Source organism: Pseudomonas sp. HP_14, from assembly GCF_055283875.1.
Genome location: NZ_JBTOQI010000002.1, coordinates 57,672 through 115,342, shown reverse-complemented (window position 1 = coordinate 115,342; position 57,671 = coordinate 57,672). Strand labels below are relative to the sequence as shown.

General features: G+C 57.7%; 47 protein-coding genes and 1 tRNA gene (2 of these 48 cut by a window edge). 25 read left to right on the top strand and 23 right to left on the bottom strand.

The window, feature by feature from the left end; all coding sequences use genetic code 11:
- The 6 genes from ychF to ACYASS_RS02620 all read left to right on the top strand — a co-directional run.
- A protein-coding gene (gene ychF / locus ACYASS_RS02645) for a redox-regulated ATPase YchF (protein WP_463584982.1) crosses the window boundary here: on the top strand, positions 1–909 show its 3' portion. Its footprint begins 192 nt before the window's first position; the window shows 909 of its 1,101 coding nt (coding positions 193–1,101); its start codon lies beyond the left edge, outside the window; the stop codon is at positions 907–909.
- Positions 910–1,119: 210 nt separating this feature from the next.
- On the top strand, positions 1,120–1,632 hold the full coding sequence (locus ACYASS_RS02640; protein WP_463584981.1) for a sigma-70 family RNA polymerase sigma factor: 513 nt from the start codon (positions 1,120–1,122) through the stop codon (positions 1,630–1,632).
- A gap of 115 nt (positions 1,633–1,747) precedes the next feature.
- Positions 1,748–2,719, top strand: coding sequence for a FecR family protein (locus ACYASS_RS02635; RefSeq protein WP_463584980.1), 972 nt, complete (start codon positions 1,748–1,750; stop codon positions 2,717–2,719).
- 304 nt (positions 2,720–3,023) lie between these two features.
- Entirely contained in the window at positions 3,024–5,864 is a 2,841-nt protein-coding gene (locus ACYASS_RS02630) for a TonB-dependent receptor plug domain-containing protein (RefSeq protein WP_463584979.1), read from the top strand.
- Positions 5,865–5,902: 38 nt separating this feature from the next.
- On the top strand, positions 5,903–8,713 hold the full coding sequence (locus tag ACYASS_RS02625; RefSeq protein WP_463584978.1) for a M16 family metallopeptidase: 2,811 nt from the start codon (positions 5,903–5,905) through the stop codon (positions 8,711–8,713).
- Entirely contained in the window at positions 8,710–10,380 is a 1,671-nt protein-coding gene (locus ACYASS_RS02620; RefSeq protein ID WP_463584977.1) for an ABC transporter ATP-binding protein/permease, read from the top strand. The genes ACYASS_RS02625 and ACYASS_RS02620 overlap by 4 nt, the downstream gene beginning before the upstream one ends.
- Positions 10,381–10,514: 134 nt before the next feature.
- Here ACYASS_RS02620 and ACYASS_RS02615 read toward each other — a convergent pair whose 3' ends face one another.
- The 9 genes from ACYASS_RS02615 to ACYASS_RS02575 all read right to left on the bottom strand — a co-directional run bounded on the left by ACYASS_RS02615 (position 10,515) and on the right by ACYASS_RS02575 (position 25,006).
- A complete protein-coding gene (locus ACYASS_RS02615; protein ID WP_463584976.1) occupies positions 10,515–11,162 on the bottom strand; it encodes a response regulator in 648 nt (215 codons plus the stop codon).
- Between the two features lie 3 nt (positions 11,163–11,165).
- Positions 11,166–14,414: a response regulator gene (locus ACYASS_RS02610; protein WP_463584975.1), complete on the bottom strand. Its 3,249-nt coding sequence runs from the start codon at positions 14,412–14,414 to the stop codon at positions 11,166–11,168.
- A gap of 93 nt (positions 14,415–14,507) precedes the next feature.
- The gene (gene pvrR, locus ACYASS_RS02605; protein WP_087272907.1) at positions 14,508–15,704 is read right to left on the bottom strand and encodes a response regulator cyclic di-GMP phosphodiesterase PvrR; all 1,197 of its coding nucleotides are present in this window, start codon (positions 15,702–15,704) and stop codon (positions 14,508–14,510) included.
- Positions 15,701–18,517: an ATP-binding protein gene (locus tag ACYASS_RS02600; protein WP_463584974.1), complete on the bottom strand. Its 2,817-nt coding sequence runs from the start codon at positions 18,515–18,517 to the stop codon at positions 15,701–15,703. The genes pvrR and ACYASS_RS02600 overlap by 4 nt, the downstream gene beginning before the upstream one ends.
- Positions 18,518–18,577: 60 nt before the next feature.
- Complete coding sequence (locus ACYASS_RS02595; RefSeq protein ID WP_463584973.1) at positions 18,578–19,525, bottom strand: fimbrial protein; 948 nt, start codon at positions 19,523–19,525, stop codon at positions 18,578–18,580.
- Between the two features lie 201 nt (positions 19,526–19,726).
- Positions 19,727–22,285 carry a fimbria/pilus outer membrane usher protein gene (locus ACYASS_RS02590; RefSeq protein WP_463584972.1) on the bottom strand — a complete coding sequence of 853 codons (2,559 nt, stop codon included), beginning with the start codon at positions 22,283–22,285 and terminating at the stop codon, positions 19,727–19,729.
- 122 nt (positions 22,286–22,407) lie between these two features.
- The gene (locus ACYASS_RS02585) at positions 22,408–23,151 is read right to left on the bottom strand and encodes a fimbrial biogenesis chaperone (RefSeq protein WP_463584971.1); all 744 of its coding nucleotides are present in this window, start codon (positions 23,149–23,151) and stop codon (positions 22,408–22,410) included.
- A 47-nt stretch (positions 23,152–23,198) separates the two neighbouring features.
- Positions 23,199–23,723, bottom strand: coding sequence for a fimbrial protein (locus ACYASS_RS02580; RefSeq protein WP_087272895.1), 525 nt, complete (start codon positions 23,721–23,723; stop codon positions 23,199–23,201).
- Positions 23,724–24,097: 374 nt separating this feature from the next.
- Entirely contained in the window at positions 24,098–25,006 is a 909-nt protein-coding gene (locus tag ACYASS_RS02575; protein WP_463584970.1) for a LysR family transcriptional regulator, read from the bottom strand.
- Positions 25,007–25,151: 145 nt separating this feature from the next.
- Between ACYASS_RS02575 and ACYASS_RS02570 the strand changes: the two genes are divergently transcribed.
- The 3 genes from ACYASS_RS02570 to ACYASS_RS02560 are packed head-to-tail and all read left to right on the top strand — an operon-like array spanning position 25,152 to position 28,726.
- Positions 25,152–26,042: an NAD(P)-dependent oxidoreductase gene (locus ACYASS_RS02570; RefSeq protein WP_463584969.1), complete on the top strand. Its 891-nt coding sequence runs from the start codon at positions 25,152–25,154 to the stop codon at positions 26,040–26,042.
- Positions 26,043–26,045: 3 nt separating this feature from the next.
- The gene (locus ACYASS_RS02565) at positions 26,046–27,563 is read left to right on the top strand and encodes an aldehyde dehydrogenase family protein (RefSeq protein ID WP_463584968.1); all 1,518 of its coding nucleotides are present in this window, start codon (positions 26,046–26,048) and stop codon (positions 27,561–27,563) included.
- 5 nt (positions 27,564–27,568) lie between these two features.
- Positions 27,569–28,726, top strand: a complete 1,158-nt coding sequence (locus ACYASS_RS02560) for a M20 aminoacylase family protein (RefSeq protein WP_463584967.1) — start codon at positions 27,569–27,571, stop codon at positions 28,724–28,726.
- Positions 28,727–29,041: 315 nt separating this feature from the next.
- Here the strand turns inward: ACYASS_RS02560 and ACYASS_RS02555 are convergent, their stop codons facing one another.
- On the bottom strand, positions 29,042–30,418 hold the full coding sequence (locus ACYASS_RS02555) for an L-serine ammonia-lyase (protein WP_463584966.1): 1,377 nt from the start codon (positions 30,416–30,418) through the stop codon (positions 29,042–29,044).
- 128 nt (positions 30,419–30,546) lie between these two features.
- On the opposite strand from ACYASS_RS02555, the gene ACYASS_RS02550 reads away from it, so the two are divergent.
- On the top strand, positions 30,547–31,461 hold the full coding sequence (locus ACYASS_RS02550; protein ID WP_463584965.1) for a LysR substrate-binding domain-containing protein: 915 nt from the start codon (positions 30,547–30,549) through the stop codon (positions 31,459–31,461).
- A 218-nt stretch (positions 31,462–31,679) separates the two neighbouring features.
- Here ACYASS_RS02550 and ACYASS_RS02545 read toward each other — a convergent pair whose 3' ends face one another.
- Positions 31,680–33,008, bottom strand: coding sequence for a DUF3100 domain-containing protein (locus ACYASS_RS02545; protein ID WP_243245651.1), 1,329 nt, complete (start codon positions 33,006–33,008; stop codon positions 31,680–31,682).
- A 510-nt stretch (positions 33,009–33,518) separates the two neighbouring features.
- On the bottom strand, positions 33,519–35,576 hold the full coding sequence (locus ACYASS_RS02540) for a methyl-accepting chemotaxis protein (RefSeq protein ID WP_463584964.1): 2,058 nt from the start codon (positions 35,574–35,576) through the stop codon (positions 33,519–33,521).
- A gap of 613 nt (positions 35,577–36,189) precedes the next feature.
- On the opposite strand from ACYASS_RS02540, the gene ACYASS_RS02535 reads away from it, so the two are divergent.
- The 4 genes from ACYASS_RS02535 to ACYASS_RS02520 all read left to right on the top strand — a co-directional run bounded on the left by ACYASS_RS02535 (position 36,190) and on the right by ACYASS_RS02520 (position 37,156).
- Positions 36,190–36,266 (top strand) — tRNA-Met (locus ACYASS_RS02535).
- A gap of 218 nt (positions 36,267–36,484) precedes the next feature.
- The gene (locus ACYASS_RS02530; protein WP_463584963.1) at positions 36,485–36,643 is read left to right on the top strand and encodes a type II toxin-antitoxin system HigB family toxin; all 159 of its coding nucleotides are present in this window, start codon (positions 36,485–36,487) and stop codon (positions 36,641–36,643) included.
- On the top strand, positions 36,640–36,789 hold the full coding sequence (locus ACYASS_RS02525) for a hypothetical protein (protein ID WP_463584962.1): 150 nt from the start codon (positions 36,640–36,642) through the stop codon (positions 36,787–36,789). Before ACYASS_RS02530 ends, ACYASS_RS02525 begins: the two co-directional genes overlap by 4 nt.
- The gene (locus tag ACYASS_RS02520; RefSeq protein ID WP_463584961.1) at positions 36,755–37,156 is read left to right on the top strand and encodes a hypothetical protein; all 402 of its coding nucleotides are present in this window, start codon (positions 36,755–36,757) and stop codon (positions 37,154–37,156) included. The genes ACYASS_RS02525 and ACYASS_RS02520 overlap by 35 nt, the downstream gene beginning before the upstream one ends.
- Before the next feature lie 238 nt (positions 37,157–37,394).
- Here the strand turns inward: ACYASS_RS02520 and ACYASS_RS02515 are convergent, their stop codons facing one another.
- A complete protein-coding gene (locus ACYASS_RS02515) occupies positions 37,395–37,658 on the bottom strand; it encodes a hypothetical protein (protein ID WP_463584960.1) in 264 nt (87 codons plus the stop codon).
- A gap of 542 nt (positions 37,659–38,200) precedes the next feature.
- On the opposite strand from ACYASS_RS02515, the gene ACYASS_RS02510 reads away from it, so the two are divergent.
- Entirely contained in the window at positions 38,201–38,692 is a 492-nt protein-coding gene (locus ACYASS_RS02510) for a hypothetical protein (protein WP_463584959.1), read from the top strand.
- Here ACYASS_RS02510 and ACYASS_RS02505 read toward each other — a convergent pair.
- Positions 38,689–39,219 carry an AAA family ATPase gene (locus tag ACYASS_RS02505; RefSeq protein ID WP_463584958.1) on the bottom strand — a complete coding sequence of 177 codons (531 nt, stop codon included), beginning with the start codon at positions 39,217–39,219 and terminating at the stop codon, positions 38,689–38,691. The genes ACYASS_RS02510 and ACYASS_RS02505 overlap by 4 nt on opposite strands.
- 144 nt (positions 39,220–39,363) lie before the next feature.
- Here ACYASS_RS02505 and ACYASS_RS02500 point away from each other — a divergent pair, with 144 nt between their 5' ends.
- From ACYASS_RS02500 to ACYASS_RS02485, 4 genes are all read left to right on the top strand, one after another.
- Entirely contained in the window at positions 39,364–39,786 is a 423-nt protein-coding gene (locus ACYASS_RS02500; protein ID WP_463584957.1) for a RidA family protein, read from the top strand.
- A 761-nt stretch (positions 39,787–40,547) separates the two neighbouring features.
- Entirely contained in the window at positions 40,548–41,267 is a 720-nt protein-coding gene (locus tag ACYASS_RS02495) for a gluconate 2-dehydrogenase subunit 3 family protein (RefSeq protein ID WP_122664672.1), read from the top strand.
- Positions 41,268–41,303: 36 nt separating this feature from the next.
- Positions 41,304–43,073: a GMC family oxidoreductase gene (locus tag ACYASS_RS02490; protein WP_463584956.1), complete on the top strand. Its 1,770-nt coding sequence runs from the start codon at positions 41,304–41,306 to the stop codon at positions 43,071–43,073.
- Positions 43,074–43,084: 11 nt separating this feature from the next.
- Positions 43,085–44,461, top strand: a complete 1,377-nt coding sequence (locus tag ACYASS_RS02485; protein WP_463584955.1) for a c-type cytochrome — start codon at positions 43,085–43,087, stop codon at positions 44,459–44,461.
- A gap of 322 nt (positions 44,462–44,783) precedes the next feature.
- Here the strand turns inward: ACYASS_RS02485 and ACYASS_RS02480 are convergent, their stop codons facing one another.
- The gene (locus ACYASS_RS02480) at positions 44,784–46,181 is read right to left on the bottom strand and encodes an ATP-binding protein (protein WP_463584954.1); all 1,398 of its coding nucleotides are present in this window, start codon (positions 46,179–46,181) and stop codon (positions 44,784–44,786) included.
- Between the two features lies 1 nt (position 46,182).
- Positions 46,183–46,902 (bottom strand): response regulator, encoded by a 720-nt coding sequence (locus tag ACYASS_RS02475; RefSeq protein ID WP_463585048.1) that lies wholly within the window; start codon positions 46,900–46,902, stop codon positions 46,183–46,185.
- Positions 46,903–47,055: 153 nt separating this feature from the next.
- Between ACYASS_RS02475 and ACYASS_RS02470 the strand changes: the two genes are divergently transcribed.
- From ACYASS_RS02470 to ACYASS_RS02460, 3 genes are all read left to right on the top strand, one after another.
- Positions 47,056–49,362 carry a TonB-dependent siderophore receptor gene (locus ACYASS_RS02470; protein WP_463584953.1) on the top strand — a complete coding sequence of 769 codons (2,307 nt, stop codon included), beginning with the start codon at positions 47,056–47,058 and terminating at the stop codon, positions 49,360–49,362.
- A gap of 156 nt (positions 49,363–49,518) precedes the next feature.
- Positions 49,519–49,773 (top strand): type II toxin-antitoxin system RelE family toxin, encoded by a 255-nt coding sequence (locus ACYASS_RS02465; protein ID WP_463584952.1) that lies wholly within the window; start codon positions 49,519–49,521, stop codon positions 49,771–49,773.
- The gene (locus tag ACYASS_RS02460; RefSeq protein WP_122664666.1) at positions 49,712–50,083 is read left to right on the top strand and encodes a helix-turn-helix domain-containing protein; all 372 of its coding nucleotides are present in this window, start codon (positions 49,712–49,714) and stop codon (positions 50,081–50,083) included. The genes ACYASS_RS02465 and ACYASS_RS02460 overlap by 62 nt, the downstream gene beginning before the upstream one ends.
- A gap of 236 nt (positions 50,084–50,319) precedes the next feature.
- Here the strand turns inward: ACYASS_RS02460 and ACYASS_RS02455 are convergent, their stop codons facing one another.
- Positions 50,320–50,883 carry a GNAT family N-acetyltransferase gene (locus ACYASS_RS02455; RefSeq protein ID WP_463584951.1) on the bottom strand — a complete coding sequence of 188 codons (564 nt, stop codon included), beginning with the start codon at positions 50,881–50,883 and terminating at the stop codon, positions 50,320–50,322.
- Positions 50,884–51,057: 174 nt separating this feature from the next.
- Positions 51,058–51,429 carry a PH domain-containing protein gene (locus ACYASS_RS02450; RefSeq protein ID WP_122664664.1) on the bottom strand — a complete coding sequence of 124 codons (372 nt, stop codon included), beginning with the start codon at positions 51,427–51,429 and terminating at the stop codon, positions 51,058–51,060.
- Between the two features lie 90 nt (positions 51,430–51,519).
- Between ACYASS_RS02450 and ACYASS_RS02445 the strand changes: the two genes are divergently transcribed.
- On the top strand, positions 51,520–51,834 hold the full coding sequence (locus tag ACYASS_RS02445; protein WP_463584950.1) for a DUF7693 family protein: 315 nt from the start codon (positions 51,520–51,522) through the stop codon (positions 51,832–51,834).
- Here the strand turns inward: ACYASS_RS02445 and ACYASS_RS02440 are convergent.
- Positions 51,825–53,156: an aminotransferase-like domain-containing protein gene (locus ACYASS_RS02440; protein ID WP_463584949.1), complete on the bottom strand. Its 1,332-nt coding sequence runs from the start codon at positions 53,154–53,156 to the stop codon at positions 51,825–51,827. The two genes, ACYASS_RS02445 and ACYASS_RS02440, sit on opposite strands and share 10 nt — an antisense overlap.
- An 85-nt stretch (positions 53,157–53,241) precedes the next feature.
- Between ACYASS_RS02440 and ACYASS_RS02435 the strand changes: the two genes are divergently transcribed.
- A complete protein-coding gene (locus tag ACYASS_RS02435) occupies positions 53,242–54,138 on the top strand; it encodes a DMT family transporter (protein WP_463584948.1) in 897 nt (298 codons plus the stop codon).
- 277 nt (positions 54,139–54,415) lie between these two features.
- Here ACYASS_RS02435 and ACYASS_RS02430 read toward each other — a convergent pair whose 3' ends face one another.
- Both ACYASS_RS02430 and ACYASS_RS02425 read right to left on the bottom strand, forming a co-directional pair.
- Complete coding sequence (locus ACYASS_RS02430) at positions 54,416–54,766, bottom strand: DUF6152 family protein (RefSeq protein ID WP_463584947.1); 351 nt, start codon at positions 54,764–54,766, stop codon at positions 54,416–54,418.
- A gap of 136 nt (positions 54,767–54,902) precedes the next feature.
- The gene (locus ACYASS_RS02425) at positions 54,903–55,811 is read right to left on the bottom strand and encodes a LysR family transcriptional regulator (protein WP_463584946.1); all 909 of its coding nucleotides are present in this window, start codon (positions 55,809–55,811) and stop codon (positions 54,903–54,905) included.
- Positions 55,812–55,900: 89 nt separating this feature from the next.
- On the opposite strand from ACYASS_RS02425, the gene ACYASS_RS02420 reads away from it, so the two are divergent.
- A complete protein-coding gene (locus ACYASS_RS02420; protein WP_463584945.1) occupies positions 55,901–56,413 on the top strand; it encodes an SRPBCC family protein in 513 nt (170 codons plus the stop codon).
- 17 nt (positions 56,414–56,430) lie between these two features.
- Here ACYASS_RS02420 and ACYASS_RS02415 read toward each other — a convergent pair whose 3' ends face one another.
- Both ACYASS_RS02415 and ACYASS_RS02410 read right to left on the bottom strand, forming a co-directional pair.
- Positions 56,431–57,234 carry an AraC family transcriptional regulator gene (locus tag ACYASS_RS02415; protein WP_463584944.1) on the bottom strand — a complete coding sequence of 268 codons (804 nt, stop codon included), beginning with the start codon at positions 57,232–57,234 and terminating at the stop codon, positions 56,431–56,433.
- 88 nt (positions 57,235–57,322) lie between these two features.
- Positions 57,323–57,671, bottom strand: the 3' portion of a protein-coding gene (locus ACYASS_RS02410; protein WP_463584943.1) for a LysE family translocator. It continues 257 nt past the right edge of the window; only the last 349 of its 606 coding nucleotides appear in the window; its start codon lies off the right edge, out of view; the stop codon is at positions 57,323–57,325.

Below are 57,671 nucleotides of genomic sequence, written 5' to 3'. Positions count from 1 at the left end.
CCGACCACCATGGAATTCGTCGACATCGCGGGCCTGGTAGCGGGCGCGTCCAAAGGTGAAGGCCTGGGCAACAAGTTCCTCGCCAACATCCGTGAAACCGACGCCATCGCTCACGTGGTGCGCTGCTTCGAAGACGACAACGTGATTCACGTTTCCAACAGCGTTGACCCGAAGCGCGACATCGAGATCATCGATCTGGAACTGATCTTCGCTGACCTCGACAGCTGTGAAAAACAGCTGCAGAAAGTCACTCGCAACGCCAAGGGCGGCGACAAGGATGCAGTGGTTCAGAAGGGCCTGCTGGAGCAGTTGATCGCTCACTTCACCGAAGGCAAGCCAGCCCGCAGCCTAATGAAGAACATGAACGCTGACGAAAAAGCAGTGATTCGTGGCTTCCACCTGCTGACCACCAAACCGGTCATGTACATCGCCAACGTGGCTGAAGACGGTTTCGAGAACAACCCGTTGCTGGACGTCGTGCGCGCCATCGCCGAAGAAGAAGGCGCAATGCTGGTGCCGGTCTGCAACAAGATCGAAGCAGAAATCGCCGAGCTTGATGACGGCGAAGAAAAAGACATGTTCCTCGAAGCCCTGGGTTTTGAAGAACCAGGCCTGAACCGCGTGATTCGTGCGGGCTACGAAATGCTGCACCTGCAGACCTACTTCACCGCAGGCGTTGAAGAAGTCCGTGCATGGACCGTCCGCGTCGGTGCCACCGCACCACAAGCCGCTGGCGTGATTCACACCGACTTCGAAAAAGGCTTCATCCGCGCCGAGTGCATCGCCTACAACGACTTCATTCAGTACAAGGGTGAGGCCGGTGCCAAGGAAGCCGGCAAATGGCGTCTTGAAGGCAAGGACTACATCGTAAAAGACGGCGACGTGCTGCACTTCCGCTTCAACGTCTAACTCTGCGTGGCTAGCCACGTCTTCAGTTAAAACAAAAATCCCCGATCAGTTATTGATGCGGGGATTTTTTGTTTCAGACAAGCAGGTCACAGAAGAAGCTCCCAGCACTCAACCCACTATATAGCCATCACCGCTCTTGATAATGATAATCCCTCTCATGTACAGTCGCGTCCTTCCTCGTTACCTGCCTTTGCACAAGAGCGTCACGCTGTGGATGAGTCACCCCAAAAACTCGCTCTGTATATGGCTCATCGTGCTGCGCTGGTGGATTACGCCGCCCCCATCGTCGGCTGCCGGTCCAGAGCCGAAGATGTCGTTCAGGAAGCCTGGCTGCGCTTCGACAGTCGCAAGGGTGAGTATCTCGATCTGAGTCATCCGCTGGGCTACCTCTATCGCATCGTGCGTAACCTGGCGCTGGATCTGACCCGCAGCATGGCTACTGAGAAGCGCCAACCTGACAGTCAGACGATCCTCGATGAAATGCCCTCCAGCAGCGCCTCGCCAGAACGTGAAGCCGCCAGCCACGATGAACTGCGGCTAATCAGCGATGCACTTGCCGAACTACCGGAACGCACACGCACAGCATTCGAAATGCATCGCCTGGGTGGCTACACCTTGCAACAGGTTGCGGGTGCGTTGGGTGTCTCCATGGGGCTGGCTCATCAGTTGGTCCACGACGCCTTGAGTCACTGCGCCCATCGGCTGGAACAAGCCGATGCCTGACAGCAATAATCCAACGCCTTTTGCCCAAAGCAGCCTCTCTATGCGACCCTTGCATACTTTTGAAGCTCAGGGAGATCGGTCCGCGATGCCTGAAACAGGACCTCGACAGCCACATATGGACATAGCTCTGGACTGGCTGTTGCGCCTTCAGCAATCGCCCGAAAACACTGCACTGCAAGCTGAAGTCAGTGAATGGGAGCAGGCCGCTCCGGAAAATGCCCAGGCCATGCGCAAGGCCCAACGGCTGTGGCGCCTGACCGGGCAATTACCGAAGACGACGGCTCAAAACTGGCCGTCGGTTGCGCCCGCAGCCTCGCCTGGGGTTTCGCCTGTAGCCGCCACAGCGCCTACACGACCGAGCAGACGCAGATCCCGCCGCAACTATCTCGCCGTGGGCATCGCCGCCTGTTTGTTGGTGGCCCTCGCGCCACGGCTATGGCTGCAGATGGAGGCGGACTACCAAAGCCCGGCAGGCGAACGCAGCACCGTAAATCTGGCCGATGGCAGTCAGGTCATCCTCGACAGTAACAGCGCGTTGGCCGTGGACTTCACAGGGCCTGAACGCCAGGTGCGGCTGCTGGCCGGGCAGGCTTATTTCGAAGTGGCGCCGGACGCCAGTAAACCCTTTCACGTGAAAGCCGGGGAAGTGGACGTCAGGGTGACTGGCACCGCGTTCAACGTTGATCTGGAAGACCAACTGATCGATGTCGCGGTCAGCCATGGCTCGGTTCAGGTATCCGATAAATCTTCAGGGCGATCGCTCAGTCAGCCACTCACTGCGGGCCAGCGCCTGATCTACGATCGGCAGCTGCGTGAGGCAAGTCTGCTGTCCCAGCCGGTCAGCCAGATCTCGCCATGGCGCAATGGGCAGTTGATCGCCAATAACGCTCGCCTGGGTGACGTTGTCACACAGCTGCGCCGTTACCTGCCGGGCCTGATCATGCTTGGCGATGACGATCTGGCCAGCAAGCGTGTGACAGGCGTGTACGACATCGACCAGCCAGAAGCAGCGCTAGGGGCGCTGGCAAAAGCCCACGGCGCAACGGTGAGCTACCGCACGCCGTGGATCAGGATTGTTTCGAAATAGCGGCAGTTTTTCTAACAGTCACACCTCAACTATCAATTGAATGCTATCCCCTGTGGGAGCTGGGCTTGCCCGCGATAAGGCTGGACAAGGTTCACTTTAGATCGCGTCCAGCCTTATCGCGGGCAAGCCCAGCTCCCCACAAAGGGCCGCAATCGGCCCGCCGACCTCAATTTCCCCTCCCCTAAATTTATTTTCATTATTTTCTGAAAATTTCCCGAGCTGTCCCGTCCTTGGTCTCGAACGGTAACTGCAAGCAATTCGCATTCAAGTTTTTTGAGCTTTTTGGCTCATCCGGGGACACGACATGGCTAAGGATTTTTCACACAACCCGCACCTGCGCGTTAACAGGCAGTGGACCGGGTTGGCAGGCATTGGTGCGCTGACTCTCTGCTGCGCCCTGACCACCCTGCCCGCTTTTGCGGTGTCACCCTCGGGGACCGAACAAGCTGCGATGCAGGCTCAGCACACCTTTGATATTCCGGCGCAAAGCCTGGCTTCGGCCTTGATCAGTTTCGGTCAGCAAAGCGGCCTGCAAGTGAGCGTTGATTCCGCCCTGCTGGAAAACCGCACCTCCCGCTCTGTCAGCGGTTCGCTGAGCAGCGCCAAGGCTCTGAACAACCTGCTCAAAGGCTCCGGCGTCGGCTGGACTTACAGTTACGGCAACCTGTTGCTGTACCGCGATGAGCCCCAGGCCGAAGAAGACGCAGCGATGGAAATCGGCACTACCGTCGTCCTCGGTAGCACCGAGGAAAGAAGCTACATGGGCGAAACCGTGATTGGCGAACAAGCCATCAAGGCTTTCCCCGGTGCTAATGGCGATATCACTACGTTGTTGCGCATGCACCCGAGTGTGCAGTTCAGCAGCAGTCAGCAGAGTTCAAATACTCCTGGGGAACTCGAACCCGCCAACATCAGCATCAATGGCGCGAAGTACTACCAGAACAACTTCATGATCGATGGTATTTCGATCAATAACGATCTGGATCCAGGCGCTCAGAGCTATGGGCTCACTCGTCAGTTCGATGCCACCCCCAGCAACGCTCACGGGATAGCACTGGATGCCGACCTGCTACAGGAGGTAAAAGTTTATGACAGCAACGTGCCGGCAGAATATGGCGGATTCAATGGCGGTGTAATCGACGCGATCACACGCCGCCCCTCGGAGGATTTACACGGGAAAATTTCTGCATCCATGACCCGTTCGGAGTGGACGAAATACCATCTCAACGAAGGTGATGAAGTCGAGTTTGCTAACGCATCCAGCGAACAATATCAGCCCGACTTCGAAAAGCTGACAGTACGCGGCACCCTGGAGGGACACATCACCGAAGACTTCGGGGCAATCGTCAACTTCTCGCAGAAACGTTCGACCATTACCCTCAATGCCTACGAAAACGGATTCCAAAGCACAACCAGTGAAAACAGTCGTGATCAGACCCGACGCATTGACAACTACCTGATCAAAACTTACTGGAACGTCAATGAGCGACTGACGCTGGATAGCTCTTTCACCTATGCGCCCCAGGAAAATACTTTCTTCACAGCCAATCGCAAAAACTCCGAGTTCACTAACTTAAACGGCGGCTACCAGACATCATTCAAAGCGATCTGGTCAGGAGATAAAGCGACCTGGACTCATAAACTGGCCCTGACGGACCTGACAGCTTCGCGCGACGCTGACACTAACAACATGGTCTGGTGGTACTACTCAGCGGACAAGAACTGGGGCAACCCCACCGGCAACACTGCACGTAGCATCGAAGGTAATGTCGGCTCCCTGGAGCAGCGCCAGCGTGGCATTACTTACACGCTCAAATCTGATTGGGTGCCTTTGCAATTCGCAGGTCTGGAGCACAACCTGACCAGTGGCATAGAGCTGGCCCATACCGTCGCAGATTGGGAACGTGAAGATGAAGTGACTGCCGTCACCGGCTTCACCCGTGACAACGGCACCTCCTGCGCTACGGGCGATGACCTGTGCTCGGTAAGCCGACTGCTTAACAACAACACCCGTCAATTCGGCAGTTTAAAAACGGTGTATGGCGCAGGAAGTATCAGCATTACCGAAAACAAATATGCCTTCTATCTGCAAGACAACTTGCAACTGGGCAAGCTCGGCTTGCGCCCAGGTCTTCGCTTTGAAGGCGACGATTACATGGAGAAGAAAACCATCGCGCCGCGCTTTGCCGGTGACTATGACTTCTTTGGCGATCGCAGCACCGTCGCTGTGTTTGGTGCCAACCGTTACTACGGGCGCAATATCTACAAATACCGACTGGCAGACGGTCGACAGCAACTCAATAAAACCTATCGACGGACATCTTCTGGCGGCGACTGGACGCTGTCAGCCCAGCAACTGAATGCAACGCGCTTCGCTGGTCTGGATATTCCATATGACGACGAGTTGATGGCGGGCATCGAACAGCGCTGGTTCGATACCGAATTCAAACTCAAGTACGTACACCGCGAGGGTCGGGACAAGATCATTCGCCCCTCGGCAAGAATTCAGGGGCTGCCAGCGGAAAGTGGCTATGCGGCGACTTACTACAGCTATACCAATGACGGTCAAAGCGAAAGTGACAACGTCAGCCTGACCATCACGCCCCTCAAAGACCTGCAATGGCTGGGCACCAAAACCAGCCTGCAGTGGGCACTGGACTGGACGAAAATCAAGTCTGCCGACGCCAATTACGACGACGGACTCACTATCAATCAGTTCGAGAACCTGGACGTGATCTACGACGGCCAGATCATGAAGTACGACGAACTCCCCGCCAGTGACTACAACCGCCCATGGACGGCACGCATGACCGCCATCACCGAAATCCCCCAATTGAACCTTACGATCAGCAACTTCGTACGCTACCGAGGCCCTTACGATCAGATCGTTGAAACGAATGACGAAGTAATCGTGGGAGGAACCGCTTTACCCGTTTTCGACGCCGTTCGGGTCAGTGCTGCTCCTACCTGGGATATGCGTCTGGACTGGGAAATACCGACAGGCAAGGACGAGGCACTGTTTGTCGCAGTGGACGTTACCAACGTCACCGACAAGGTTAACAGCATCGTCGGCAGTACCAGAAACACCGAAACCACCTACGAAGTAGGCCGCCAATACTGGCTCGAAGTCGGCTACCGCTTCTAACCCCTGATCGCCCCGTCCAACATTCGCTGAGAACACTGATGAAAATGCTCATTGCGGCCCTGCTCGGTCCGCTGTTGCTGTGCGCTTGCGCCTCGATCACTCCTGATCAACAGGCCATGCCCTGGGACGCAGCCGTAGTGCGCGGCACGCTGGAGAACGGTCTGCAATATCGACTGGTGCGCGACACCCGCCAGAAGTCGCGGCTCGACATTCGCCTGACCGTCAAAGCCGGCTCCGTAGATGAAGAAGAGGATCAGATCGGCGTCGCGCACATGCTTGAGCATCTGGTGTTCTACAGCCACGGCGGCCAGGCGCTAGACGCCCGCAGCCGCATGATTGCCGAAGGATGGATTCAAGGTCGTAACTTCAATGCCATGACCGCCTACGACCGCACCCAATATCTGATCAGCCCGCCCAGAGGTTCGGCCGAGACGGATATCGCCCTGCAAAGCCTGACAACCATGCTGTTTGCGGGTGACTTCACGGCCGAGGATCTGGACCACGAGCGCAACGTCGTTATCGAAGAATGGCGCGGCGGCCTGGGTGTGTCGCAACGCATGAATCAGCAGCGCACGGCGTCCCAACGCGTCGGCTCTCGCTATCCGGAACATCGCACCATTGGTAACGAGGGTGCGATTCGCAGCGCTCGCCTTGAAGCATTACGCGCGTACCAAGAACGTTGGTATCAGCCAGACAACATGATCCTGTCGGTGGTCGGTGACATTGAGCCGGAGCAGTTGATCAAGCACATCGAACGCTGGTTCGGGCCACAGCCCGGCAAGCCTGTGCCACCGCGCCACGCTCATGATCTACCGCTGGACAACACGCTGAAGATTTTCCAGTTGCAGGACAGCCAAAGCGGCAGCAATCAGGTCGCGCTGTTGTTCCGCATGCACGAGCCCCTCAGTCGCCCAGCCACCATGGCCGCGTTGCGTGAGCGAATGATTGACCGCTTCACCCTCGACGCGCTGTTCACTCAACTCAAGCGCCAGACACTGATGCCGGGTGTACGCAGCCTCACGGCGCAAAAGACCCAGCTCGGTGACTACTCAAGCGTGTTGGGCATCGCCGCCGCCGTGGACGGCAATGGGCACCAAGCCGCCCTGCGGCAGTTGCTCGAAGAGCTGCAACGCCTGCAACAATACGGCGTGTACCAGGCCGATCTGGATGAAGAGAAAAGCCAGTTGCGCGGCCTGATCGAGCGCACGCTGGCCAAGCCTGAGTCGCGCACCTTCGAGCAATGGGTCAACGCACTCAACGATGCAGCAGTGATCGGCAAAGTGCCGCAAAACGCCCACGCCGTGGCCAAGGCCAACCTGCACTGGATTGACGACATCACGCTTGAAGACGTTAACCAGCGCTTGAACCGCTGGCTCTCAAGCCCCGATCAGGTCCTGCAATTCAGCGCCCCGCGACTGACTCCACTGACCTTGCCGAGCGTTGCCGAGGTTGAGCAATTACGTGAAGGCATCCGTCATATGTCGCTGACGGCTCCCCTGCCCCGCCCGGCCCAGGAAACGACTAAACCAACGGTCGTACTTGAAGCGCCGGGTGCTGAAAGCAGCGGTGAGATCGTCTCCCGCCGCGACTTTGCCAAGGAGCAGGTCAAGCACTGGCAACTGAGCAACGGCGATCGATTGGTCTGGCTGCGGCGTAACGGCGAAGCGGGTCGCTTTGTGCTGGAGGCCGAGTCCAGTGCAGGTTTCATGGCCAAAGGTATGCTGCCGTGGCGAGTGCAAATAGCCTCGCAGTTGGCCAGTAAAAGCGGCCCTGAAGGCTGGTCGGCAGACGATACCAGCGCATGGCGCAAGGCAAACAAGGTCAATGTTTCGCTCGATCAGCAAGCCGAACGGTTGCGCCTGAGCCTGTCGGCAATCGCGCAGCCAACCGAACAGACTTCGGCACAGCGGCTGGAAAACCTGCTGCAAGCCTATCGGCTGACTCAGGACTCGGTGCGCATTGATCGCGACGCAATGGATAAGGCGCGGGAAGACCTGCTCAGCCGGCTCGCTCGTCCAGGTGACGATATCAGCACGCGCAAAGAAACCGCGTCACGCGCCTTGTTGTACGGCAAGGATAACTGGCAGCCTCCGGTCAGTGCCGACCTGGAGACGCTGACCGCAGAGCAGCTGGACGCTGACTGGCAGCAACTCGCACGCTCTCCCGTGACCTACTACCTGATGGCCGATGTGCCGGACGCCGAACTGGAGCCTCTGGTACGTCGCGAACTGGCAGGCATCCCGCGTGGTACCCCGCTGGTGGCGCAATCTACCGGGCAGGCACCCGGTAAACGCCGCACCGATCTGGCCATAGCCATCGAGCCACGCGCTACGTTGCAGGCGCAAAGCTTCACCGATCAGCCTTGGACTCCTGCTCAGGCCGCACGCGTTGCGGCACTTCGGGAGCTAGCGCGCAGCCAGTTGAAAGACGCGCTACGCCGCGACGCAGCGGGCATCTACCAACTAACCTTCGACAGCCAGTTGAACCCGGCCAGCCAGCGTATCGAGAGCAAGCTGGTGTTCAGTACCGACCCTGTCCGGGTCGAAGAGCTGTGGCAACTGGCACGCAAAACCCTGGCTACCCTGCCCGCCAGCGTGACCGAAGCCAACATCGTCAGCCTGCGTCTCACGCTGCGTAAACAGGAAGCCGAGCGCCGCAAGGATCCTGCGACTCAATTACAACGCTTGATTCTCAGCGAACGTCAGTGGGGTGATCCGCGCTATCTGAGCGAACAACACCAACTAGTGGAAGCCATTCAGGTTGCGCCGATGAAAACACTCGCCAGCCGATTGGTAAATTCTGAAAACCTGACCCAACTGCGCCTGCTGCCCGCCGAGCCAGCACAATGAAGACCCTGCGGACCTTCCTGGCTCTGGCCAGCCCATATTGGCGTGATCCCAAGCAATGGCTGGAGTGGGTGATGCTGCTCAGCGTGATCGGCATGGGTCTGATGCTGGTGCAGATCAACGTACTGATTAACACCTGGAGCAAGACCTTCTACGACACACTTGCGGAGTTCGATACCCAGGGTGTCATCGCCCTGATGGGCGAATACGCGCTGTACATCGGCGCCTATGTTTTGGTGTACGTGTATCTCGACTGGTTGCGTAAAGCGCTGGAACTGCGCTGGCGGCGGGCCCTTACGGCCAGCGTCATCGAGCGCTGGTTCAGTGGTCAGGCGTTTTATCGCATGGGGCTGGGCGCGGAACCGGACAACCCTGACCAACGTATCGCTGAAGATGTGGATCTGATGGTCAAGCGCAGCATCGAGCTGCTGGTCTCGTTCATCGCCAACCTGGCTCAGGTTGGAGCATTTCTGACGATTCTGTGGAATCTATCGGGCACGCAGACCTTCGACATTGCCGACCATAGCTTCACGATAGAAGGCTATCTGGTGTGGATCGTAGTGATCTACAGCGTTGCGGGCACGCTCATCACTCACCTGATTGGTCGTCCGCTGCAAAGCCTCAACTACGAGCGGCAACGACATGAAGCCAACTTTCGCGCTGACCTGCTGCGCAAGCGCGACAACGCCGAGCAAATAGCGCTGTATCACGGCGAAGCAGTCGAATCGCGCAAACTGTCAGGCCTCTTCGAAGCCATTGGCGACAACTGGCATCAACTGATGAACAAGCAGCGCAACCTGTCGCTGTTCACTGTCAGCTACAACCGGGTCAGCCTGATTATTCCGGTGTTTGCTGCACTGCCCTTGTTCCTGGCAAAAACCATTACGCTGGGCGGGCTGATGCAGATCCGCAATGCGTTCAACTCGGTACATGGTTCGCTGAGCTGGTTCATCAACGTGTACCAGCGGCTGATTGAATGGAGCGCAACGGTTGAACGGCTGGGGCAATTCGTTGAGGCGATCGAAGCCAATCGCACCACGGAGCGTGAAGCCCCTGTCGGTAAAACCTTGTCGTTGCAGGACCTGCATGTGCTGCTGCCTAACGGGGATGCTCTGCTGGGGCCTATAAATACTCAGGTCAACCGGGGCGACTGGCTACGGATCGATGCAGCCAGTGGCCTGGGTAAGTCCACGTTACTGCGCACGCTGCATGGTCTATGGCCGTTCTATACAGGTCGCTGGCAGTTGCCTGACGGGAGCAGTTTGCTGCTGCCGCAACGGCCTTATCTGGCCAGCGTGACCTTGCGTGAACTACTGGGCTATCCGGCACTGGAAATGCCTGACGATCAGCGCTTGGGTGTGGTGCTCAAGCAGGTCGGGCTGGCTCGCCTTGACCAGCAGCTCAATGAACAACGGGAATGGAGCCGGGAGTTATCCGGCGGCGAACAACAACGCCTGGGCATCGCCCGCGCCCTTTTGTACCGCCCGCAAACCTTGTATCTCGATGAAGCCACCAGTCAGCTCGACAGCAAGAGCGCGGTTGCCTTGCTGACCCTGCTCAAGCGCGAGCTGCCGGACAGCACCGTGATCGGCATCAGCCACCAGCAGCAAGTGGCGAAGCTGTTTGATCGCAAACTGGAGTTGAACAGAGCGGAAGCGGTTTTGGCGTGAAGCCTAACCCTGTAGGAGCCGAGCTTGCTCGCGATAAACGATAACTCGGTATCCCTTCTGGCCGCGTCTCATGTATCGCGGGCAAGCCGGGCTCCCACGGGTTCTGCGCCATTCAGCAGGAGTGGCGCAGACTCCTACTGAAACTGCCCGGCCTTGATGCAATACGTCATCAAGGCATGGTCGCTGGTCACTTCGAGTTTGCGCATGGCGGAGATTTTCTGGGCGCTGACGGTTTTGGTGCTGCGGTTTACTTGCCGCGCAATGTCGCTGACGCTGTTACCGGTCACGAACAGGCGCAGCACCTCCATCTCCCGCGGTGAAAGGCTGGCGAAGCGTTCATCCACTTGCTGGGTGTTCACCTGCACTGAAATCGCTTCCTGCGCCGGCCCCCGATAACTACGATTCAACGCCAGAGCGTTCAGCGCGTTCTCGATTTCTTCGTGCAGATGGTTTTTCTGGATGACGCCCATCACGCCCAGCTCATGCAGCCGGGAAAGGATCAGGTTGTTGGAAATCATCGTCAGGACCAGAACCTGCGTGTTAACAAACCGCCGGATCAGGTACTCGACGAGTTTAAGACCGTCGCCGTAAGTCGAGTCGCCAGGCATGTTGAAGTCGGTGATAACCACCTCAGGCTCGTGGGTATTCAGCTCGGCAATCAACTGACTGGAACTGGTCGCCTCGGCAGCCACCTCGAAGCGCCCATCCCGCTGGATGATTTCGCGTAGCCCGAACAATACGATCGGGTGGTCATCCGCGATCACGACTTTTATTTTCTTCATTGGCTACCTGCCACTGGATGGCGATTCGTCTGTTCCGGGATCGGCGGGTAACGCACGCAGCATTACCTCCAGACGTTTTAGCAAGACTCGCACAGCATGGGTCGATTCAGCATTCAACGGTTTATCCAGCAACAGCACTTCCAGCTCATTGCAGGCTGTGGACAACTGCGAGGCACGCACTGACGCCAATGAGCCATTCATACGGTGCAAATGTCGCACCACACCAGCGCTGTCGGACTGCTCAAGGGCCTGCACAGTCATGTTGATGTCGTCTTGCATGGTCTCGATAAACAGCCGATGCATAGCCGGCGAAAAGCTGATCCAGCCCTCCATATCGCCAGCTTGGTCAACAACCGGTGAAGGCAGTTGCGTGCTGCCCGCCCCGCAATGAGTGATTAAAGCCTGGCGCAAGGTTTTGAGGCTCAGCGGCTTGACGATCCAGGCGTTCATGCCGACTGCCAGACACTGCTCGCCCTCCTCACGCAACGCATTGGCGGTAACCCCGATGACAGGGGTGAGCACATCACGCGCTCGCAACGCGCGAGTCAGCTCGTAGCCATTGAGGAGCGGCATGTTGACGTCGGTGATAATCAGGTCGAACAACTCTGGCGCCCAACGCTGCAACGCTTCCTCACCGTTTTCGGCAGTCACTACCCGAGCGCTCAGCGCTTCGAGTTGTTCTTGCAAGATCGCCCGGTTGATCGGATTGTCTTCAGCCACCAGCACGCGCAGCCCTTCAGGGATCGCTGTGTCGGTACGCCTCGATGCCAACTGACGCGCCGGCCCGTGACTCGCAAGGGTCAGGGCACGAGCAATCGCACGAATATCAAAAGAACTCACTTCCCAGCCTTGTTCCGTTGGCTGCGGCTGGCTTTGCCCTCGCTCACTGACCGTAATCCGCTGGCCGTGCCAGGTCGCCAACTCCGTGTTGCTCTGCCCCATATCGAGCAACAGTGACTGGCTGTTACCGTTGAAATCGTCGGGCAACACCATGGCTCTGGCGCCCCAGCGACTGAGCCAGTCGATCAGGTTTTGCTCCAGCTCTTTCATAGGCGCGCGAACATACACCGCCACATCATCCAGCTCGATATCCGCACAATCAGCCAACGGCCCCGGTACCACAGGAAGCCGGATATGCAACGAAAAACTGCTACCCAGACCTGGCTCGCTGACCACACGCAGGTTGGCATCCATCAGTTCGGCGAGACGCGCACAAATCGACAGTCCCAAGCCTGCGCCCCCTGCCCGTTCGCTGCCGCTGACCTGCGCGAACGGTTTGAACAATTGAGTCAACTGCTTCTCGCTGATGCCCGGCCCGGTGTCGGAAACCTGCCATTGCAGCGAGGCATGAGTCTGGTCCAGATCGGTGACTTTCAAACGCAGCACCACGCGCCCCGAGTCAGTGAATTTAACCGCGTTGCCGAGCAGATTATTGATGATCTGACGGATGCGTCCGCTGTCGCCGCACATCTGGGCAGGCAGGTTCGCATCGGCACAGGCGAACACCTGCAGGCCCTTGTTGCCTGCGGTGGCAGCGTAACTGCGCACGGCATCCTCGAAGACATCCAGTGGGCTGAACGTCGAGGTTTCCAGAGCCATTTGCCCGGATTCGATCTTCGATACGTCCAGCACATCGCTGATCAATTGAAAAAGGACTGACGACGAGCGCTGGATGGTCTGCAAGTAATCGTGCTGGCGGGGGCTGAGTTCGGTAAGCCCGAGCAGCTCAAGGTTGCCCAGCACGCCATACAACGGCGTACGGATTTCATGGCTCATGGTCGCCAGAAACAAGGTCTTGGCGGCGCTGGCCTGATCGGCAGAAAGCCTGGCCTGCTCCATCAGCTGCGCGTCATCCACGTGCCGGGTGATGTCGTTGAAGCCGCACAACACCACGTCTTCGCCTTGATAACGAGTGGACACGAAGCACACCAGTAAATGCCGACCGGCGACTTCGATCTGTACTTCCTGCGGGTCCTGATCCTGATAGTCGCGCTTGAGCAGGCTGATCAGTTCCGCAGTGCCTTGCCAGTCCTGGGCACGCTGGTTTTCCAGCAGGACTTTACTGTTATTGCGCTGCACCACGCACAGCCCAACCGGTGCGCTGTGCAGCATGGCCCGGCTAAACGCTTCACTTTCACTAAGACGCCGATTGGCGCGCTGCGCAGGGTCGACTATTTGCGTGCGATACCAACGGTTGACTCGCCAGCCTGCGAACAGCGCAAGCAGAAACACGCTGAAGATGCCAAGCAGCGGCCACTGCGCATAACGAAAGAAGCTTTTATAGCTGACGGTGTACAAGCCGACCCACTGCTGACTGCCCGATGAGCTGACTTTGAAATGCAGGCCGTGACTGTCGAGACTCAGGCCCATGGGGCTATCGATATGATCCTGGGCCATCCCCAGCAATACCTCACCAGTCGGGGAAATCAACGTGACCTCGTTTTCAATGGGCCGCTCAAGCAGGCGATCCAGCTCATTGAACTTGCCCGCATCGAGCAGCGCGGCGAAGATCAGCAGGCCGTTATCCTGCCGAGCGGGCATGATCTCGGGCGTGATGTCGACGCCGATAAACGCAATGATGTTTCGGGTACCTGGCAGCAAATCAGGGGGTGCACGCATCCAGCGTACATGGGTGTCGTTCAACTGGCCGCGCTGCTGGAGTAAAGCCTGAAACAGACGACCGGTGACGTCGAAGAAATTACCCTTGAGCAACGCAGCCTGCTTGCGCGAACCATCAATGCCGGGGACCGCGATATTGAACTGATCCGACGGTGAAAAAAGAAAAGTCTGAGGCGCTGAATAATAAGAACTCGACCAGAAGGTGCTGTAGTAGTCAGTCAATTGCACGCCCAGAGAATAGGCGCCCTGCAACTCGGTCGGGCTATAGCGAGTGCGCTCGCTCAGGGTGAATGGCTGAGACATGGCCAGACCACGGTTCTGAAACACCCGCTCGTCACCCTGCTGCATCAACTCCACACGGGACATCGGCCGAACGTCGGTTTTCACATTCTGGCTGGTGCGATCGTAAGCGTCGGCCACGTTGTGCAGAAAGGACTCGTATTCATGAATACTTTCTACCAGTCGGGCGAAGTGAAAATTGACCTTATCGCGCTCTTCTTCCAGCACACGGTCAATTGCCCACCAGCACGTACCGATCAGCAACAAGGACAAACCGGCCATTATCAGCAGCAACTTGTTGAGCCGCTGAGAGCTTAGCGCCAAGGCACCTAATTTCAGGCTTTCATGTTTCATCAAGCGCTGCCGTTTATGAAGGGAATGTGCCGCAGCCACTGCTTACAGCTTGGTCGCCACTCCCTGGCATGCTCATGAATAGACAGTAGCAGATCATTTTAGTGCTGGCGTCTGGCCATCTTCACGCAGCAAATCGAGAAACAGTTCTGGGGCAACCGCTGCACAGATCAGAAAACCCTGCGCTTGGTCGCAACGAATCTTGCGCAAGAAGGCCAGTTCAGCCTGTGTCTCCACGCCTTCGGCAGTCACTGTCAGGCCCAGCTTGCCGCTGAGCTCGACGATGCTCTGTAAAGCGGCGGCCATGCTTTCGTTCTCGACACAGCCATTGACCAGTGATCGATCAATTTTCAGTTCACTGAACGGGGTGGAGATCAGGTTGAAATAAGAACTGAAGCCTTTGCCGAAATCATCCTGAGCCAGGCCAAAGCCCATCATGCGCAAGCGGCAAGCCCCAGCGTAGTAGGCGCTGAGAGCTTGAGTGGTTGAGGTTTCAAGCAGTTCGAAACAGATCGAGCGCGGCTCGCCCCCAAGGGCCAGTACGCGGGCATGCAGCCGGTCGGACAGGTCATGGCTGTCAAGCAAATGGGTCGGCAAGTTGATCGATACCGAAACCTCGTACCCCCGCTTGCGCCAATACGCCTGAACTTCGAGGGTACGCTCTAACATCAGCCAGAGCAGTTCCTCTTCCAGTGCCAACCGTTCGATTGCCGCCAGGAAGTCGCCGGGCATCAGCGTGCCCAGCTGTGGGTGCTGCCAACGCACCAGCGCCTCGGCACCGCAAATTCGACCATCCTTCAACGACTTCTTGGGTTGAAACCACGGCTGGATCTGACCGCTGCGCATAGCTTGCAGCAGTCGCTGCCGATCATGCCGCAACGGGCTACCGACAGGCGCGCTGCCACGTTTGCGTAACGCATCAAGGCCATCGCGCAAACGAACGATAGCCTGCGCTTCCACCGGTTTTGAAATCAGCCCGATGACATTCAGGCCCAGGTTCTTGGCCGCCAGCCCGGCGCTGACCAGCATCCGCCGCGAAGCAACACTCATCAACGCCAAAGCTGGACAATCAGGCAGCCCGGCCAGCTTCTCGATCAGTTGTACGCCGTCCATGCCTGGCATGAACAAGTCACTGACGACCAGATCGTAGTGGCTGCTACTCAAGCGCGTCAGCGCGGTCGGACCATCCCAGACCGCATCGACTTGAAAGCCACCCAAATCGCTGAACAGGTGCAGCAAGTACTCATGTTGAAAGGGATGGTCTTCAACGATCAGTACCCGATAGGGCTTCAATTGCTACTCCTTTGGTAAGGTTCCAGGCAGTTGTAAAGGGCACGTAATGCAAACGGTTTGATCAGGCACTGATTCATGCCCGCCTCCATGCACCTGTCGCCTTCTTCGCGCATCGCATTTGCGGTGGCACCGATAATCGGCAGACTGCAATCCTGGCGACGCAACTGTACGGCCAGTTCGTAACCGTTCATGCGCGGCATGTTGATGTCGGTGAGGATCAGGTCGAAGGATGACGCTTGCCACATTTCCAGGGCTGCAACGCCATCGTCAGCAAGCTCGACCGTACAACCCAACTCCTCCAGCTGGTCACGCAGAATCAGTTGATTGATTACGTTGTCCTCAGCCACCAAGACATGAATGCCGAGATTGAAGGCCGCACGGGTATCGTCCAGTGGCGCCTTCAATTCCACAGTCTGGCCCTGCGCCGAGGCCAGAGCCCGATGCAGCGCAGGCAGGCTGTTGAGGCTGACCGGCTCAAGCGCCGAGCCAAGGGTGTCGCCATGAATATCGGTGGCCGCGACCACCCGGGCACCGGACCAATCCGGCGCGAGCGAGCCTTGCACGCGGCCCGGATGCACTTCGAGCAAAACTGCAGCATCCGGCTGGTCGCTAACGCCGGGCACGCCGACCTGCGCCCTGGCGCCCCAGCGGCACAGCCAGCCGCAGAGGTTTTCGGCCAGTTCACGAATCGGCGATACCACGTAAACCTGTTCTGCCAGTAACGGGTTGGCGAACAACGCATGGCCGACAGCAGGCAACTGCTCCAGCGACAGATGCAACGTAAAGCTGCTGCCCAGACCCGGCTCACTCACGACCCGCATACTGCCGTTCATCAAATGCATCAAACGCTTGCAGATCGACAAGCCCAAACCAGTGCCAGCCACCACGTTGGTGTTGCCATCGGCCTGATAAAACGGCTCGAACAAGTGCTGCTGACTGTCGTGAGAAATACCCTTGCCAGTATCAGATACCTGCCAGTGCAGCGTGACCCGCTCACCGTCCCGGCTGTCGAGCCGGACCCGCAAGATAATCCGTCCGCTGTCAGTGAATTTCAGGGCATTGTTCAACAGGTTATTGAGTATCTGCCGGATACGGGTCACGTCACCGTTGAGCCAGTCCGGCAGCTGCGGATCGATACAGGCAAACAGCTGCAAGCCTTTGCTTTGTGCCGCTGCGGCGTAGCCCTGGATCACCTCCTCGATCAGCGCCAGGGGCGAGAAGCGGCTGATCTCCAGCTGCAATTGACCGGCCTCAATCCGCGATACGTCCAACACATCGCAAATCAACTGCAGCAAGTTGGCGGACGAGCCTTCGATCGCCTTCAGATAGTTCTTCTGCTGTTCACTCAAAGCCGTACGCGCTAACAACTCAAGGGTGCCGAGCACGCCATACAGCGGTGTGCGAATTTCGTGGCTCATGGTCGCCAGGAACAACGTTTTGGCTTCGTTGGCCGCGTCCGCCATACGCCTTGCCTGCTCCAGCGCGACCTCCACCTGTTTGCGCGCACTGATATCGCTGAACGCACAGATCAGCACATCTTCGCGCTTGTAGCGGGTGGGAGCGAAACTCAGGTAAAGGTGCCGACCATCGGCCATCTGCAGCTCATCGGTGCTGTTCTGATCAATGTCGTCGAAACCGCGCCGGATCCAGCCATGACAAAGTTGCTGACGCTCGCTGCCGTCGCCCAGCCATTGCTGGGACAGCGGATTTTCCAGCACGACAGCGCCGTCCTGACGACGCAAGACACACAGCGCCACCGGAGCAATCTGGATCACTGCGCGGCTAAAGGCCTCACTCTCGACGAGCGCTTCGATGCGATGGCCCGCAGGGATAATCAGTCGTTGATCAATACGCCGTACCAACCGATACATAAGCCAGGTAATGACCACGCAAAACAGCAGGCAAATTAAAAAAGGTAGACCCAGGACCGGCAGCAGCGAGCGCATTTCAATGGCGTATACGATCTGCCAGTCCGAGTAGCCCAGTTGCTTGCGGATCGCCAGGTGGTCAGGCATCCAGCCTTTGCCCACGAAACCAAAAGACTGCCTGGCGCTCAGTTGCTCAAGGGCCAACGACAGCGGACGCCGATCAGCACTGGCGAAAATCAGTTGACCTTCAGCGTCGAGCAACATGAATTGTCCAGCGCTCTCTTTGTGCAGGGCACTCATAAGATCTGGCGACTCGACCTCAAAGCCTAGCCAGCCAGATTCGCTGCTGCGCTCGTCCAGGCGGGTAAAAATGTACAACGACGCATTCAACGAATGTTGGTCCGTGAGCCACAGGTCATCGTCAGCGATATCACCCTGATGATCGCCCAGACGCAAACGCGCCAACACGGCTGCGGGGATCACAGGTACGGTGTCGCTGGCGGTGAAAAGACGCACGACTTCGCTGCTGTCAGCTTTGCCAACGTAGAGCAGATTGACCTTGTTGGTACGCAGGTAACTGACCGTTCGCTTGGTCAGCCAGAGGCTCCAGCTTTGGTCGCCAGCGCCCAGGCCGAAATGCACTTCCTCACCCTGCATGACGCTGGCACTGTTTTGCGGCGCGGTGACATTACGCACGGCGGCAAGGCCGAGGGTTTTCAGCAGTGTCTGGCGGCTGACGAAAAAACTCTGCGCATCGGAAATCGCCGCATTCATGTCACTGCGACGCAGAGAAATCTCCTCGCTCAGGCGGGCGCTCAGGTAGCTATAGATTCCGGCATAAAAACCCAGCACCAAGGCAATGGCGAACAAGTGCAACAGCTTGCGCGCGGCCTTGGGGGTCGAGAAGGACGAGTCCAGCGGATCAATGAATTGACGTAGTTTCATGAGGGCAAAGTAAGCCTTATGCCCTTTGGCGGACATAAGGCGAATCTTAAAAGGCAGTACTTATTGATAAGTAATGGTGAATTGCAGGGAAGCGTTGGCCGGCCCGCCGGTGACCGTATTAGCGGTTTTGTAGTAAGCGGCGCGCAGAGGGATCGAGTAATTACCAGCTGGCGGCGCAGTGCGAAAACTATGCACCTCACCTAGACCGATCGCACCGTTGCTCGCGTTAGTGATCTGGATGCCAACACCTGTCGCCCCGCCAGCATCTAACGCAAGAATGCCCTGACCTGCGTTGAATGCGGTATTGACCGGGTCCAACCGATAACTGATGCCGCCAAGCCCGCCAGGGCAGTTATTAAGCTGAATATTGAACGCTGTCTGCCCGATGGAGCTGCCAACAGCGCCGAATTCGCTGCTGCGATGTTTACCCAAAGCGACGTTGACTGATGGCGTCTGACAACTGACTTCGGTGATATTGATCGCATTGGACAGGCTCATTCTGGACACATCCAGATTGTTGCTGCCAACGCGAAACGTGCCGATGACGCCGCCGGAGATGGAACCCGACGTGACCGTACCAATCTTTACAATTTGCAGCGCGGCAGTTGTGCCATTGATCCCTGCGCCACCACTGAAAGTTCCGGCTGAAGGGTGCCCACGTAATGCATATCCTTGGTAAATGTAACGCCAGCCCAGTCCGGTCGTGCCGATTGGACTGGGGTCGCTCTCTGCCGTTGCACCTCTACTGTTGTAGTAGCCCCATCCGTCGCCAGAACATGTAACTCCAGGTACGTTCGAGAGCGTGACGGGGCTTGATCGAAAAAGCTCTGTACCGTTGGGTGTGTTTTTTGGCACGGCGAGGGTTGCGGGCACGGTCACCGTAAAGGTCGAATTGTTATCCGAGCCGAGGAAAGAACAAGTCGCCCAACTTTGCCCAACCCAAAACAACAAAACAAACGCACCCAGGCACCACTTGGCGGGGACGGGTTTCAGCAGAAAATCTTTCATGTGGACTCCTGTTAAAAAACGCATAACTAACTGAGCTAAGCGTTCAGAAAAAATATAAATTACTGATTTTGAATGCTTTTCTTTAGGAGCTCACGAGCACGGCGAGGCAGCGATGGCATCCTTTCTGATACACCGCTATCGCGGCCTCGCGCGCAGCGGCGGCGATGCGGCAGAAACTCCTACGGTCCGGCGGGTGTTGGCTCAGCGCACTTTGCAGGTGGCTTTCATCTGTACGTAACCGCTTTGCGCCGGGTTGTGATCGGCGGGCAAGGCGTAGTTCAACGCGCAACTTTCGCCCGGCTTGCTGCCCCAACTGATCAGCAGCTCACCTTTGTTTTCATTGGCCCGAATGAACAGACGCCCACCCTGCCCGACCATGGTCAGGAAGTTGCCTTGCGGGTCTTTCACCTGAGCGCCCAGCGGCAGATTCTGTTTGTCGTCACGCACTACCTGCATAAGGATTGGCGTACCACTGACGGTTTCGTACTTGACCAGACTGATCGCCCCAAAACGCGGCGCGATGGTTTGCGAAGTGGTCTCCAGCTCCACGTTGTCGGAGATGCCTTTCGGGTCCAGGGCGATGTCGTTCTGGCGGTAAGGCATCAAGCCCGCGACCAACGCATAACCACTGTCATTAACCACCGCGTTCGAGGCGTTGCCGACCCGGGCCCCACTGGCGCCTTCGGCTTTGACCAACGCCATGGTTTCGCCCTGATCAGCGCCGAATGTCACACCGCCTGCGTGAGCAACCAGGCTGCCGCTTGCGCCCACATTGGCCTGTTTGTAGCCTTTGCCCGTGTTGACTCCGGCGCTCAGGGTGGATTGCTCAGCGCGATATTGCATGGAAGAACCGGCGCTGCTGGTGGTGTTGCCAGCGTTCTTGTCCGCCGAACCGTAGACGTTGTAATTAAGCTGATTGCGCTCGCCGGCGCTGCCGCCCAAGGCAACCTGAGTATTGCTGTCGCCGCTGTCGGTGTAGCGCAGGGTGCTGCTGATGTAATTGGAGCGTGTGCGACCAAACGGGATGTTTACGCCAACCTGATATTGAGTCTGAAAGGCGCCGTTGAAGTCTCGCGTCCGACTGGCGCCCACGTTCAGCGAACCCCAGTTGTAACCATTGCTGTAACCGGCCTGATAGGTCACGTTGCTGCGCTGATCACCACCCCAATAGTTCTGCGCCGAGCCGGTGACATAGACGTTGCCACGACGCTCACCCAGCGGCTGATTGATGTTCAGCTGGAAGCGGCTGCGTTGTCGATAAAGCGTGCCGGTGTCTCGACTGCGCAATTGCGCATAGTCGCTGAAATTCAAATAGCCTTCGCTGGAGAAGCGATACGCCGCCACCGTGAAGTTGGTCTGGGTGGAATCCAGCAGCTTGCTGTAAGTCAGCCGATAGCTGCGCCCACGCATGCTGGAATCGAGTGCTCCAGCGCTTTGCTCCAGACCTGTCGCACGGGATTCGGTGACGTCCAGCGCCATTGCCCCAAAGGGCGTGCTCCAGGCCGCGCCCGCCTGCACCGCCAGATACTGCTCGGCGATGATGCTGCCGGTGTAGGCGCTCCATCTGTCCGAGATACCGCGTTGATAGCTGCCCTGCACAAACTCCGGCGTATTGTTCAGGTATTCATCGCGGTAACGCCCCGCCGTGATGTTGAAACGTGTGGTGCCGGGGCGCAGCAATTGCGCGACCGAGGCAAACGGCACGATAAAACTCCGGGTGCGGCCGTCTGCCTCCGTGACGGTGACAGACAGATCCCCTGAATAACCGGTGCTGTACAGGTCATCAATCACAAACGGCCCCGGTGCGACCGTTGTTTCGTAAAGAATGCTTTCACCCTGACGCACCGTAACCCGGGCATTGGTGTCCGCCACCCCCCTGATCGGTGGGGCAAAGCCGCGCATGGAATCTGGCAACATACGATCGTCGCTGCCGAGCTGCACACCACTGAAAGGCACGCTGTCGAACAACTCGCCGGGGGTGTAGTACTCGCCCATAGTCAGTTGCGATTTCAGGCCTGTGATATCGCGTTGTGCATAACTGCTGACCGCTTGATAACCCTTGCTTGACGGGCCTTGGGCAGATCGGTTGTAGCTGTACGAGCCGTTATGCCGCAGACGCCAGTCGCCCAGATTGACACCGGTGTTAAGACCCAGATAAGACTGAGTACTGGCTACGCCCTGATTGTCGTTCTGGTAGAGATTTGCGTTGTAACCGACGAACGCAGCATTGATACCGCGATCCCAGTTTTTCGGGTCGACGTAGCCACGGGAGACCCGCTTCAAATAGGCCTGGGCAATACTCACGTCGGTGCGTAACTCACTCATGTCCACTTCGACATTGATGTCGGGCGCCAGTAGTGACAGCTCGACGCATTCCGGGTCTTTCAGCAAATCCGCTTGCCGATCACGGTTTGGCAGAGCCTCAAGATTCAGCCCCCAGCGGGTCAGATCATCCAGTGTGAAGCAGAAGTGAGCTTTCCCCGTCGCGCTGTCCTTACGCACCGTCAGCAACTCGCGCCCCTGCCAGTTGCCGTTCAAATACAGGTCAACGCGATAACCGCCCGCCGCAAGAGGATTGCCATTTTCGAACTGGGATACATCCACCGCTCGTCCTTGGCTGTCAGTGATGAAAGCGGGGTTGAAGTCCACATGCTCGCTGTCGTCTGCCAAAACACTGCAAGGCAGCATCGTCAGCAAAACAAAAAGCGCACACGGCTGCCGCACCCTGAGGCGCATGGCCGGGCAGATAAAATCAAACATGAGTAGTCATCCTGGACAGGCTTGCATCATCAGAGCAAGCAGCAGAGGTCCAGCCTGTCTGGCCGGAGTTAGCGAAAATGGCGGTCAGCGTGCTTAGCCAAAACCGTAAGCACCGCGTGCAATCAATTGCTGAGGCGGGTCTCGACGGACTTGCTTGAGCCGTAGTCGTTGATCCATTCGTAACGCAGGGTCAGCGCCCCGGACGGTATGCTTTTCAACTCTTCCAGCGGGAAATCCTGCACGCCTCGTGGCGGGATCATTCCGCCCTTGCTGCTGTAGGTCTTACCCGCCGCCACCAGCTCAGTCTTGTTATAAGAGACGCTGAACGCAGTTGGATTAGAGCCGCGCAATACGACGCCATTGACGGTTGAAACCAGCTTCCAGCTCACCGCGGCGGGTGCGTCTTCGGCATAACCCTTTAATTGCTCCGGGCGGTAAAAGAGTTTGATCCGTGACCGGTAAGCCAGTTGAATAAAGTTGCTGTCGGCATTTTTCGGGTTGGGCGGAACGTCCAGAACGTTCAGCCAGAACACCGATTCGACGTCTGTCGGCAATGGGTCATGGGTATAAGTGATACGCAGGGTCTGCGAACGCCCTGCCGAAATCCGCACAATCGGCGGCGTCAGCAAAAAAGGCGCATCAGCCTGATCGGGACGCGACTGGGGATCGCCCCGGTCAATCCAGACCTGAACCAGAGACGGCTCCTGACCCACGTTATCGAGCTTGAGGGTGATTTCCCGCTCGCTGGCCGGATAGACCACACGAGTGCCTGAAATCACCACATTGGCCGATACGGGTGAAATCCCGATAACAAAAAATGCACTGCACAGCGCACACGCGGCACGCTTGAGGAAAGAAGTTTTCATAAGATTGGCTCGATCAACGCCCGGAGCCTGACCCCGGGCGTACAGGATCAGTTGTAATCCATGGAGAACTGGACGTTGGACGTGATCTGACCCGCAGTCGCTGCGGCAGTAGCGGCGATGTACTGCGCGTAGAACTGCAGGCTTGCGGCTTCCTCAGTGATAGCGGTCGACAACGAACCCGAATTGGTTTGCAGATTGATCGGCGCAAAGTTCGCGTTGAGGATCTGGATCTGTGCGTTGGAACCGTTAGCGGTCTGGTTACGCAGGTTGCCGGTTGCGGCATCAACCGACGCGCCCTGTTCGAAACGCACCAACGCGCTGCTACCCGTGCAGGCAGTCAGCGCCAGAGTGAAACCGACACGCCCGGCGGTTTTACCGACGGTGGCCAGTGACGACGTTGAAACCTTTGGCAAAGCAACGGCCTTGACCAACGTGCCGGCGGTGGCGCCTTCGATGGTACAAGTCTGGCTGTTGATCTGACCGGTGAAGTTGATGGTGCCATCTGCTGCCGAGGCGTTAAACGAAGAGGCAACTGCGGCCATCGCACCAAGCGCCAGTAAAGTCTTTTTCATGTCGAGCTCCGCTGAGTCAATCAAAATGCAGCAACAGACGTTGTGCCTGGTGCCGGGCTATTGAGAGACGCAATCTTAAGGAGCTGTCCGAAGAGTCAGAATCAGACGATTCTTAAAGTGCTGGTGGCGTGGCGCGCACTGAGTGGACTTTTGTGGGAGCAGAGCTTGCTCGCGATAGGCCTGGACGTAACGGACCTGATATCTGCAGCGTTCTTTATCGCAGGCAAGCGCCATCCAGCAGGACCGGCCGGGTGCCGCTCCGTTTAGCCGGGAAGGCTGCATTTCTGACGATAAAGATGTATTGACTGTACTGGCCTCTTCCCGGCTGAAGCCGGTCCCACGTCGTCAGTGTGTTCCTGTGGAAGCGACGTCCTTCACTTCCCGTTAAACGCCGTCATGTCCTGCTGCAACTGCACCAGCAATCGGCTCGAACCGACGCTCAATTGCCTGCCCAGCCGGCTGATGATGTGTACCTGGGATTCACTGAACACTTGGGATTCCAGTGGTAACGCGATCAGCTTGCCACTCGCCAGTTCATCCACCACCACAAAGGTTGGCAACAGGGTTACGCCACCGCTCATGGCAAAGCGCTTGAGCATGGCGAAGGTGTTGCAGGTCAGGGTTGGCATCAGGGAAACACCCGACTGCTGTTCGGCCTGAGTCAGGATCTGGCGGATACCGTAGGACACTCCAAGCAACCCCAACCGATAACTGTCCAGACCTTTCAGGGGGATCGGCCCGTCATGTTGCGCCAGCGGATGATCGGGGCTGACCATCACGCAGACCGGCTGTTTCTGGTGGGCGTGTGAGCGAATCTTCGGGTCAGCGGGCGGGTTGAACACCAGGCCGATGTGAGCTTCGTCTTCTACCACCTGACGGATCACTTCGTTGGTGCCGCACACGTTCACTTGCAGTTCGACCTTGGGATACAGCGTCGAGAACTTTGTCAGCGGCTCGGTCAGGCCATCGATAAACCCTTCACCAATGGCCAACACCACCGAACCACTCTGTAAACCGCGCAACGCTTGCAGCGACTCCAGCAAAACCTCCTGCTGAGAAAGTCGCTGACGGTAGTAAGCCAGCACGCGATCCCCCGCCTCAGTCGGTTTCACCCCGCGGCGATGGCGCTCCAGCAACGGTGCGCCCAACTCATGCTCCAACTGGGCGATCTGCCGACTGACTGCAGACGGCGCAACGTCGAGAAAATCCGCAGCTGCACGAACGCTGCCCAGTCGTACGGCCTCGAAGAAATAAAGAATGCGTCGATCCTGAACCAGACTCATGGGCCACCTGCGTTGCTTTCAACGCAACAAAAATGAATTTGGTGATTATTGCTGTGTGTGCAGAGCGGTGTCCATACTCGGTTCATCTGCCGATAACCATTGACGGTGCGACGTAGCCTGTCAAACAGCTGAGCGAGCATTCTGAATGACTTTAAAAGTAGGCGTGATTGGACTGGGCAACATGGGCGGCGGCATGGCTGCGACCCTGGCCAGCAAAGGCTTTGACGTAAGCGGCTTTGACCTGTCGCAAGCCGCACTGGAAATCGCCGAGAGTAAAGGCGTTAAACCGGTGACTGACCGCACCGCACTGATCAAACAGGTCGACGTGCTGATCCTGTCGTTGCCAAAAGCAGAACACGTTGAATCGGTTTGCCTGGGCGCTGAAGGCGTGCTGCAGCACGGCAACGCTGGCCTGATCGTGGTCGACACCACCACCTCTACACCGGAAGCCAGTCGCAAGGTGGCCGCCGCTCTGCTGCAAAAGAACATTGGCTTCATCGACGCACCGGTTTCCGGCGGCCCTAAAGGTGCAGCCACCGGCACTATGTCCATGGTCATCGGCGCAGAAGACGCAGACCTGGAAAAAGTATTGCCAGTCCTTGAAGGCATGAGCGGCACCCGTGTTCACGTCGGCAAATGCGGCGCGGGCAACGTGGCGAAGATCGCCAACAACATGCTCGCCGCCTGCCACCTGATCAGCACCGCAGAGGCCGTGAGCATGGCCGCCAAAGCGGGCGTCGATCCGGAAAAACTGATGCTCGGCCTTAATGCCGGTTCCGGCCGTAGCGGCGCCACCCAAGTGATGTTCCCGACCTGGGTACTGAACAAAACCTACAACTCCGGCTTCACCATGGGCCTGATGCGCAAGGACGTCGGCCTGGCCAGCGATCTGGCCGCGAGCCTTGATATGGACCTGCCATTGGCGCGCATTGTCGCCCAGCTGTGGGCCGCCAGCAGCGAAACGCTGCCGGATGGGGAAGACTTCAACTGCATCGTCCAGCGGACCGATGCCCAGCTGTTCGGCAAAGGGGAATAACCGATGAGCACGCAAAAACTGCTGGAACTGATGCGCCCGTACTGGGGCGACCGCAACACTGTGGCCAGCTACGTCGGCGGCGAGTTCGTCGAAGGCCATGGCGAACCGGTTGAAGTGCGCAACGCCCACGATGACAGCCTGATGCTGAGTTTTCCCGATGCCGACGCATCGCTGGTAGCAACTATCGATGCAGTGGCGAAAACCGCCCAGGCCCAATGGGCAGCACTGACCGCTCAGGCCCGTGGCCGCTTGATGTATCAGGTCGGCGCATTGATTCGTCAGGAAGCCGCCAATCTGGCGCAGATCGAATCCATCACGGCCAACAAGCCAATTCGCGATGCCAACGTTGAAGTGGCGAAAGTCGCCGAGATGTTCGAGTACTACGCCGGTTGGGCTGACAAGCTGCACGGCGAAGTGATTCCGGTGCCGACCTCGCACCTCAACTACGTGACCTACGAACCACTGGGCACGGTGCTGCAAATCACCCCGTGGAACGCACCGATTTTCACCTGCGGCTGGCAGATCGCACCGGCGATCACGGCTGGTAACGCGGTGATTCTCAAACCGTCCGAGCTGACCGCTTTGTCTTCGCTGGTGGTAGCTGTTTTGATCGAACGCGCCGGTGTGCCAAAAGGTCTGGTCAACGTGGTCGCCGGTTTCGGTCACACCATCGGCCAAGCACTGATCGCCAAGGCTGATATCCGCAAAGTGGTGTTCGTGGGTTCGCCCGCCACCGGTCGTCACATCGCGACTGCTGCCGCACAACGTTGCATTCCGTGCGTACTGGAACTGGGCGGCAAGTCGGCGAACATCGTCTTTGAAGACGCAGATCTGGAAGTCGCCCTGCGCGGCGCTCAGGCGGCGATTTTCTCTGGTGCAGGTCAAAGCTGCGTATCCGGTTCGCGCCTGTTGGTGCAGGAATCAATTTTCGAGCGCTTCACCACTGCGCTGGCTGCGGCGGGTAAACAATTCAAGGTCGGCGACCCGAGCGACCCTGAAACCCAGATCGGCCCGATCAACAATGCCAAGCAATATGCACACGTAAAGAGCATGGTCGAAAATGCGCTCCAGGATGGTGCGAAGCTGGTGGGTGTTGATGCTGATCCGCTGCCGAACGTGCCGGGCTATTACGTCAACCCGACGGTGCTGGCAGGCGACAACGCGCTGAACTGCGCGCAGGACGAAATCTTCGGTCCGGTGGTCGTGGCGATTCCGTTCAAAGATGAAGAAGAAGCGATCCGTATTGCCAACGACAGCCGCTTCGGTCTGGCCGGTGCGGTATGGACTCGCGATGTCGGCCGCGCCCACCGCGTCGCCAAACAAGTGCGCGCCGGGACCTTCTGGGTCAACGGTTACAAGACCATCCACGTCAGCTCGCCTTTCGGCGGTTACGGCGACAGCGGCTACGGTCGTTCGTCGGGCCTCGACGCACTGCGCGAATACAGTGAAGTCAAAAGCGTCTGGGTCGAAACGGCTGCCGTACCTGCGGTCAGCTTCGGTTACGGAGCGAGCCTGGAGTGAAACTGATGAAGCTATCCCAAACGTTGATCGAAGACGCCACGGTATGGCGTCGCGATTTCCACTCGGCCCCCGAACTGGGCTTTGAGGAACTGCGCACCTCCGAGCGGGTTGCGCAGTTGCTCGAAAGCTTTGGCATTGAAGTGCATCGCGGCCTGGGCGGTACTGGCGTGGTCGGCACCTTGCGTATTGGCGAAGGCCCGAGCATCGGCATTCGTGCCGACATGGACGCCTTGCCGATTCAGGAGCTGGGCACCCACTCTCATGCGTCGACGCACAAAGGCTGCATGCATGCCTGTGGTCATGACGGTCATACCGCGATTCTGCTGGCCACAGCCCGGCATCTGAGCGAGACGCGCAATTTCAAAGGCACTGTGCATTTCGTCTTCCAGCCTGCGGAAGAAAACCTCGGCGGCGCGGGCAAAATGATTGATGACGGGTTGTTCGAACGCTTCCCGATGGACGCCATTTACGGTCTGCACAACTGGCCTGGCGCACCGGCCGGCCAGGTGATCATCAATCCGGGGCCGATGATGGCTTCGCTGGATACCTTTGAAATTACCCTGACCGGCAAAGGCAGCCATGCCGCCATGCCGGATAAAGGCGCTGATCCAATTGTTGCCGCTGCGCAGCTGGTGCTGGGCCTGCAGACCATAGTCTCGCGCCGGCTTTCGCCACTGGACTCGGCGGTGGTCAGCATCACGCAGTTCAATGCCGGTGAAGCGATCAACGTGATCCCGGAAACGGCAGTGCTGCGCGGTACGGTGCGCTGCCTGCAAACCCCGGTGCGCGACAAGGTCGAGAAGTTGATTGGCGAGTTCGTCGAGCAATTGCCAGTAGCTTTTGGCGTGACTGGCAAGCTGGCTTACAAAGTCGGTTATCCGGTGACCGAGAACAACGTCGATGCAGCGGCCACGATTCGTCGTGCAGCGATTACGGCGGTGGGTGAGGAAAACGTTCAGTGGGGTTGTAACCCGTCCATGGCGTCCGAAGACTTCGCCTACATGCTCCAGGCCCGCCCCGGCGCTTACATCTGGCTGGGCGTGGACGGCGAAAAACCATCAGCGGCGTTGCACAACCCATATTACGACTTCAACGATCAAGTGATCGGCGCAGGCGTGGCGGTGTGGACCAAGCTGGTGGAGCAGGAGTTGGCTGCGGGCTAACCGCGATCGAATCGGTAGGAGCGAACTTGTTCGCGAGACGATGTGTCAGGTACGCCGCCTCGCGAACAAGTTCGCTCCTACCAAGACCATGCCACGACTTCAACGATCAAGTGATCGGCTCGGGCGTGGCGGTGTGGACAAAGTTGGTGGAGCAGGAGTTGGCTGCGGGCTGAATCACCCAATTGTCCGAAGTGAAATGAGATCCCCTGTAGGAGCGAGCTTGCTCGCGATAACGTAAATCCCGTCGGTGAACATGTCGGCAGTGATATTGGATCGCGAGCAAGCTCGCCCCTACAGGTATCTAGCGGTTGAGTCTCAGCACTCCACCCACTTCACCGCCAACCCACCGCGGGACGTTTCTTTGTACTTCTCAAGCATGTCCGCGCCGGTGTCGCGCATGGTGCGGATGGCGTGGTCCAGGGAGATGAAATGCTCACCGTCACCGCGCATAGCCATTTGTGCTGCGTTGATCGCCTTCACCGCGGCAATCGCGTTGCGCTCGATACAGGGTATTTGCACCAGGCCGCCAACCGGGTCGCAGGTCAGGCCCAGGTTATGCTCCAGACCAATCTCCGCAGCGTTTTCAACCTGCTCGGGCGTAGCGCCGAGAATCTCTGCCAGGCCCGCAGCTGCCATTGCACAAGCAGAACCCACTTCGCCCTGACACCCCACTTCCGCACCAGAAATCGACGCGTTCTTTTTACACAGAATGCCCACCGCCGCCGCGCTCAAAAAGAACCGTACGACGTCATCTTCAGTGGCATCAGGATTGAATTTCATGAAGTAGTGCAGCACCGCCGGAATGATCCCCGCCGCGCCATTGGTGGGCGCAGTGACCATACGACCGCCCGCTGCGTTTTCTTCGTTGACTGCCAGGGCGAACAGGTTGACCCACTCCATGGCGCTGAGGGTCGAGCTGATCACGTTGGGTTTACCCAGCTCCTGCAGGCTACGATGCAGCTTGAACGCACGACGCCGAACATTCAGGCCACCGGGCAAGATCCCCTCCTCTCGCAGCCCTTTATTTACGCAGTCCTGCATGGCACCCCAGATGTGCAGAATCCGCGAACGGATTTCCGCTTCGGTGCGCCAGACTTTCTCGTTCTCCATCATCAGCGCAGAAATGCTCAGGCCATGCTTTTTGCACAGGCGCAGCAGTTGGGCACCGCTGGAGAAATCGTAAGGCAGCTCGGTAGTATCGCTGTCCAGAACGCCGCTGGCGGCCTGTTCGGCATCAACAACGAAACCACCGCCGACCGAATAATAAGTCTGCTCATACACTTCACCAGTGGCACCATAGGCGCAGAGCGTCATGCCGTTAGGGTGATAAGGCAGGCTTTCTTCCAGCAGGCGCATGTCGCGCTGCCATTCGAAGGTAATGCGCTGTTCGCCGCCGAGCAGCAGAACCTGTTGCTCCAGCACAGCGTCTACACGAGGTGCTACCAGCGCCGGGTCTACCTGGTCAGGCCACTCGCCCATCAGGCCGATAACCGTCGCACGATCGCTGCCGTGACCAATGCCGGTGGCCGACAACGAGCCATACAAACGTACCTCGACACGCTCGACCTTGTTCAGCAGATCCTGCTCGCGCAATTGCACAGTAAAGATCGCAGCGGCACGCATTGGTCCGACCGTATGCGAACTGGAGGGGCCGATGCCGATTTTGAACATGTCGAAGACGCTGATAGCCATACGGTTTGCTCGATTCGTGAGAGGCTGTCAGCCTCGAAAGACACTTTGTTATGTGCTGGTATTTTTAGGCTCCAGCCAAGCGATCCACAAACGAAACTTCCTAAGCCATGGTTAAGCAGAACTGATAGATGAGCAAAATCCTCAACGCGCAAATGCACGCATGGCTTCAGGTTTTCGCCTGTGCCGCCCGGCACCTGTCGTTTACCCGCTGCGCGGACGAACTGCACGTAACGCCCGGTGCCATCAGCCAGCAAATGCGTCAGCTCGAAGAGCGGCTGGGCTTTGCGCTGTTTCATCGGGTCGGTCGTGGTCTTGAGCTGACCGCCGAAGGACAACGGCTGGCTATCGTCGCCAACGAGGTTCACAGCCGTATTGATGATGAACTGCGGCTGCTGCACTCGGGACGCATCGGTGGCGTGTTCAAGCTGCGCTGTATTCCTTCGTTCCTGAGCAAATGGCTGATGCCACGCCTGCCGCAACTGGAGCTGGCGTTTCCGGATATCCAGTTGCGGATCATTGCCGAGGACAGCAGCGGCTCTTTGCGTGATGACGATTTTGACCTGGCGATTGACCTCAACGACGGCAGTTATCCGGGGCTGATGACGACTTCGTTACTGGAGGAAGAGCTGTTCCCGGTCTGCTCGCCAGCCTTGCAAGCAGGCAAGCCGCCGCTGGATACCCCCAGTCAGTTGGTGCACTACCCATTGCTGCACGACATCACCGCGTGGCGCGGCAGCTATGAGTACGCCGAGTGGGAGTTTTATCTGAATGCTATCGGCGCTTCAGGCATCGACGTGCGCCGAGGCCACACGTTCAATCGCAACCACCTGACCATTGAGGCGGCGATCATGGGCATGGGCGTGGCGATTGCGCGAAAGGCGCTGATCACCAACGAGCTGGAAGAAGGCTCGCTGATCATCCCGTTCGGCCACCCGATTGCAGCGCGCAAGAAGTACGTACTGGTCTACCGCGAAGGCGCCCTGCAAACCCCGGCCCGCCGGGCAGTGCATGACTGGTTGGTGGAGCAGGCAAACCTTGCTTGACTCCGCTCGCGGCTAAAGCCGCTCCTACGAAAGCTGGCAAAGCCACATTTCCGTAGGACCGGCTTTAGCCGGGAGGGCGGTATTTCTGCCGACACATTTTTAGTGACGGTCACGGTCTCCTCCCGGCTAAAGCCGGTCCTACGACAAGTCCCCACCCAAATAAAAACGCCGGGCAGATTCGATCTGCCCGGCGTTTTTTATTGCCAACCGCTCAGTGCTTAGTGAAAGAACTCAGCAATCAACACAGCACCAATGAACGTACCAAAGTTAGCAAGGAACGAAACCAGCACGATGCGCCAGCCCAGTAGGCGGAACGCTGGCAGGTCTTTGGCCACCGACAAACCGGCGAAAGCCAGCATCGGTGTGATCACTGCAAGCATGTTGATCGAGCCGACCATCTGCGCAATCTCAGCCGCCCAAGGGCATGCTGGAGAAGTCATGAACATCGCGACAATCGACACGGTGCACACCGCCGGAATCTTGCGGCGCAAGGCCACACAGATCAGCTCGCCGATGAATACCGCCAGGATCATCACCGCGATACCACCGAAGGCGGCAGGCGACAGTGTCTTGTAACCCACATAGTTGGCGATCAATGCCAACGCACCCGCTGCCAGCCACGCGCTGATCCGGCCGCCCCAACCCAGCTCCTTGACCTCAAGGGACACCTGGTCATGCTTGGGACCATTGTTCATCACCGAAGCTTTGGTGGTTCGGCCGATGATCGGCTCCAGAACCCGGTAGCCCCAGACCGCCAGCGGCAAGGAAATGAACAGCGTGAAGTACGTGCCGATAGTGGTGGTGATCAGGTTCGACGCAGCGGCGAGCGCCATGACTTCCTTGGCCACTTCCGGCGTCTGTTGAGCCGCGATTGCGCCCGCCGCAGCAGCCATCATGCTGCCAGAACCAATGCCCGAACCCATCGCCAGCGAGTTGGGATGGAAAATCCCGAGGCTGGTAATGAAGCCTGCAACGACGGCAATGAACAACGCACCGAACAATGTCCCGGTCAGGTATTCGGCGAGTACGCCGCGACCTTCGGGGGAGTCCATGCCGTAGCGCTCACCGATGATCGCCAGGCTTGGCTCACGACCTACCGAGAACGTCGCGCCAATGGCTTCGCGCTTGATACCGAGCATCAGCGCCACCGGCAAACCGAGGATCACGGTGCCGACAAAGTGGCCGAATTCCTGGAACAACAACGCCCAACCCGAGGCAAACACCAACGGCAATGAACCGCCAACGACCATGCCCAGCTTGGCGATGAACACCAACAGAGCCGGTTGCAGGATTGAAGCGGAACGTACCTGATCACCAAGGCTCAGGCCGATCGGACCTGGCAGACGGCGGCTGAAGATGCCGATGCCCGCGCCGATCAACAGCGCCCAGACCATAGGCAGCAGGACTACTTTGCCAGGGCCGAGGGGAATACTGATCGCGCCGATTGCCTCGGCCACCACCAGAATGACCGCTGCCCAGATGTACAGTTTTACGGTCGATGAAACGGCACGATTTTCGCCCAGTGTCGCGGCGTGAGAATGTTGCATGGTTGTCCCCTCACCTGTTGGCCAATCGTCATGCGGCTGGCCAATAGTTGTTGTTTTTTCAGGAGGTGCCGACGGCACCCAGGGCAGATTCAAATCCATGTCATGCATGGAAACTCGCGTGCTGCGAGCGATAAAAACTTAATGCTCTCGCCTGCTTTATGACGCCCCTTGTGAGGGTTGCTCCGTCAGCAGATCCGGCCTTTCGCCCCCGGCTGGTGGCGTCGGGGTGCAGTTCGAGTATGGGTAGGGAGAGGACACGCACCAATATTACAGAATGAATTTATTGTTGCCTAAAACAGAACACCAAAAGGCTCCTCTATTCCCCTGTTGGAGCGAGGCTTGCCCGCGAACCAGCCGACGCGGTGTGGCAGACAAACCGCATTATCGTTCTTCGCGGGCAAGCCTCGCTCCAACAGGAAATACGTTTAATTTAGATGGAGTTGGCACCGGGAGACTCAGCAGACACTTCTCCCGCCCCCGAATTGCTCGGGGGCAGGTCTCACTCAATCCTCAATCCAGCTGAAAACGCGAGGTGTTGTCGCTCAACGCACGACTGCCTTTACTCAACGTGTCGGCCGCCTGATTGACAGCCCGCGCACCGTCAAGCAAACGCCCGGCTGCCTGGTCGACCTGCTGGATATTGCCGCTGACTTCATCAGCCGTGCTCGCCTGCTCTTCAACCGCAGTCGAAATCTGCGCCAGGGTGTCGGTCACACCCTGCACCGCACTGGCGATTTCAACCAGCCGCTGACCCAGATCAGTCACCGACTGCGCATCGTTGACCGCCTGACCGCACGCCGACTCCATCAAGCCTACAGCCTGGCTCACGGTAGAACGCAGGCTGTCGACGGTGCTGGCAATTTCCGCTGTGGAGACCTGAGTCCGTTGCGACAGGCTGCGAACCTCATCGGCAACCACCGCAAAACCACGGCCCTGCTCACCTGCGCGCGCCGCCTCAATGGCCGCGTTGAGGGCCAGCAAGTTAGTCTGTTCGGCGATACCACGAATCGCATCAACTACCGACTGAATCTGTTGCCCCTGCTCGCTGACCCGGCCCAGCGCCGCAGCGGTATCCGTCAAGCGTTGATTGAGCTGCTGAATACTCGTGGTCGTGCGCTGGCTGTCGCGGCTGCTTTCCTCAGCAATCTGGCGCGTATGCCGGGCGCTGTCGGAGGCCTGCTCACAACTTTTTGCCACGCCCTGCGAGGTCGCCGCCAGCTCGGTCGCTGCTGCGGCAATCTGACTGATCTGATACTGCTGCTCTTCAACTTCGGTCAGCGTGCCGCTCGATTGCGTATTGAGGGTCAACACCGCGCTGCCTAGTTGCTTGGTTTCATGGTTGACGCCCAGCAAACTCGTGCGCAACTGCACCACGGCAACGTTCAATGCAGTGCTGATCGCAGCCAATTCATCACGGCCCTGCACTTCCACCTGGACTAACAGATTGCCGTCACGCAGGGACTCCGCCAACGTAGTGATACCGCTGGCACTGCGACGGATCGATGCCTGCAGGCACGCAAACAGATAAAGCGCAGCCAGCAGCAACACACCAAAGCAGATGCCCATGGGGATGAATTGCATGTTGGACTTGCTGTGGTAGTAAGCCAGGCGACTGTCCAGCGACTGCAACGACTGGTTGCGCAGGTTCGCCAAATCGTTGAGCAAAGTATCGACGCTGCGCTCGAACGCAGGCGCGTCAAGCTTGATGGTGCCGTCAAACACCCCGTCATCCAGCACCTTCAATTCGGTCTGTAGACGCTGCATAACGGCGTCGTAATTGTCCGCCCATGGTTTCATTTCCGCTGGCAGCTTAGCCTTCAGAAAATCCCCGGCTTTGACCAGTTGAGTCTGAGCATCGGCGATGCGCCCGCGCAGCTCGCGCATCTGCAAGCGGCTTTGCAGGCTGAATTGCCCGGTGACCACCGAGGTCTGACCGATACTGGCCATACGACCGATACGCTCGATCAATTCCGGAACCTGCTGGGTCGACATCTGCATCAACAGATACGTCTCCAGCCAAGGGTCGAGAATCAGGCCGCTGTCCGTGGCGATTTGCTCACGCAAAGCCTGCACATTGCCCAGGGCATTGGTGAATCGGTCGTAGCCGTCCGGCCACCAGCCCACAGTCCGCAGCGATGCGATGTCCATGCCGGTGACCGAAGCTTTTAGCGTTTCATAGCGCTTGAGCGCGTCGGCGCTGGCCTCCTCGCTTTTGAGCGTAGTACCCAGCGACTCAAGCGCCTGCGTTATGCGCGGGCCTGCGGCATCCATCGCGCTCATTGCGGCCTTGGCGGCAGGCGTCGGCTCTTTGAGGATATCGGAGGCTTTCCAGCGTGCAGCATTGTCGCGCTGATGAGAAAGCTCGGCATCCACCAGATCCAGCGCCAGCAATTGAGTCACGCCCGAGCGTTCGCCCGCGATCGTCGCGAGCTTACTGCGATAGTCCTGGCCGATCATCCAGAGGCTACCCACCAGCGGCAACATGAACAGAAGAAACAGCATCTGAAACTTACGCGCGAAACCAAAACGGCTAAGCATGCGCATACCTGGCGACAAAAGACTGTACATGACCGACCTACTCCCCCAGAACATCGAACAGAAATGGCAGAAGCCATCCCGGATGTCTTTGAAAAAACCGCTACCGGCAAAATGCCATGTTATTGATTGAATTACGATAGCCACCCAGCGCTTCCTGAATGGCGCCAGTGTAGAAATCGTCAGCCATGCGATCTCCTAGCAATATTCAGACCGTGTAGGCGATTGCTGTTTTTATCAGTAGGAAGCTTCCCGCTCGGTGGATAGACACTGCAAAAGTACGTCACCAATAGTTACGCTTTGTCATTTCCCGGAGGAGAGCCCCAAATGGACGGCAAACACCCTCAGGTCCTTCAGGCGCAAGATGCTCTTTAAAGACCTTGATGTGGAACGGAATGTCTGGACCTCGAACAGGACGTCGCCTCCCGCAAAAATCAGCGAAAACATTAAGGTCTGGCTAAACGTGCACCGAGAAGGCATGAAGAATGGCCGGACGATGGCTTGCTTCAGGATCTTTTTTGCTAACGGTAAACCGGCTTCGGCCTTGCATGACGGGGATGAAACCCTAACCGCTTGATCACACGCATAAATTTTTCAGAACAAGGGTTGACACATATCCCTTATCCGCGAATAATGCGCGCCACTTGGCTACATAGCTCAGTTGGTTAGAGCATAGCATTCATAATGCTGGGGTCCGGGGTTCAAGTCCCTGTGTAGCCACCAAGTACCTGCTTCGTGACATCATCGATGCTCATGAAGCAACAAGAAGCCCGCCTAGTGCGGGCTTTCTTGTTTCTGGGGTTTACTCGTCACACATCCCAGCAAGCCGATACATAACGTATCCAAATGCCCCTCCCTATCGACGTGTTTTTCTCACAATATCCTTGCCGGTTTTTACCCGCGCGGCGACTGCCATCGACTCGCTCAAGCCGAGAGCGCTGATGAATTGGGTCGTGATTGACGTAGGCGGCAACAACCTCAGGGTGATAGGCGGCATCCACTACACCCGGCAAAAATTCTACGTCAAACACATCTACACATATGCTGATTACGACGTTGCCAACGTCTGGTACGCAAGGAACAAAGGGGTAAAACGATGAGTGCAGTCAGAAGCGATTTTCAAACCGTTATAGCGACGCTTGGCGAGTTATATGCGGTGCTGGAGCGACTGCGCGGTGAGTTTGTGCACGGTATCAAGACTCCCGCCGACTATGAGCGTGCGACTGATCTTCTTGATGCTCACTGATGGACGCGAACTGAGCAAGTCCGAGGAGAAAATTCTCGTTGAGCTTGAGGACGAAACTCTGGCTTACCAGCGAGATTCTGATCAGTTTCGCAAATCGAATGCCGCGTTTGAAGCGACATGCACTCCTATACAGCTGATCAAGGATCTGATGGAAACGCTCGGACTCACCGGTTCGGACCTTCCTGAGATAGATGATAAAACGGCGGTTTCCAAGGTAATGAGTGGCGATCGTCCCATCAGTCACAAGATGGCTTACGCGCTGGCAGAAAGGTTTGCGATGGAGCCAGGTGCTTTCGTGTCGGCTACCCCGGTAAAGGCAGCTCAAATCAAAACTGCTCGCTCGGCCGTGAAGACAACCTCTGTTTGATCCATCAGCATGGACGGCGGACGACTCCATGTCTGCCCGCAGCAAGTGCAAGCGGGAGCGAATTTATTCGCGAAGGGGACGGTACATCCGCTGCCTATGTATCGCGTGAAGCACCGTCTTCCCGAATGAAGTGGAGCGCCTCCCCGGTCGGCCCCACAGGTTAACCATGAGCCTGAGATCATGGCCAACCTGTGAGACCGGCTTTAACCGGGAAGACGCCGGGACAGACAAAGGCTTATCAGACGTTGAGCTTATTCAGCCGGACTTCCATCAACTCCAGCACATCACAGCTGTCTTGCAGCAACAGAAAAGCGGCCTCAGCGACGTGTGCCAGCTGGTTTTCATCGGTGTCAGTGGACTGGGTGCCGGCGAGGCAGCTCATCAGGTTTTTGACCGCACGCAAGCGTTGTGTGGCGCAGAGGTGCAGGTCGGCCATGGGGGCTTCGGGGTTTATCGAAAGGACAGTATTGGGGAATTGGGACAGCGGAGCATGTTGGGTCATGAAGGAATCCAGAGGGTAATGACTAAAACTCACCACCCGTTTCGTCGCCAAACGAAATCAGGTGGCAACTGTGCGCAGGTTGGCGAACCGGTCATACCCACCCGGCAGACCCGAAGGTCTCCCGCGCACAGCCGCCATAAATGTCGCCCGCACGAAGTGAAGACAACCAGCAACTGAAGCTGTTGAAAAGGTATGAGCCGGATCGCCAAATCCGGTCGCTGATGTGCAGCGACGGGGCGAATGATAGGTGCGGGGTTTGCCTGGTGCAACCGCTGTTAAACCGATGTTCAGGCTGGGTGAAATTGCTTCATTGATAGGCCTGGATCTGACCTGCCCCCATTTTTGCTGTGCAAGAGTGGCCGCCCCGTCTTCGACGCTGCGTTGTCGCGTAGCAAACGCGCTCCTACAGGCGAAAAGTACTCCATCAGATAACTAAATTTTGTTTGATAAGGACCCGGCAATGCGTGCTTGATCCTACCCGCTAAATAACCGCAAATTACTCAAGTAAATGCCCGACCTGCGGACATTCTGTGGACGCGCATTTGTTCAATTCACTAAGGCAACCGACCCTGATGGCCTTTGTATTAATTTTCATTGGTTTTCTGGCCTTTGCCTCGGGCTACATTGTCTCGCTTGAAGACCGGCTTCAGCGCGATGGAAAGTTTTGCCCGTTCAGTGTGCGAACGAACCTTCAGGCATCTGTACGAGCACGCAAAACCTTGACCTGGTTGGGAATGCTGATTTGGGCAATAGCGGGTGCATGCTACCTCTGGGGGCCGCCGCTGGAAGCCTCGCCAGATGATCAACTCGGCGGACTGGGCGTTATCGGGCTGATCTTCGCGTTCATGTATTGGGGCCGTGCAAGAGAGCACGAATTCCGGAAAACCGGAGCCTCGACCGACTCATACGCTTATCAGGAGGCAATCGAGCCTCATGAATGGTGGCCGATTGCGTTCCGTGCTTTGGTTGATGTCGCGAAAATTCTGCTTTTTCTGATCTTGATGTACGGGATCAAGCGGTTGATCAATCTCTAGTGCAGAGCAGTCTGGCGGCGGAGCCTCTCAACCACCGCTAACACCGCACTCAACCGGCCCTCCTCCGACAAATCCCCCTCCAGCCTGAGCACTTCACACCGGCGCTGCTCAAGCCAATCCCTATGCTGCTGCAAACTGCGGCCCGGCTCGGTACCGCTGTCGTACTGCGCAGCCCATGCCAGAAACTCAGGCTTGGCAGCGCCGAAGCGTTGCTCTTCGCGCACCTTTAATCGCGCAAGGCGTATGTCGCTTGGAACGTAGAGGAAAACCACCAGATCGAAAGCATCTTCCAGCGCTTTGCCCCACCCCATTACCGAACCTGAAACTACAGCATTCGCGCTGGCACCCAGATCATTCAGCAATGCAGTGCCGCGCTGATCCTTGGCGACCATCTGTTGATAAGGAGGGTTGGTGGGCAGCCACTGATAGTCATCACCTTCCAGATGCCGGGCCGATAACGCATGAGACACGTCACGACCTAATGTGGAGGTGCCGGAGCCTGATGCTCCAGTAATAAGGATGTGCATATTTTCGAGCCAATCGAGTATTGGAGCAGAGCCAGGTCTGCATGCTAGTTGATTAGCTCACGGTGATCTATGAAACATAGGCTCGCTTGACCTAAACCTAACTAGAGGTCTGAGACTGTCGGCTTTTCCATCAGGAGTTGTCCGATGTCCAAGCCAGAATTCGCCCCCGCTTTCGATTTATCCAATCCGCCAGGCCTTTACGATCCCAGTTCAAATGGCTATTCCCATGTAGCCCGATTGCAGCCGCAGGCGCAGCTGCTGTATATCGCTGGGCAAGGTGGTGAAGACCAACAGGGTCAACTGTCTTCAGTGTTTGCCGAGCAAGCGAGGCAAGCGCTTGCCAACCTCGCTATTGCGCTGCAATCCAACGGCGCCAGCCTCCATGACGTATTCAAACTGACGTTACTGATCGTCGACCACGACCAGGAAAAACTGGCCACGTGGGCCGAGGAAATAGACCGGGCATGGGGCGCGCCGATGAAGCCTGTGTGCACATTGATTCCGGTGCCGCGTCTGGCGCTGGACGGGATGCAGATTGAAATTGATGCCGTCGCGGCCGTTCAGTAGCAGGTTGTACGACCCCCTCCATTACACCGTGCTGTCGCCAAACAGATATTGGACCTGTGGAGCTCACCGAGGTTACGAGGCCAGCGATAGCGGTTTGTCTGACACTCCGCCATCGCTGGCCTCGTAACCTCGGTGAGCTACTACAGGATTTGGGTCAATTCAGAATTGCATATCAATGGATAAGACGAGAACTCAATACAGCCTGAAAACATCAGGATTATCTCCATCATCGCCAAACTGGCCGATATGCCGCATGGAAATAGCACACAAGTACCATCTGCGACACCACAACACCTTGACAACAAACCAGAAATAATTTGTCGCATCTTTTTCAAACCTGATAGCATCCCGCTACCCGTGATGAGCAGACGATACTTGAGTATCGCGCCTCAATGCTGAGCTGGATGAATACTGTTCATACAGCCGCACCTATGCAAACGAATCACAATTAGAGCAACCCTCGAGGTCTGCCAGCCCTGTTCCTGATTGCGCGCCAGCGCCTGAGACGATCGCGAGTTGTACGTTGACTGGCAACGTATGCCTTTTACGTTGACCATCGCAGGTTGGAAGAACCGCCAACCATCGCGTTTTGTTGAAACGATCCGGAACCTGAAAACGTCGCCGTTAATGTCCTTCAATCGAAGGCAAGTTCGGCTGCGCGCTATTCACGTTGGCTAAGGGGTTGCACAGCAGGTCGAGGCTTTCGATTTCCGAAAAGCACCGTCCGGGGTTTTCTTGTGAGCATTCATAGGGGCCTCACCATGTTGTTGAATAAACCAACGTCACGAAGGAAGTTTCTGCTTTCTTCCTTGATTGCATTACCTGCGATAGGCGTAGCGATTAAAGGCCTGAGCGCTGCGGAAGCAGCGGAGATGGTTGCGCCAAAACTTGAAGAATATCGTCCGACTTTTTTCAGCGCGGCTGAATGGGCCTTCATCATGGCGGCCTGTGATCGCCTGATCCCGGCCGGTGGCCGTGGCCCTGGCGCGCTGGAAACCAACGTTCCGGTCTTTATCGATCAGCAACTGGCCAGCGATCTGGGCAGCGAGATCTATCTGGAAGGTCCTTTCAAACTCGATGCCCCGGCAGAGATGGGTTATCAGATCCCGTACCGTCCGCAAGAGATCTATCAGAAAGGCATCAAGAGCGTTGACGCTTTCTGTCAGGACAAGCATCAGAAGAACTTCGCGTCGCTGGATGCAGCCAAGCAAGAAGACGTGCTGAAGCAACTGCAGAAAGGCGAAGTGAGCTTCAAGGCGTTTGGCGAGGACGTGCTCAAGTCCAAGCAGTTCTTTGGCGAACTGTTGAACCACACCAAGCAGGGCTACCTCTCGGACCCGATCTATGGCGGCAACAAGGGCATGAAAGCCTGGATCGCCATCGGCTTCCCCGGAGCCCGCGCCAGTTACGTGGAATGGGTGACACAGCACAACGTCAAGTACCCCCTCGGCCCGGTCAGCATCAGCGGCCTGCGCGGTTGATCTCTTTTCGCCAAGCATTTCCAGCATAGGTTTCTCATGGCAAATATTACTAATGACGAAGTCGACGTAGTTGTCGTCGGCCTCGGCTGGGCCGGCTCGTTGATGAGCATTGAACTGGCTCAGGCAGGTTTGAAAGTCCGCGCTCTGGAGCGCGGTGAAGATCGCAACAACACCGACTTCGCCTATCCAAAGCCAGCCGATCAGTACGCGTACGGTATCCGTAACAAGATCATGGCCACGCCGAAAGCGGCAGCGATGACCGTTCGCCACACCGCCAACGACGTCGCACTGCCGACCCGTAAATGGGGCGCTTTCGAGCCCGGTACTGGCGTGGGCGGTTCTGGCCTGCACTGGACCGGCGTACTGATTCGTCCGACGCCGACCGACATCAAGCTCAAGACGTATGCAGACCAGGCCTACAAGCCAGGCATCCTGCAAGACGACATGCGCATCGGCGATTACCCGTTTACCTGGGATGAAATCGAACCGTTCCTGGACAAGTTCGACAAGATCTGCGGCCTGTCGGGTAACACCGGCAACCTGCAAGGTCGCATCATTGAAGGCGGCGACCCGTTCGAAGGTCCACGTTCCAGTCCTTTCCCGCTGCCAGCTCTGGAAGACACGCTGAACTGCAAGATGTTTGCAGATGTAGCGCGCAAGATGGGTTACCACCCGTTCCCGAACCCGTCGGCGAACGTTTCTCAGGCCTGGACCAACCCGTACGGCAACCAGATCGCGCCGTGCAACTACTGCGGTTACTGCAGCAAGTACCCATGCCTGAACTACTCGAAAGCCTCGCCGCAAACCGCAGTGCTGGACTCGCTCAAGCGCATGGAAAACTTCTCGTACCGGGTTAACGCCAACGTACTGAAAGTTGAACTGCATCCGGACGGCAAGACCGCCAAAGGCGTGACCTACGCCGACGCAGACGGCAATCTGGTGTTCCAGCCTGCTGGCATCGTCGTATTGGCTGGCTTCCAGTTCGTCAACGTGCGCCTGATGCTGTTGTCCGGTATCGGCAAGCCTTACGACCCGATCACCGAAACCGGCACCGTGGGCCGTAACTACGCCTTCCTGAGCAACGGCGGTTCCACGCTGTTCTTCAAGGACAAAGAGTTCAACCCGTTCGCCACCGCCGGTGCTACCGGGCAGATGTTCAACGACGTTTCGCCGGGCAACTACGACGGCGCAGCACTGGGCTTCATTGGCGGCGCGAAGATTCACAGTTCGCAAGCCACCGGCGCACCTATCGGCACAGCGCTGCCAAGCGGCACGCCAGATTGGGGCCAAGGCTGGAAAGAAGGCATGCAGGACTGGTACGGCCACTCGATGAAAGTGAGCATCACCACCAGTTGCCAGTCTTATCGCGGCCACTACGTGGACCTGGACCCGACGTACAAAGATCCATGGGGCTTGCCACTGCTGCGTATTACCTTCGACTGGAAACAGAACGAGCTGAAACTGCAGCAGCACCTGCGCAAGATCGTGCTAGATATCACCAAGGAACTGGGTCCGGACAGCTACAGCGAAAGCTTCCTGTCGATGGATTCGCATTGGGATATCACCAAGTACGTTTCGACCCACAACGTGGGCGGCGCGGTCATGGGCGACGATCCGAAAACCACGGCGCTCAACCGTTATCTGCAGAGCTGGGACGTGCATAACGTCTTCGTACCGGGCGGCAACGCCTTCCCGCAGAACTTCCAGGCCAACCCGACTGCATTGATCGGCGCACTGACCCTGTTCTCGGCTCAGGCCATCAAAGACCACTACATCAAAAACCCTGGCCCACTGGTTCAGGTATAAGGAGCGAGAACATGACATCCAAATCCCGCTCCCGGCTGCTGGCATTGCTGGCCGTCTGTGTAGTGCTTGCCCTGCTGGCCTGGCTGGTCAGTGTGTTCCTCAACAAATCGGGTGACGCGGCTGCGCAGATGACTCAGGAAGTGACGCCTGAGCTCATCAGCAAAGGGGCGTATCTGGCTCGCGCTGGCGACTGCGTGGCGTGCCACACCGCTCACGATGGCAAAACCTTCGCCGGTGGCCGTGGTATCGAGTCGCCAATCGGCACGATCTACGCGACCAACATCACGCCGGATAAAGACACCGGTATCGGTGGCTGGACCTATGGCGACTTCGAGCGCGCAGTACGTCGCGGTGTCGGTCACGATGGCAGCGCGCTGTATCCGGCGATGCCGTTCCCGTCGTATGCCAAGGTCTCGGATGAAGACACGCAAGCGCTGTACGCGTACTTCATGAAAGGCGTTGAGCCGGTCAAGCAAGCGAATCAGGCCAACGATATTCCGTGGCCGCTGTCGATTCGCTGGCCGTTGGCTTACTGGCGCACGCTCTTCTCGCCAGCACCTGAGTCGACCGTTGCACCTGTTGCGGGCACCGATCCGCAACTCGTTCGCGGCGCGTATCTGGTACAGGGCCTGGGCCACTGCGGTTCTTGCCACACACCACGTGCGCTGACCATGCAGGAAAAAGGTCTGGACGAGAAAAGTGCGGACTACCTGACGGGCGCTTTGCTCAACGACTGGGCTGTGCCTTCGATCCGTGGCGTTGCTCACTGGTCTCAGGACGAAATCGTCGACTACCTGGGTTCTGGCCGTAATGCCAAAGCTTCGGTTGCCGGTGAAATGACGGACGTTGTAGCCAACAGCACGTCGCACATGACCGATGAAGATCTGCATGCGATGGCGGCTTACCTGAAGTCGTTGTCCGGCCCCGCTGACAAGAATGGCGAAACTGTTTATCAGCACAATGCTGAGCGCAGCGCCGCCACGGCCAGCAAGTTGACCGCCGCCAAGGACCTGACCCTGGGCGAGCGTCTGTACCTGGACAACTGTGGCGCGTGCCACTTTGTCAAAGGTGAAGGTGCTGCACGGATCTTCCCGCGTCTGGACGGTGCTTCGATCATCAACGCCGAAAACCCGACCGCTTTGATCCACGTGATTCTCGCTGGCGCGCAAACGCCGTCCACCGCGAGAGGCCCGTCGATCCTGCCGATGCCAGGCTTTGCCCAGCGCATGAACGATGCAGAGGTTGCCGAACTGGCCACCTTCCTGCGTCAGGGCTGGTCCAACAAGGCTCCTGCGGTGTCCGCGAAGCTGGTTCAGGAAGTCCGCACGGCTTTGGCCGAAGGGCATCCGAAGCAACAGAAAAAGCTTGAGGCCAGCAACGAGAAGTAAGTTGTATACGTTGTAGTCAGAGCTGTTCAAAAAGCCCGCCTAGTGCGGGCTTTTTGTTGGCGGCTCGACCCGTAGGAGCGACTTTAGCCGGTCCCACTGGACAACCTGGATCTGTGGGAGCTGAGCTTGCTCGCGATAAACGATAACGCGGTGTGCCTACCGGCAAAGTCTCCTGCATCGCGAGCAAGCTCGGCTCCCACAGGGTGGGTTCTATCCAGAAGGATCGGGCGGCAAGAAGTCGGCTCGATCTGGCACCCATAATTTGAGCCAATTACAGGCCTCGTGGGAGCTGAACTCCCGCAGAGATAGCACCCCACCTCAATCATCCCTCCCGATGCGGCAAGAACAGCTCCGCGACCAGGCCTCCTTCAGCCCGGTTGCGCAAGGTGAGGCTGCCGTCGTGGCTCATGGCGATGCGCTTGGCGATGCTCAGGCCCAGGCCGTAGCCACCTGACTGCGGGTTGCGAGAGTCTTCACCGCGGATGAAAGGCTCTGTAATCGACGCCAAAAGCTCCTCTTCTATGCCTGGCCCATGATCCTTGATGCGGACAAAAACACCCTCGTCGGTTCTTTCCAGCGAGATCACAATCTGCCGGGCATAACGCAACGCATTGACCAAAAGATTTTGCAGACAGCGATGCACCAGCACCTCGTTGGCATAGAGCAGCCCGCCTCGCCCCAGAATCGGCAGCGGCTCGTCAACAGTGGTCAGGTCTGCGCACAGCCGGGCCAGCAATTTGTCGATATCGACCACCTGAAAGGACTGCTGCCTGGCGCTTTGCAGGTAGTCCAGCACCTGACCGATCATGCGGTCCATCTGCACGATGTTCTGCTTCAAACGTTCGCGATGCGTGTCCTCGGCAAGCCGCTCGATGCGCAAGCGCATACGGGTCAATGGCGTGCGTAAATCGTGGGAAACCGCGGCCAGGAAAAAGCTCTGATCGTTGACCATCGCAATCAGGCGTTGCTGCATGGCGTTGAAGGTTTGTGCGGCCTGGCGCACCTCCTGCGGCCCCTCCACCACCAGTGGCGCTTGTTCGAGGTTGTCACCCAGACCGCGCGCAGCATCACTCAAACGCTGCAACGGACGCAGGCAGATTCGTACTGCCAACCAGCAGATCGCCAACACCGCGAGAATGCGCAACACATAAATCCTGAGCACGTAATCCGCAATCAGCGCCCAGGCCGACTCACCGCTCCAGCCCTGCAACTCCTGCCCTTCGATATCCAGCCAGCGCCCATCGGCCAGCGGTACGGCGAAACGCACATGAGCCAACGCCGTGTGCAAACCAAACAGGCTGCGCCAGACCACAGGTTGACCTTGTTCATCAGTGAGAGTGACCTTGAGAATCCGCGCTGGCTGATCATGCCCGAGCTCAAAAGCCAAGGCCTGCCTCAACAACAACTCGATGCGCCGCCGACCGCGCTTCTCCCCGGAGTCGGGCTCGGGTACAGCGTCCACACAACTGATCCGATAGCGCGCAGGCGTGGCAATTGGTTCGGCTACGGAGCACCCCGCTTCGCTAATCAGACCCGCGGTGCGGCTCGCAATCAGACGCACCGGCGCTTCAAGCACCTGAGCAAAGCGCACATCGAACCAGATGCTGCTGGAGAGCAACTGGATCGCCAGAGTGCCGCTGACCATGATCAGCAGCAATTGCGCAAACAGGGTTTTCGGCCACAGGCGTTTGATGCGCGCGCAGATCTGCGCACGTGTCATGTCAGGCTCCCTGGCCGCGGGGCGTGATACTGAGCAAGTAGCCTTCATTGCGGATGGTCAGGATTTGCACGACGCCGTCTCGGGTGTCCTTCAGGTGCTGGCGCAGACGACTGATGCACATGTCCACCGAACGATCGTCCGGCTGATAATCGCGCCCCAGCGCGCTACGCGTGAGCTGGTCACGAGACAACACTTGTTCATGGGACGCAAGCAGGTCGCGTAACACTCGATAATCCGAGCGCGGCAAGCTCAACGACGGGCCTTCGGGTGGGCTCAATAGCCGTTTGACATGATCAAGCCGATACCCGGCAAACTCCTGCAAGGCGCTGACGGGCGCTTTTTCCAGCGGTTCGTTGCGACCGGGACGACGCAGCACCGCCTTGATTCTGGCAATCAGTTCACGCGGCTCGAAAGGCTTGGCCAGATAATCGTCGGCACCCACTTCAAGCCCGATGATGCGGTCCAGCGCCGTGCCCTTGGCCGAGAGCATGATCACACTCAGCCCCGGCATCCCTTGCAAACGGCGGCACAGGCTAAGACCGTCCTCACCCGGGAGCATCAGATCCAGCACCACCAGATCCACCTTGTGCTGCTCCAGTTGCTCCCACATTTGCGGACCATCCGCCGCAGCCAGCACACGGTCGCCTGACTCGCTCAGGTAATCGCAAAGCAGTTCACGGATTTCATCGTCATCGTCCACGACCAACAAGGTCCTGGTCATTGGCTGGGGCATTGAAGCAAGGGAGTTCAGAGCGCTCATTACATTCCATTACATACCCGTACAAGCCGGGGATAGTGCTCAAAGTCACGGTGAATAAAATCGTATCAAAAATCATCTGCAAATACGAAACATTACCAGTGACGACAGGGCATCATGACCACTCATTTCCCGCAATCTTCTGCACCCCGAGCGCAGTCGCGCAGCGCATTCAACCCCAAATACACAGCTCTGGTCATTGCGATGGGCCTGAGTGCGCTCTCCAGCCAGGCAGTCGTTGCCGACGACACGGTTGAACTCGGCGCGGTCAACATCGAAGACAGCTCACTGCCAACCGGCGATGCAGCCGAACAACTGGGCTACACGGTCAAAAGCACCACCAGTTCCACCGGTATGAAACTGACCCCACGGCAAACCCCGCAATCAGTCACAACCATCACCCATGAGCAAATGGCCGACCAGCAGATCACTAGTCTGGAAGACGCGCTGGAAACCGCTCCCGGTGTGACCATGAGCAAGTCGGAAGTGGGCGGTCGCACCGACTATCGTGCTCGTGGTTACTCAATCACCAACTGGAAAGTCGACGGCCTGCAATTCCAAGGCGGCTCAGACTTCAGCGGTGGCGGCAGCGCGCTGAACATGGACATGTACGAGCGCGTCGATATCCTGCGGGGCGCCAATGGTTTGCTGGGCGGGACCGGTGATCCATCGGCAACGGTCAACCTGATCCGCAAGCGCCCTGGCACCGAATTCGGAGGCAGCGCTTATGCCACCTACGGCAGCTGGGACAAGCGCCGACTGGGCGCCGACCTGAACCTGCCGCTGTCCGAAGATGGCCGCCTGCGCTCACGCTTCGTGGTCACCCAGCAGGATGCCAACTCTTTCCGCGACAACCAGTCTGATCGCTCCCGCGCAGCGCTGGCCAACTTTGAGTTCGACCTGAGCGATGCCACCACCATTGGTGCGGGTTACCAGTATGAGTACGCCAAAGTTGTCGGCGGCGGCTGGGGTGCCAACATTCCCATCTGGTATGGCGACGGCAGCAAGACCAACCTGCCACGCAGCACAAACGTGGTCCCAAGCTGGAGCTTTGGTGAGTACATCACGCGTACCGGTTTTGCCTCGCTGGAACACCGCTTCGACAACGATTGGACGCTGAACGTCAACGCGGCACAAAGCACCAGCGAAGTGCTGAATCATCGTGGCCTGGCCAAAGTGAACTCGTCCGGCGGCGGCAACTATGGCGGTTACTGGGATCAGGACGGCAGCGGCGCAGTACTCAACGGCCTGCACAGCTCCACCGACACCACGCAGCAGTCTGCGCAATTCGACCTGACCGGTCCGTTCCAGCTGTTCGGCCGAAGCCATCAGGCGATGTTCGGCTACAACGACAGCCGCACGGTGTCCTGGTCCCCGCAGTACAACTGCAACCTGACCAGCGCTACCCGCACCAGCGCAACCTCGACCAACTGCCAGTTCCGCGCAAACAACGGCTTCCCGCTCAGCGACTGGACCAACGGCGTGGATGACGACTTTTACATGAACGCCTGGAAGACCGGTCGGCACACCAAGACCACCACGCGTTTGCAGGGCATGTACGCCGCCACGCGCCTGAGCATTACTGATCCGTTGTCGGTCATCGTCGGCGCCCGTGTCAGCGATTACTCTGCTACCACTATCAGCACCGCGGGCGCACGCAGCAGTCAACAGGAAAACGGCATCGTCACCCCTTACATGGGCGCGGTCTACGACCTGAACGACAACTACTCGCTCTACGCCAGCTACACCGACATCTTCTCGCCGCAAACCAGCGAAGATCAGGGTGGCAGCAAGATCGAACCGATTCGTGGGCAAAGTTACGAAACCGGAATCAAGGGCGAATGGTTCGATGGTCGTCTGAATGGCCAGGCGGCTTACTTCCGCACGCGTCAGGACAACAAGGCTGTTGAAGACGGCGGCAACCTCACACCAACCGGCGCCCAGGCTTACAAGGCAGGCTCGGGTGTGGAAACAGACGGTATCGACCTGGAACTGGCGGGCGCCCTGACGCCCAACTGGAACGTCTACGGGGGTTACACCTACCTGCACTTCCGTCGCGAAGACGAAGGCAGCCGCGCCGACCCGTCTCACCTGTTCAAGGCTTCGACGACCTATCGCCTGTCTGGCCTGCTTGATCAGTTGACCATCGGCACGGGCGTTACTGCGCAGACCAACATCCGCACAACCTCCACTCCGGCAGGCATTCCCACCAACGGCGTTAGCCGCGGCCCAACCGACGTGAACTGGTCCGGCTACGCGATCTGGAACGCCATGGCCAAATACGCCATTACCGACGACACATCACTGACACTCAACGCCAACAACCTGTTCGACAAGCACTACTACAGCCGCTACGGCTTCTACGCGGGCGCAATTTATGGTGACCCACGCAGCGTGTCGATGACGCTGAGTACGGCGTTTTGATGGGGAGTTGATTGCATAAAAGAAGCCCGCTTATTGCGGGCTTTTTTGTGGAAGCAGAAATTCGTTGGCAACATCGTGCAAGGGTCTGATCATTGGCAAACCGAATTTTATAAGTAAATATCCGTGAATTACTTATAAAAGACCTATATTTTTCCTGTGAACACCATTAACGGGACACGTAAGGCCGTTAAGCAGCTCCTGAAACTGCACACACTGCATCAGCTCCAGATTCGCGATGCGGTGACCAGGCTTACCGTTATTCCGGACGTTCCCAGCGTCAAGATGCTGGTGCGGCACGAACATGGATATCGGCTGAGAGTTAGTGACGACCGCGTCCTGTTCGATTGGGATGGCGCAATCAGGATCGTCAGCATACAAGAGGTCAAGAAACGTGACGAACGCACCTACTGACGTTCAAATCATCAACGGCCCGGATGGAAAACCGGCATTCGTGGTGATTCCTTACGCGCAATACGTCGCGCAACATAATAATCACAGCGACCTGATACCCCATGAGGTAGTGAGTCTCATCGTTGATGGTGCCTCACCAATTCGCGCCTGGCGTGAGCATTTGGGACTGACTCAGGAAGATGTCGCCAAGCGATTGGGCATCAGCCAACCTGCTTATGCACAACAGGAAACGGTCGCCAAGCCGCGCAAGGCGACCCGAGAAAAAATCGCGACAGCGTTCGGGATAGGTTCAGATCAGCTGGAGCTTTGAGGAGGGACTTCGAGTGAGCAGAGGTCAGCCTTGCTGTGACATCGCACAGTTGTGCAGCAAGCGAGAGTCCTGTGGGGGCGGTGTTTGGTCTGGGCGGCATTCCGACTATAAACAATAACGCAGTGTGTCCTCCTGACGCATCTCATGTATCGTCGGAATGCCGCCCAGACCAAGCACCGCTCCCACAGGAAATTCCATTTCAAGCCTGACTTTTGAATATTGCTGAAGAAAACAGCCTATTTACGACGAGGCCTCGAAACCACGGATTCAATATTCTTGCGCCCGATCAGCATTGGCTTTTGCGGTGCATCTTGGGCGAGCCACTTGAACATCACCAGGCAATCGACGAATCCCAATCGCGCATGTTGATAAGCACGCGGCAGGCGGCCGACGATATCGAACCCGAGCTTCTGCCACAGCGCTACCGCGACTTCGTTGCTCGCCACCACCGAGTTGAACTGCATGGCCAGGAAGCCGCTTTCGGTGGCGACCTTCTGCGAATGCTCACACATCAACCGGGCAACGCCGCGGCCGCGAGCGGCTTCGGTGACCATGTAGCCGCAGTTGCACACATGACTACCAGGACCTGCCGCGTTGGCTTTGAGGTAGTAACTGCCGAGCAACACGCCATCTTCTTCGGCGATGAAGGTGTGCAGCGGCATTTCCAGCCAGAGGTACAGCGCCTGCTCACGCGTCAGCTGCGGATCGTAGGCGTAGGTTTCCTGCGCAGCGACCACTCGCTGGAAAGTGGGCCAGAAGAGCTCGAAGTCCTCGGCAGTCATGGGCCGGATATTGATCATGGGGCAACCTTGAAAAAGTGAGTCATTGGGCAGGTTTCAGGCCTGAGGAGCATCCTGCGAAGGTTTCGTCGGACTTGACTCTGCAGGAGCTACCGCAGGCTGCGAACAGCGGTCTGTCAGATGTACCCGATCGCAGCCTTCGGCAGCTCCTGCAGTGGTGGATTCAAGCCACTGCTACCCCAACAGATGTTTGGATATAAGCTTCGAAATCTCCACCATCGACGTCTTCCCGGTGAACTCGAACTTCACCTTGCCCAGCGCTGAAAAATAGATCTCCAGTTCGGAGTCCAGGTCGAAGGTGCCGGAGGTTTCGATAGAGTAAGCAACGATATTTTTATAGGGCAAGGACGTAAAGTCTTTCTTGCTGCCCGTCAGCCCCTGCACGTTGACGGCGATGATGCGCTTGTTGGTAAACACCACGCCGTCGCGCATTGATTTGTAAGAATCAATCACGTGCTCCCCGTCCAGCAATAACGCGGTCACGCGCTCGGCGTACTCGTCGTTCTGCTTGAGTTTGAAGAAGCCTTTGTTATTGAAGTCGATCATCCACTGCGCCTCGCTTGTAAAGTAATCTTCCCGGATTGCTGCGGGCATGTTCAGGCACTGCCCCATCGGTTTCAACAAGAGAATATCTGCATGGCGAAAACCACTACCGACCTTACTGCGCGGGACGTCTATCAGCTCCTGAAAGATATCGCCCTCGAAACGCGAACGTTACACATGGTGAACACCCGCAAGGGGCAAATCGAAATAGAGGTAGATGGCTGGCAGCTCACGTTGATCAGTGAGGACAACAAACTGAGTCATTGCCAGGCCTGCCAGTCACCCGAAGGTAATCTCGGAACAGCGGACCATTGGCAGCGCTACGGCACCGACCCGGTCAAGCTGCTGAGCATTTGGGAGCACCAACAACTGCAACGGCTGCTGAAGTTATCCACAACTCAGGAATGAACCCCGACGACCCAACTCACTTTTTTCAGTGCCGCACGCAGTGTCGGCATGTCCACTGAGCCGAGCGCCAGACGGATCGCATGCGGCACCTGAGCAGACACCGCAAACGGCTCCGCCGTGGACACAGAGATGTTCTCGCGCATCAACGACGCCGCAACCTGATCCGCTCGCGCATCCTCGGCCAATGGCAGCCAGGTGAAATACGAACAGGGATGGCTGACGCAATTCAATCCGCACAGCAGCTCATCGGCCAGCAATTGCCTCGCTTGGGCATCTGTACGCTTCTGCGCTTCCAGCGTGCTGACTGTGCCGTCTTCCAGCCAACCGGCGGCAATCGCGGTCATCACACCGGCGGTGTTCCAGGTCGTCGCCCTGATGACACGCTCCAGCGCAGCGACCCGCGAAACCGGGGCGGCAATGAATCCGAACCGCAACCCGGTAGCGACGCTTTTCGACAAGCCAGACACATACACCGTGCGCTCCGGTGCCAACTCCGCAAGAGGCGGCGGCGGATCGAGTGCAAGAAAGGCATAGGCCGCGTCTTCAATGATCTGTAGTTCGTGTCGCCGGGCGACGGACACCAGACGCTCGCGCTGCTCGATATCCATCACCCAGCCCATCGGGTTATGCAGCGTTGGCATGCTGTAAATCCCACGCACCGTTCTCTTTCGGCAAAGCTTTTCCAGCGCATCGAAATCAGGCCCTGAAGCCGTGACAGGGATCGGCAGAACTTCCAGGCTCAGTGATTCAGCCAACACCTTGAAGCCGGGGTAGGTCAACGCATCAGCCGCAACCACATCGCCGGGTTTGAACAGCGCCATCAGCGCCACCGCCAGACCATGCTGAGCGCCATTGACCAGCAAAACCTGCTCTGACTTAACGGTAAGCCCGCGGCTGCGCAGATGACGCGCAACGGACGCCCGCTCGTGGGTACGCCCGGCATGAGGCTGGTAGCGCAACAGTGATTCCAGATCCCCGGACAGCGCGAGTTGGCGCAACGCATTGCGCAATAAATCGGCCTGGCCTGGCAACGACGGGTAGTTGAAATTGAGATCGATGACGCCGGTCGCCACCTCTGGCTGATCAATGCCATGCCCCAGTGGTAATGAGGCCTCACGAACGAAGGTGCCGCGCCCCGCTTCACCACTCACCAGGCCCATGGCCTCAAGCTCGGCATAGACCCGAGACGCAGTAACCAACGCCAAGCCTTCTGCTGCGGCCAGGGTTCGGTGTGTGGGTAAACGTGTGCCCGGCGGCAAACGTCCCGAACGAATATCCGCTGCAAAAGCATCCACCAGTGATTTGTAACGCGCCATAGGCATGCCGAACTGTATCCATGACAATTTTTTGATTGTACTGATACTCAACTCTAGGATGCTTTTACGCAACCCGACCTGAGTGTCCAGCATGGAACAAGCATCAACTCCAAAAATCCCGTCCATGGAAAACGCCACCCGAGGATGGATCAATGGCCTGATCGGCGTGGTGATCTTCAGCGGTTCATTGCCTGCTACGCGGGTTGCGGTGCTGGAATTCGACCCGGTATTTCTGACCGTCCTCCGCGCAACCATCGCAGGCACTCTGGCCCTGTGCATACTGTTGCTGTTTAAGGAGCCGCGGCCCGCCCGCCACCAACTGCTGTCGTTGTTGATCGTAGCCATCGGGGTAGTCGTCGGTTTCCCGCTATTAACCGCGCTGGCGTTGCAGCACGTCACGTCCGCGCATTCCATCGTCTTCCTTGGCTTGCTGCCACTGGCAACGGCTATTTTCGCTGTACTGCGCGGTGGCGAACGTCCGCGTCCTGCCTTCTGGTTTTTTTCGGTGCTGGGCAGTTTGATGGTGGTCGGCTTCGCTTTCTCTCAGGGCTTGAATGCGTCCGCCACCGGAGACATCCTCATGCTCTTGGCCATTCTGGTCTGCGGGTTGGGTTATGCCGAAGGTGCCAGGCTGTCCAGAACGCTGGGGGGCTGGCAGGTGATCAGTTGGGCGTTGGTATTGGCCTTACCAGTCATGGCAACGCTGAGTTTGCTGCTGAGCCCACCGTCATTTTCGACCATCAGCCCCCTTGCCTGGCTGAGCCTGGGCTACGTGTCGTTGTTCAGCATGCTGATCGGCTTCGTATTCTGGTATCGCGGCCTTGCCCAAGGCGGGATTGCGGCGGTTGGGCAGTTGCAATTGCTGCAGCCTTTTTTCGGACTCGCGTTAGCGGCGACATTGCTCCATGAGCAGGTCAGCCCAGGCATGCTCGGGGTGACGGTGGCGGTTATTCTTTGTGTGGTGGGTGCAAGAAGGTTTGCACGGTAGGTGACACAGCGCAATTGGACCCCGGTGGCCCGGCACCGCGCTGTCTTGCGGCAAACATTGGTTCTGTAGGAGCTGCCGAAGGCTGCGATGGCGGTATGTCAGGAGTAATGCTTCGCAGCCTTCGGCAGCTCCTACAAAAAGCGCATTTCAATTCGATGGTTTGCAGTTTTGATGACAGCGAACTTGTTCGCGAGAGGCGGCAGGCTTGAATCACCGCATCAAACCTCTCGGCAACACGTTACCTCCTACCTGACTGCCCGCTGACTGGTCGGGCGCATCAATCCAGCACAATGGTCTTGCCGTCGAGTGTGATGCTGTCAGCACGCATTTCATCAAGTCTGTATTTACTCCGATACCCGGTCACATCAACCTTCTTACCTACGGCAAGACTATCTGCGGAAACACCATGGGACCTCATGCGTGCTGGAGGCGTCAAAATAACCGTCCAGGTTTCTTCATTTGTTCTGAGGCGCATCGTGACGTAGGAGCTGGAGTAGCTTGACGCATCAATCGTCCCACTGAGTTGCTGCGGTTTACTGGTGTCGTACTCCGTCCATCCATACTCGGCAAACGCGGCTGATGCAGTCAGTAACAATGGCAATGCAAAACCTTTCAGCCAGACGTTCATGATGCTTCGCTCCTGCGAAATACGGCTTACTCCAGTCCGGCGGTGGCAAGTGGACAGCAAAAATCCCGATCGAGATAACGCCGCGTACCGGTTCAGCATAGTCCCGCTAAGTACATGAAGCGGCGGCACTGATCGATTAATGACACTTGTTTGGGGCAATCAACAACTCAAACAACAGCGCCCGAATCCAGCGATGCGCAGGGTTGTGATGTGTGCGCTCGTGCCATGCGGCTATTTTTGCGAAGCCGGGAATGACCAGTGGCGGCTCGACCCTCTGCAAGCCATCGCCTTCAGTTACCAGACGCCGTGGCACCACAGCAATCAGATCGCTGCTACGCAACGCCTCGACCAGAATTAAAAAACTGGTAACCGAAAGACTGACCCGCCGTTCCCGGCCCAGGTCAGCGAGCGCGCGATCAGTTACGCCGCGGAACGCACCACCTGAATAGGACACAATGGCGTGGTCGAGTTCACAGAAGCGGTCCAGCGTCAGATTATCTGCGGCTGGGTGCCCATGACGTAACACCCCCACATAATGCTCATCGTAGAGATGGCGCGAATGCAGACCTTCATAGGTGGTTTCCGGAGTGAGGATTGCCAGATCGAGGTCACCGGATTCCAACTGCCCCACCACGGAATCGTCTTGTACAGGCCGTACTGAAAGGCGAATACCCGGTGCCTGCTCTCGCAATGCAGTGAGCAGCGGCAGAATAATGGTCCGCTGCGCGTAGTCAGTTGCAGCAATTGACAAGGTCAGGTTGGCTACGGATGGGTCAAAAATATCAGGCTGCAGCAACCGATCGATTTCTCCCAATACCCGTTTGATTGGCAACGCTAACGCCTGAGCCCTTGGAGTGGGGACGATACCCCGCTGAGCACGGACGAACAGAGGGTCGTCGAAGCTCTCCCGCAAACGGGTCAACATGCCACTTACCGCCGGCTGTGTCAGCGCCAGTCGCGTAGCCGCCCGCGTTACGCTGCCCTCGTCGAGCAAAGCATCAAGGGCTTTGAGCAGGTTAAGGTCCAGCGTCCTGATATCACGCATGCTTATGTAATTCCTCACGAAACACGATTGGCCTTATGGATTCTGGGTGCTCAGAATCTCTTCGTCAAAAACTGAATCGAGGAATGTTTATGAATGCTATCCATTGGCCGGAAGGCTATGTTCCAGGCGAGGCGGCTAACTTTGCGTCCAACGAGGTGATCGTTGCCGGTCTGAGCGTCACTGATGTTTGGCGCTTCCTGAACACTCCAGCTCTGTGGCCTACCTACTACAGCAACTCAGCGGACGTCGCGTTCCCTGCCGATAAAGGACCCGAGTTGACCCAAGGTGTGCGCTTTCGCTTCAGCACCTTTAGTTTCCCGGTCGAAGCCCAGGTCGTTGAACACGTACCGCCAAGCGCCGGGCAGCCAGCCCGCGTGGCATGGCACGGCTGGGTGGACGGCGATGCCCAGTCGCGGCTGGATGTTCATCATGCATGGCTGTTGGAGGACTTGTCTGGCGGCCGCTTGCGTATCCTTACACAAGAAACGCAGAACGGTGCACCGGCGCTGGAGCTGGCCAAAGCCCGGCCTAACCCGATGATCAACGGCCATCAGGACTGGTTGGACGGATTAGTCAGCGCAGCGCGTAAAGCCAGAAGATAAGCCCTAGAGGGCAAGACTCAGGCCGGGTTACACCACCGCAAAGGCGACAAGCCAAAGGCCTTTTTGAAGTGGCGAGACATGTGGCTCTGGTCGAAAAAACCCGCGGCAACCGCTGCATCCGCCAGGCTCTGGCCACGCGAGGTCAGCGCCCTGACCCTGTCCAGTCGCCGCAACGTCATATAGCGATGTGGGCTGGTGCCAAAGAACAGACGGAAGTCGTTGGACAGGCTCCAGCGATCCCGTCCTGAACACCCGGCCAGATCATCCAGCGTGACGGGCCTGTCCAGGTTGTCATCGATGTATTCGCGGGCGCGAGCTGCCGCCGCAAAGTGCGGACTGGATCGGGCCGTGGGTTGTCCTGCCAGTTGCGCCAACGTAATGACAAAGTTGAACAGTGCGTCGTCCTCTGCCAACGAGTCGGCTTCAACACCCACGCGGCCGAGCAGTGCCTCGGCGACAACTGCCATGCGCGGATCGCGACTGACCCCCGGTTTGAAGAAGGGTAACGGCTTGCCCTGCATGATTTGCTGAACCAGCGACGGGGGCACATGAATGCCCTGGTAACGAAAGCCTTGCTCTGAGCCGGCCCAACCATCGTGAGGCTCATCCGGATGGATAACCATGATTTCGCCCGGCAGGCATAGCCGCGCTTCACCCCGGTAACCGAAACGATGCACACCGCAGATCGTGCGCCCAATGGCGTAAGTGTCATGACGATGAGGCTCAAACGCATGCGCACCGAAAAAAGCCTCGAACCGCTCTACCTTCGAAGGTATTGCTGCGTGTCTGACCCAGTCGTGAGCGGTATGGCGATTTTGCATGAAGCGGTACCGATGCAATGATGAGATGTAGCGTCAGAAACCTTGGCAGGCGCCCTGAATAGACTACCCCGAAGTCATACGCCTCGAATTACTGTCCGCTGAAAGGCACGTAAAACTCTCGAAACATGAACCCGGCACACACCACCAGCGCCAGCCCCATCAGCCGATTGAACAGCGTGAGCCAAAACGCGTCTTTGATGCGTTGGCCCAGAGTCGCCCCCAGCATCGAATAAGCAGCCGGTGCGGCGCCGCCGAGAATCGCCAACAACACAGACACCACTGCGATCGCACCGCCCGTGACATGAGCGGCAGGCAACATGATGCTGGTGATAGGCAGTACCACCATGATGCATTTGGGATTGAACAGCTGGATCAAAAAACCATCCCGAAAACTGAGTGCTCTGGGTTGTTCCTCTCCCTTACCAACCGCACCACGC

What these genes read in the sequence shown, in the direction of transcription:
- ACYASS_RS02635 (WP_463584980.1), top strand. Translation starts at nt 1,748, where the DNA reads ATGGACATAGCTCTGGACTGGCTGTTGCGCCTTCAGCAATCGCCCGAA.
- ACYASS_RS02630 (WP_463584979.1), top strand. Translation starts at nt 3,024, where the DNA reads ATGGCTAAGGATTTTTCACACAACCCGCACCTGCGCGTTAACAGGCAG.
- ACYASS_RS02625 (WP_463584978.1), top strand. Translation starts at nt 5,903, where the DNA reads ATGAAAATGCTCATTGCGGCCCTGCTCGGTCCGCTGTTGCTGTGCGCT.
- ACYASS_RS02620 (WP_463584977.1), top strand. Translation starts at nt 8,710, where the DNA reads ATGAAGACCCTGCGGACCTTCCTGGCTCTGGCCAGCCCATATTGGCGT.
- ACYASS_RS02615 (WP_463584976.1), bottom strand. Translation starts at nt 11,162, where the DNA reads ATGAAGAAAATAAAAGTCGTGATCGCGGATGACCACCCGATCGTATTG.
- ACYASS_RS02610 (WP_463584975.1), bottom strand. Translation starts at nt 14,414, where the DNA reads ATGAAACATGAAAGCCTGAAATTAGGTGCCTTGGCGCTAAGCTCTCAG.
- ACYASS_RS02600 (WP_463584974.1), bottom strand. Translation starts at nt 18,517, where the DNA reads ATGAAACTACGTCAATTCATTGATCCGCTGGACTCGTCCTTCTCGACC.
- ACYASS_RS02595 (WP_463584973.1), bottom strand. Translation starts at nt 19,525, where the DNA reads ATGAAAGATTTTCTGCTGAAACCCGTCCCCGCCAAGTGGTGCCTGGGT.
- ACYASS_RS02590 (WP_463584972.1), bottom strand. Translation starts at nt 22,285, where the DNA reads ATGTTTGATTTTATCTGCCCGGCCATGCGCCTCAGGGTGCGGCAGCCG.
- ACYASS_RS02585 (WP_463584971.1), bottom strand. Translation starts at nt 23,151, where the DNA reads ATGAAAACTTCTTTCCTCAAGCGTGCCGCGTGTGCGCTGTGCAGTGCA.
- ACYASS_RS02580 (WP_087272895.1), bottom strand. Translation starts at nt 23,723, where the DNA reads ATGAAAAAGACTTTACTGGCGCTTGGTGCGATGGCCGCAGTTGCCTCT.
- ACYASS_RS02575 (WP_463584970.1), bottom strand. Translation starts at nt 25,006, where the DNA reads ATGAGTCTGGTTCAGGATCGACGCATTCTTTATTTCTTCGAGGCCGTA.
- ACYASS_RS02570 (WP_463584969.1), top strand. Translation starts at nt 25,152, where the DNA reads ATGACTTTAAAAGTAGGCGTGATTGGACTGGGCAACATGGGCGGCGGC.
- ACYASS_RS02565 (WP_463584968.1), top strand. Translation starts at nt 26,046, where the DNA reads ATGAGCACGCAAAAACTGCTGGAACTGATGCGCCCGTACTGGGGCGAC.
- ACYASS_RS02560 (WP_463584967.1), top strand. Translation starts at nt 27,569, where the DNA reads ATGAAGCTATCCCAAACGTTGATCGAAGACGCCACGGTATGGCGTCGC.
- ACYASS_RS02555 (WP_463584966.1), bottom strand. Translation starts at nt 30,418, where the DNA reads ATGGCTATCAGCGTCTTCGACATGTTCAAAATCGGCATCGGCCCCTCC.
- ACYASS_RS02550 (WP_463584965.1), top strand. Translation starts at nt 30,547, where the DNA reads ATGAGCAAAATCCTCAACGCGCAAATGCACGCATGGCTTCAGGTTTTC.
- ACYASS_RS02545 (WP_243245651.1), bottom strand. Translation starts at nt 33,008, where the DNA reads ATGCAACATTCTCACGCCGCGACACTGGGCGAAAATCGTGCCGTTTCA.
- ACYASS_RS02540 (WP_463584964.1), bottom strand. Translation starts at nt 35,576, where the DNA reads ATGTACAGTCTTTTGTCGCCAGGTATGCGCATGCTTAGCCGTTTTGGT.
- ACYASS_RS02530 (WP_463584963.1), top strand. Translation starts at nt 36,485, where the DNA reads ATGAATTGGGTCGTGATTGACGTAGGCGGCAACAACCTCAGGGTGATA.
- ACYASS_RS02525 (WP_463584962.1), top strand. Translation starts at nt 36,640, where the DNA reads ATGAGTGCAGTCAGAAGCGATTTTCAAACCGTTATAGCGACGCTTGGC.
- ACYASS_RS02520 (WP_463584961.1), top strand. Translation starts at nt 36,755, where the DNA reads ATGAGCGTGCGACTGATCTTCTTGATGCTCACTGATGGACGCGAACTG.
- ACYASS_RS02515 (WP_463584960.1), bottom strand. Translation starts at nt 37,658, where the DNA reads ATGACCCAACATGCTCCGCTGTCCCAATTCCCCAATACTGTCCTTTCG.
- ACYASS_RS02505 (WP_463584958.1), bottom strand. Translation starts at nt 39,219, where the DNA reads ATGCACATCCTTATTACTGGAGCATCAGGCTCCGGCACCTCCACATTA.
- ACYASS_RS02500 (WP_463584957.1), top strand. Translation starts at nt 39,364, where the DNA reads ATGTCCAAGCCAGAATTCGCCCCCGCTTTCGATTTATCCAATCCGCCA.
- ACYASS_RS02495 (WP_122664672.1), top strand. Translation starts at nt 40,548, where the DNA reads ATGTTGTTGAATAAACCAACGTCACGAAGGAAGTTTCTGCTTTCTTCC.
- ACYASS_RS02490 (WP_463584956.1), top strand. Translation starts at nt 41,304, where the DNA reads ATGGCAAATATTACTAATGACGAAGTCGACGTAGTTGTCGTCGGCCTC.
- ACYASS_RS02485 (WP_463584955.1), top strand. Translation starts at nt 43,085, where the DNA reads ATGACATCCAAATCCCGCTCCCGGCTGCTGGCATTGCTGGCCGTCTGT.
- ACYASS_RS02480 (WP_463584954.1), bottom strand. Translation starts at nt 46,181, where the DNA reads ATGACACGTGCGCAGATCTGCGCGCGCATCAAACGCCTGTGGCCGAAA.
- ACYASS_RS02475 (WP_463585048.1), bottom strand. Translation starts at nt 46,902, where the DNA reads ATGACCAGGACCTTGTTGGTCGTGGACGATGACGATGAAATCCGTGAA.
- ACYASS_RS02470 (WP_463584953.1), top strand. Translation starts at nt 47,056, where the DNA reads ATGACCACTCATTTCCCGCAATCTTCTGCACCCCGAGCGCAGTCGCGC.
- ACYASS_RS02460 (WP_122664666.1), top strand. Translation starts at nt 49,712, where the DNA reads ATGGCGCAATCAGGATCGTCAGCATACAAGAGGTCAAGAAACGTGACG.
- ACYASS_RS02455 (WP_463584951.1), bottom strand. Translation starts at nt 50,883, where the DNA reads ATGATCAATATCCGGCCCATGACTGCCGAGGACTTCGAGCTCTTCTGG.
- ACYASS_RS02450 (WP_122664664.1), bottom strand. Translation starts at nt 51,429, where the DNA reads ATGATCGACTTCAATAACAAAGGCTTCTTCAAACTCAAGCAGAACGAC.
- ACYASS_RS02445 (WP_463584950.1), top strand. Translation starts at nt 51,520, where the DNA reads ATGGCGAAAACCACTACCGACCTTACTGCGCGGGACGTCTATCAGCTC.
- ACYASS_RS02440 (WP_463584949.1), bottom strand. Translation starts at nt 53,156, where the DNA reads ATGCCTATGGCGCGTTACAAATCACTGGTGGATGCTTTTGCAGCGGAT.
- ACYASS_RS02435 (WP_463584948.1), top strand. Translation starts at nt 53,242, where the DNA reads ATGGAACAAGCATCAACTCCAAAAATCCCGTCCATGGAAAACGCCACC.
- ACYASS_RS02430 (WP_463584947.1), bottom strand. Translation starts at nt 54,766, where the DNA reads ATGAACGTCTGGCTGAAAGGTTTTGCATTGCCATTGTTACTGACTGCA.
- ACYASS_RS02425 (WP_463584946.1), bottom strand. Translation starts at nt 55,811, where the DNA reads ATGCGTGATATCAGGACGCTGGACCTTAACCTGCTCAAAGCCCTTGAT.
- ACYASS_RS02420 (WP_463584945.1), top strand. Translation starts at nt 55,901, where the DNA reads ATGAATGCTATCCATTGGCCGGAAGGCTATGTTCCAGGCGAGGCGGCT.
- ACYASS_RS02415 (WP_463584944.1), bottom strand. Translation starts at nt 57,234, where the DNA reads ATGCAAAATCGCCATACCGCTCACGACTGGGTCAGACACGCAGCAATA.